General features: G+C 42.2%; 59 protein-coding genes and 3 tRNA genes (2 of these 62 cut by a window edge). 12 read left to right on the plus strand and 50 right to left on the minus strand.

Annotation, left to right across the window (positions count from 1 at the left end; translation table 11 throughout):
- The 3 genes in view from IEY42_RS00500 to IEY42_RS00510 are tightly spaced (each overlapping or abutting the next) and all read left to right on the plus strand, a layout consistent with a single transcriptional unit that may run on beyond the window.
- Positions 1-235: the 3' portion of a PepSY domain-containing protein gene (locus IEY42_RS00500; protein ID WP_188923431.1), read on the plus strand. 116 nt of this gene lie to the left of the window's left edge; the window shows 235 of its 351 coding nt (coding positions 117-351); the start codon falls outside the window, past its left edge; it ends in the stop codon at positions 233-235.
- Complete coding sequence (locus tag IEY42_RS00505) at positions 216-890, plus strand: response regulator transcription factor (protein ID WP_188923432.1); 675 nt, start codon at positions 216-218, stop codon at positions 888-890. The genes IEY42_RS00500 and IEY42_RS00505 overlap by 20 nt, the downstream gene beginning before the upstream one ends.
- Complete coding sequence (locus IEY42_RS00510) at positions 887-2,221, plus strand: sensor histidine kinase (protein WP_188923433.1); 1,335 nt, start codon at positions 887-889, stop codon at positions 2,219-2,221. The genes IEY42_RS00505 and IEY42_RS00510 overlap by 4 nt, the downstream gene beginning before the upstream one ends.
- 105 nt (positions 2,222-2,326) lie before the next feature.
- On the opposite strand, the gene IEY42_RS00515 is transcribed toward IEY42_RS00510, so the two are convergent.
- From IEY42_RS00515 to orn, 25 genes are all read right to left on the minus strand, one after another.
- Positions 2,327-3,127 carry a DUF1338 domain-containing protein gene (locus IEY42_RS00515; protein ID WP_188923434.1) on the minus strand — a complete coding sequence of 267 codons (801 nt, stop codon included), beginning with the start codon at positions 3,125-3,127 and terminating at the stop codon, positions 2,327-2,329.
- A gap of 73 nt (positions 3,128-3,200) precedes the next feature.
- Positions 3,201-4,661, minus strand: coding sequence for a succinylglutamate-semialdehyde dehydrogenase (astD, locus tag IEY42_RS00520; RefSeq protein ID WP_188923435.1), 1,461 nt, complete (start codon positions 4,659-4,661; stop codon positions 3,201-3,203).
- Between the two features lie 9 nt (positions 4,662-4,670).
- On the minus strand, positions 4,671-5,690 hold the full coding sequence (gene astA, locus IEY42_RS00525; RefSeq protein WP_188923436.1) for an arginine N-succinyltransferase: 1,020 nt from the start codon (positions 5,688-5,690) through the stop codon (positions 4,671-4,673).
- A 116-nt stretch (positions 5,691-5,806) separates the two neighbouring features.
- Positions 5,807-7,024: an aspartate aminotransferase family protein gene (locus IEY42_RS00530; RefSeq protein ID WP_188923437.1), complete on the minus strand. Its 1,218-nt coding sequence runs from the start codon at positions 7,022-7,024 to the stop codon at positions 5,807-5,809.
- Positions 7,025-7,360: 336 nt separating this feature from the next.
- Positions 7,361-8,503 (minus strand): HDOD domain-containing protein, encoded by a 1,143-nt coding sequence (locus IEY42_RS00535; protein WP_188923438.1) that lies wholly within the window; start codon positions 8,501-8,503, stop codon positions 7,361-7,363.
- A gap of 102 nt (positions 8,504-8,605) precedes the next feature.
- Entirely contained in the window at positions 8,606-11,086 is a 2,481-nt protein-coding gene (locus tag IEY42_RS00540) for a S9 family peptidase (protein ID WP_188923439.1), read from the minus strand.
- A 95-nt stretch (positions 11,087-11,181) separates the two neighbouring features.
- Positions 11,182-11,751 carry an anthranilate synthase component II gene (locus tag IEY42_RS00545; protein ID WP_188923440.1) on the minus strand — a complete coding sequence of 190 codons (570 nt, stop codon included), beginning with the start codon at positions 11,749-11,751 and terminating at the stop codon, positions 11,182-11,184.
- A gap of 75 nt (positions 11,752-11,826) precedes the next feature.
- Positions 11,827-12,297 (minus strand): ClpXP protease specificity-enhancing factor, encoded by a 471-nt coding sequence (locus IEY42_RS00550; protein ID WP_188923441.1) that lies wholly within the window; start codon positions 12,295-12,297, stop codon positions 11,827-11,829.
- Entirely contained in the window at positions 12,297-12,926 is a 630-nt protein-coding gene (gene sspA / locus IEY42_RS00555) for a stringent starvation protein SspA (RefSeq protein WP_188920300.1), read from the minus strand. Before sspA ends, IEY42_RS00550 begins: the two co-directional genes overlap by 1 nt.
- A gap of 95 nt (positions 12,927-13,021) precedes the next feature.
- On the minus strand, positions 13,022-13,720 hold the full coding sequence (locus tag IEY42_RS00560; RefSeq protein WP_188923442.1) for a cytochrome c1: 699 nt from the start codon (positions 13,718-13,720) through the stop codon (positions 13,022-13,024).
- Positions 13,720-14,934 (minus strand): cytochrome b, encoded by a 1,215-nt coding sequence (locus tag IEY42_RS00565; protein WP_188920303.1) that lies wholly within the window; start codon positions 14,932-14,934, stop codon positions 13,720-13,722. The genes IEY42_RS00560 and IEY42_RS00565 overlap by 1 nt, the downstream gene beginning before the upstream one ends.
- On the minus strand, positions 14,934-15,524 hold the full coding sequence (gene petA / locus IEY42_RS00570; RefSeq protein WP_160052628.1) for a ubiquinol-cytochrome c reductase iron-sulfur subunit: 591 nt from the start codon (positions 15,522-15,524) through the stop codon (positions 14,934-14,936). The genes IEY42_RS00565 and petA overlap by 1 nt, the downstream gene beginning before the upstream one ends.
- A gap of 405 nt (positions 15,525-15,929) precedes the next feature.
- Positions 15,930-16,808 carry a protease modulator HflC gene (hflC, locus tag IEY42_RS00575; RefSeq protein WP_188923443.1) on the minus strand — a complete coding sequence of 293 codons (879 nt, stop codon included), beginning with the start codon at positions 16,806-16,808 and terminating at the stop codon, positions 15,930-15,932.
- Between the two features lie 2 nt (positions 16,809-16,810).
- Positions 16,811-17,971 carry an FtsH protease activity modulator HflK gene (gene hflK, locus IEY42_RS00580; RefSeq protein ID WP_188923444.1) on the minus strand — a complete coding sequence of 387 codons (1,161 nt, stop codon included), beginning with the start codon at positions 17,969-17,971 and terminating at the stop codon, positions 16,811-16,813.
- 33 nt (positions 17,972-18,004) lie between these two features.
- Positions 18,005-19,312: a ribosome rescue GTPase HflX gene (hflX, locus tag IEY42_RS00585; protein WP_188923445.1), complete on the minus strand. Its 1,308-nt coding sequence runs from the start codon at positions 19,310-19,312 to the stop codon at positions 18,005-18,007.
- Positions 19,313-19,331: 19 nt separating this feature from the next.
- Positions 19,332-19,589 (minus strand): RNA chaperone Hfq, encoded by a 258-nt coding sequence (gene hfq / locus IEY42_RS00590; protein WP_188923446.1) that lies wholly within the window; start codon positions 19,587-19,589, stop codon positions 19,332-19,334.
- Positions 19,590-19,671: 82 nt separating this feature from the next.
- Positions 19,672-20,598, minus strand: a complete 927-nt coding sequence (gene miaA, locus IEY42_RS00595; protein WP_188923447.1) for a tRNA (adenosine(37)-N6)-dimethylallyltransferase MiaA — start codon at positions 20,596-20,598, stop codon at positions 19,672-19,674.
- A 1-nt stretch (position 20,599) separates the two neighbouring features.
- Positions 20,600-22,462 (minus strand): DNA mismatch repair endonuclease MutL, encoded by a 1,863-nt coding sequence (gene mutL / locus IEY42_RS00600; RefSeq protein WP_188923448.1) that lies wholly within the window; start codon positions 22,460-22,462, stop codon positions 20,600-20,602.
- Position 22,463: 1 nt separating this feature from the next.
- Positions 22,464-23,795, minus strand: a complete 1,332-nt coding sequence (locus IEY42_RS00605) for an N-acetylmuramoyl-L-alanine amidase (RefSeq protein ID WP_188923449.1) — start codon at positions 23,793-23,795, stop codon at positions 22,464-22,466.
- Between the two features lie 2 nt (positions 23,796-23,797).
- Positions 23,798-24,256, minus strand: coding sequence for a tRNA (adenosine(37)-N6)-threonylcarbamoyltransferase complex ATPase subunit type 1 TsaE (gene tsaE / locus IEY42_RS00610; RefSeq protein ID WP_188923450.1), 459 nt, complete (start codon positions 24,254-24,256; stop codon positions 23,798-23,800).
- A gap of 172 nt (positions 24,257-24,428) precedes the next feature.
- Complete coding sequence (locus IEY42_RS00615; protein WP_188923451.1) at positions 24,429-24,884, minus strand: hypothetical protein; 456 nt, start codon at positions 24,882-24,884, stop codon at positions 24,429-24,431.
- Positions 24,885-25,736: 852 nt separating this feature from the next.
- Positions 25,737-25,812: transfer RNA gene (locus IEY42_RS00620), tRNA-Gly, on the minus strand.
- A 22-nt stretch (positions 25,813-25,834) separates the two neighbouring features.
- Positions 25,835-25,910 (minus strand) — tRNA-Gly (locus IEY42_RS00625).
- Between the two features lie 206 nt (positions 25,911-26,116).
- Positions 26,117-26,192 (minus strand) — tRNA-Gly (locus IEY42_RS00630).
- 275 nt (positions 26,193-26,467) lie between these two features.
- Positions 26,468-27,013 (minus strand): oligoribonuclease, encoded by a 546-nt coding sequence (gene orn, locus IEY42_RS00635; RefSeq protein ID WP_188923452.1) that lies wholly within the window; start codon positions 27,011-27,013, stop codon positions 26,468-26,470.
- A gap of 111 nt (positions 27,014-27,124) precedes the next feature.
- On the opposite strand from orn, the gene rsgA reads away from it, so the two are divergent.
- From rsgA to IEY42_RS00665, 6 genes are all read left to right on the plus strand, one after another.
- The gene (gene rsgA, locus IEY42_RS00640) at positions 27,125-28,183 is read left to right on the plus strand and encodes a small ribosomal subunit biogenesis GTPase RsgA (protein ID WP_188923453.1); all 1,059 of its coding nucleotides are present in this window, start codon (positions 27,125-27,127) and stop codon (positions 28,181-28,183) included.
- Positions 28,184-28,236: 53 nt separating this feature from the next.
- Positions 28,237-29,118 carry an archaetidylserine decarboxylase gene (asd, locus tag IEY42_RS00645; protein ID WP_188923454.1) on the plus strand — a complete coding sequence of 294 codons (882 nt, stop codon included), beginning with the start codon at positions 28,237-28,239 and terminating at the stop codon, positions 29,116-29,118.
- A gap of 217 nt (positions 29,119-29,335) precedes the next feature.
- Complete coding sequence (locus IEY42_RS00650) at positions 29,336-32,542, plus strand: mechanosensitive ion channel domain-containing protein (protein ID WP_188923455.1); 3,207 nt, start codon at positions 29,336-29,338, stop codon at positions 32,540-32,542.
- An 18-nt stretch (positions 32,543-32,560) separates the two neighbouring features.
- Positions 32,561-33,295, plus strand: coding sequence for a glycerophosphodiester phosphodiesterase (locus IEY42_RS00655; RefSeq protein ID WP_188923456.1), 735 nt, complete (start codon positions 32,561-32,563; stop codon positions 33,293-33,295).
- 23 nt (positions 33,296-33,318) lie between these two features.
- Positions 33,319-34,275 carry a D-2-hydroxyacid dehydrogenase gene (locus tag IEY42_RS00660; protein ID WP_188923457.1) on the plus strand — a complete coding sequence of 319 codons (957 nt, stop codon included), beginning with the start codon at positions 33,319-33,321 and terminating at the stop codon, positions 34,273-34,275.
- 179 nt (positions 34,276-34,454) lie between these two features.
- Positions 34,455-34,646: a bacterioferritin-associated ferredoxin gene (locus tag IEY42_RS00665; protein WP_188923458.1), complete on the plus strand. Its 192-nt coding sequence runs from the start codon at positions 34,455-34,457 to the stop codon at positions 34,644-34,646.
- A 173-nt stretch (positions 34,647-34,819) separates the two neighbouring features.
- On the opposite strand, the gene parC is transcribed toward IEY42_RS00665, so the two are convergent.
- From parC to nudF, 7 genes are all read right to left on the minus strand, one after another.
- Positions 34,820-37,120 carry a DNA topoisomerase IV subunit A gene (gene parC, locus IEY42_RS00670; protein WP_188923459.1) on the minus strand — a complete coding sequence of 767 codons (2,301 nt, stop codon included), beginning with the start codon at positions 37,118-37,120 and terminating at the stop codon, positions 34,820-34,822.
- Entirely contained in the window at positions 37,121-38,272 is a 1,152-nt protein-coding gene (locus IEY42_RS00675; protein ID WP_188923460.1) for a PQQ-dependent sugar dehydrogenase, read from the minus strand.
- Between the two features lie 52 nt (positions 38,273-38,324).
- Positions 38,325-40,211 carry a DNA topoisomerase IV subunit B gene (parE, locus tag IEY42_RS00680; protein WP_188923461.1) on the minus strand — a complete coding sequence of 629 codons (1,887 nt, stop codon included), beginning with the start codon at positions 40,209-40,211 and terminating at the stop codon, positions 38,325-38,327.
- Positions 40,212-40,282: 71 nt separating this feature from the next.
- Complete coding sequence (locus IEY42_RS00685; RefSeq protein WP_188923462.1) at positions 40,283-40,855, minus strand: YqiA/YcfP family alpha/beta fold hydrolase; 573 nt, start codon at positions 40,853-40,855, stop codon at positions 40,283-40,285.
- A 22-nt stretch (positions 40,856-40,877) separates the two neighbouring features.
- The gene (gene cpdA, locus IEY42_RS00690; protein WP_188923463.1) at positions 40,878-41,717 is read right to left on the minus strand and encodes a 3',5'-cyclic-AMP phosphodiesterase; all 840 of its coding nucleotides are present in this window, start codon (positions 41,715-41,717) and stop codon (positions 40,878-40,880) included.
- A gap of 33 nt (positions 41,718-41,750) precedes the next feature.
- Positions 41,751-42,188: a DUF1249 domain-containing protein gene (locus IEY42_RS00695; protein WP_188923464.1), complete on the minus strand. Its 438-nt coding sequence runs from the start codon at positions 42,186-42,188 to the stop codon at positions 41,751-41,753.
- 38 nt (positions 42,189-42,226) lie between these two features.
- Positions 42,227-42,853 carry an ADP-ribose diphosphatase gene (gene nudF / locus IEY42_RS00700; RefSeq protein ID WP_188923465.1) on the minus strand — a complete coding sequence of 209 codons (627 nt, stop codon included), beginning with the start codon at positions 42,851-42,853 and terminating at the stop codon, positions 42,227-42,229.
- A 451-nt stretch (positions 42,854-43,304) separates the two neighbouring features.
- On the opposite strand from nudF, the gene tolC reads away from it, so the two are divergent.
- Complete coding sequence (gene tolC, locus IEY42_RS00705) at positions 43,305-44,600, plus strand: outer membrane channel protein TolC (protein WP_188923466.1); 1,296 nt, start codon at positions 43,305-43,307, stop codon at positions 44,598-44,600.
- Positions 44,601-44,674: 74 nt separating this feature from the next.
- Here the strand turns inward: tolC and IEY42_RS00710 are convergent, their stop codons facing one another.
- Genes IEY42_RS00710 through IEY42_RS00720 form a run of 3 tightly spaced genes read right to left on the minus strand, consistent with a single transcriptional unit; the run spans position 44,675 to position 46,884 of the window.
- Entirely contained in the window at positions 44,675-45,409 is a 735-nt protein-coding gene (locus IEY42_RS00710; protein WP_188923467.1) for a TIGR04219 family outer membrane beta-barrel protein, read from the minus strand.
- Between the two features lie 2 nt (positions 45,410-45,411).
- Entirely contained in the window at positions 45,412-46,383 is a 972-nt protein-coding gene (locus IEY42_RS00715; RefSeq protein ID WP_188923468.1) for a DUF2333 family protein, read from the minus strand.
- A gap of 12 nt (positions 46,384-46,395) precedes the next feature.
- Positions 46,396-46,884, minus strand: a complete 489-nt coding sequence (locus tag IEY42_RS00720) for a copper chaperone PCu(A)C (RefSeq protein ID WP_188923469.1) — start codon at positions 46,882-46,884, stop codon at positions 46,396-46,398.
- Between the two features lie 34 nt (positions 46,885-46,918).
- Here IEY42_RS00720 and IEY42_RS00725 point away from each other — a divergent pair, with 34 nt between their 5' ends.
- Complete coding sequence (locus IEY42_RS00725) at positions 46,919-47,656, plus strand: enoyl-CoA hydratase-related protein (RefSeq protein ID WP_188923470.1); 738 nt, start codon at positions 46,919-46,921, stop codon at positions 47,654-47,656.
- Positions 47,657-47,705: 49 nt separating this feature from the next.
- On the opposite strand, the gene IEY42_RS00730 is transcribed toward IEY42_RS00725, so the two are convergent.
- From IEY42_RS00730 to dusA, 4 genes are all read right to left on the minus strand, one after another.
- On the minus strand, positions 47,706-47,906 hold the full coding sequence (locus IEY42_RS00730; RefSeq protein ID WP_188923471.1) for a PspC domain-containing protein: 201 nt from the start codon (positions 47,904-47,906) through the stop codon (positions 47,706-47,708).
- A gap of 90 nt (positions 47,907-47,996) precedes the next feature.
- Positions 47,997-48,128, minus strand: coding sequence for a hypothetical protein (locus IEY42_RS22545; protein ID WP_268244258.1), 132 nt, complete (start codon positions 48,126-48,128; stop codon positions 47,997-47,999).
- On the minus strand, positions 48,128-48,442 hold the full coding sequence (locus tag IEY42_RS00735; protein WP_188923472.1) for a hypothetical protein: 315 nt from the start codon (positions 48,440-48,442) through the stop codon (positions 48,128-48,130). The genes IEY42_RS22545 and IEY42_RS00735 overlap by 1 nt, the downstream gene beginning before the upstream one ends.
- 326 nt (positions 48,443-48,768) lie before the next feature.
- Positions 48,769-49,800 carry a tRNA dihydrouridine(20/20a) synthase DusA gene (gene dusA, locus IEY42_RS00740; RefSeq protein ID WP_188923473.1) on the minus strand — a complete coding sequence of 344 codons (1,032 nt, stop codon included), beginning with the start codon at positions 49,798-49,800 and terminating at the stop codon, positions 48,769-48,771.
- 109 nt (positions 49,801-49,909) lie between these two features.
- Between dusA and IEY42_RS00745 the strand changes: the two genes are divergently transcribed.
- Positions 49,910-50,974, plus strand: a complete 1,065-nt coding sequence (locus IEY42_RS00745; RefSeq protein ID WP_188923474.1) for a tyrosine-type recombinase/integrase — start codon at positions 49,910-49,912, stop codon at positions 50,972-50,974.
- Positions 50,975-51,017: 43 nt separating this feature from the next.
- On the opposite strand, the gene IEY42_RS00750 is transcribed toward IEY42_RS00745, so the two are convergent.
- The 11 genes from IEY42_RS00750 to IEY42_RS00800 form a co-directional block, all read right to left on the minus strand.
- Positions 51,018-51,863: a hypothetical protein gene (locus IEY42_RS00750; protein ID WP_188923475.1), complete on the minus strand. Its 846-nt coding sequence runs from the start codon at positions 51,861-51,863 to the stop codon at positions 51,018-51,020.
- 15 nt (positions 51,864-51,878) lie between these two features.
- The gene (locus IEY42_RS00755; protein ID WP_188923476.1) at positions 51,879-52,040 is read right to left on the minus strand and encodes a hypothetical protein; all 162 of its coding nucleotides are present in this window, start codon (positions 52,038-52,040) and stop codon (positions 51,879-51,881) included.
- A 250-nt stretch (positions 52,041-52,290) separates the two neighbouring features.
- Positions 52,291-52,704 carry a hypothetical protein gene (locus tag IEY42_RS00760; protein ID WP_188923477.1) on the minus strand — a complete coding sequence of 138 codons (414 nt, stop codon included), beginning with the start codon at positions 52,702-52,704 and terminating at the stop codon, positions 52,291-52,293.
- Positions 52,705-52,706: 2 nt separating this feature from the next.
- The gene (locus IEY42_RS00765; protein WP_188923478.1) at positions 52,707-52,964 is read right to left on the minus strand and encodes a hypothetical protein; all 258 of its coding nucleotides are present in this window, start codon (positions 52,962-52,964) and stop codon (positions 52,707-52,709) included.
- A gap of 34 nt (positions 52,965-52,998) precedes the next feature.
- The gene (locus tag IEY42_RS00770) at positions 52,999-53,400 is read right to left on the minus strand and encodes a LexA family protein (RefSeq protein WP_188923479.1); all 402 of its coding nucleotides are present in this window, start codon (positions 53,398-53,400) and stop codon (positions 52,999-53,001) included.
- 73 nt (positions 53,401-53,473) lie between these two features.
- A complete protein-coding gene (locus IEY42_RS00775) occupies positions 53,474-53,686 on the minus strand; it encodes a hypothetical protein (RefSeq protein WP_182722210.1) in 213 nt (70 codons plus the stop codon).
- Positions 53,687-53,719: 33 nt separating this feature from the next.
- Positions 53,720-55,525: a hypothetical protein gene (locus IEY42_RS00780; protein WP_229779832.1), complete on the minus strand. Its 1,806-nt coding sequence runs from the start codon at positions 55,523-55,525 to the stop codon at positions 53,720-53,722.
- A gap of 154 nt (positions 55,526-55,679) precedes the next feature.
- On the minus strand, positions 55,680-56,591 hold the full coding sequence (locus IEY42_RS00785) for a hypothetical protein (RefSeq protein ID WP_188923480.1): 912 nt from the start codon (positions 56,589-56,591) through the stop codon (positions 55,680-55,682).
- A complete protein-coding gene (locus IEY42_RS00790; RefSeq protein WP_188923481.1) occupies positions 56,588-56,929 on the minus strand; it encodes a hypothetical protein in 342 nt (113 codons plus the stop codon). Before IEY42_RS00790 ends, IEY42_RS00785 begins: the two co-directional genes overlap by 4 nt.
- Complete coding sequence (locus tag IEY42_RS00795; protein WP_188923482.1) at positions 56,926-57,234, minus strand: hypothetical protein; 309 nt, start codon at positions 57,232-57,234, stop codon at positions 56,926-56,928. The genes IEY42_RS00790 and IEY42_RS00795 overlap by 4 nt, the downstream gene beginning before the upstream one ends.
- Positions 57,234-57,671, minus strand: partial view of a hypothetical protein gene (locus IEY42_RS00800; protein ID WP_188923483.1) — the 3' end only. The gene runs 552 nt beyond the window's last position; 438 of the gene's 990 nt are visible here — the last part of the coding sequence; its start codon lies beyond the right edge, outside the window; the stop codon is at positions 57,234-57,236. The genes IEY42_RS00795 and IEY42_RS00800 overlap by 1 nt, the downstream gene beginning before the upstream one ends.

Below are 57,671 nucleotides of genomic sequence, written 5' to 3' on the forward strand. Positions count from 1 at the left end.
ATCTGGTAATATACGTCCATTAGATGACTATTTAATTTGGGTTGCGCAATATTGTGATGGCCAATTGGTGGATGCACAACTGTTTCAACACCAAGATAAATGGCGTTATGATTTACAATTTAAACTTGCCCAAGGACATGTCATTAACCTGCAACTGGATGCAGTTAATGGTATGCAAAACCCATTACCTCAACTACCGAGCGAATGTACCAAACATGAAACTGTTACTCGTTGAAGATAACCCACTACTCGTTGCCGAGCTTGAAAAACAACTCAAGCAGGCAGGTTATATTACTGACGTTACCGATAAAGCGGTTGAAGCCGATTATCTAATGAAAGAAACCGAATATGACTGTGTTATTTTAGACATTGGCTTACCTGACGGTAACGGTTTATCGTTGGTCACCCAATGGCGCGAACGTGGTGTTAACACGCCAGTGATTATGCTCACAGCTCGTAGCCAATGGCATGAAAAAGTAGAAGGCTTTAACGCCGGTGCAGATGATTACTTAGGCAAACCGTTTCATGCACAGGAACTGTTGGCTCGTATACAGGCATTAATTCATCGCGCTCATGGCCGTGCAAATTCATCTTCTAAACAACTCTGTTATGGCGGGGTTAATTTAGATGAAAATGAACAAAAGGTGACGGTTGGTGAGCAAGAATATGAGTTAACATCAATGGAGTTTAGATTATTAAAGATTTTTTTAATGTCACCTAAAAAACTGTTGTCAAAGTCTCAGCTTACCGACAAACTTTATCAATTTGACGATGAAAAAGAGAGTAATGTCGTGGAAGTCTACGTCACTCATTTACGTAAAAAACTGGGTAAAACCACCATCGAGACTCGTCGCGGACAAGGGTATATTTTTCACGGTTTAGTGGAATGATGTCGATTCGCTTTAAGCTCAGTCTATGGCTGAGTGGCCTGATTATCATTGCAACCTTGATAGGCTTATTCCTGTTCGAATCAATGTTGCGTGATGCCTTTCATGACTCCATTATTAATCGTCTAGAAGAAGATTTAGAACACATCATTATTGCCACACGCCTGCAAGACGGCGAATTAGTGATCGACCAAACTCAATTATCCAGTTTTTACCGCCCCGCCTATTCTGGTCGTTACTTTCAGCTAAACCTGCCTAACCACACCATTCGCTCGCGTTCATTATGGGATGCAGAGCTACACATTGTTAATTTAGAGGCTCAGCAAAAGCGCGTCTGGCAAGCAAAGGGGCCTAAAAATAACGATATGCAATTATTATCAATTGGTATCGGAGCTCCAGATAGTGATAACACAGCAACGCTTACCGTAGCGCAAGATCTGAGTATTGGCCGCAGGGTATTTAGTGAGATATTTGGCACTAAATTGGCAATCAATATCGGCATGTTATTGGCGATGATTGCGGGGATTTTCATTATCTTGCGTCAATCGTTTAAACCAGTAAATCAAATCCAAGGAGCCCTTGCCAAACTGCGCGAAGGTGAGATTGCCTCACTTGAAATAGCTCAAATTCCAGCAGAAATTCGCCCATTAGCTGAAACCTACAATCAATTATTAGAGTACACCGCCAAACAAATAGAGCGCAGTCGTAATAACTTAGGCAATTTGAGCCATGGCTTAAAAACACCACTGGCGGTAATGCAGCAACAAGTTGAAGCCTTAGGCTTATCTCACCCAGAAGCGGCCATGGCTATGCAGCAGCAATTAGACTTAGTGCACAAGATGATTGAACGTAAGCTGGCAGCGGCACGCATTACTGGCGATATGTTGCCAGCAGCGCAATTAGCCGTGCCCAAAGATTTTGACAGTTTAGTTAATACCCTGCATAAGGTGCATCGTCAGCGTGATATTAGCTGTGTGATTGTTAATCCAGATAACATTAGCAGGGTCCCCATTCACCGCGAAGATGGTATGGAGCTATTTGGAAACTTGCTCGACAATGCTTTTAAATGGACCAATACGCAGGTAATAGTGCGCATTAATCAAATGCAAAATGGCGATATATCGCTACAAATTGAAGACGACGGCAATGGCGTGGAGCAAGATAAAATCGCATCGCTAACAGCAAGAGGCACTCGCTTAGATGAAGCGACGATGGGCCATGGCCTAGGGTTGTCTATCGTTAAAGAAATTTGCGAACAATATGGTTTTACCTTGCAATTTAACCGAAGTGAGACGTTAAACGGACTGAATGTCACCATCGTCATGGGCCAATAATCTTGGACCAATCGTCATGAAGTAATCGATATAAACCCATGTTATTAATCCATAAAAAAGACCTGCTTGAGCAATCAAACAGGTCTTTTTTTGACGCAAATTACATTACATCATTGTATTGGTACTTTCAAAAATCTTATCGGCTGATGCCGCAACAAAGCCAGTATACAGCTTGCCGTTGTCCATTGGGTAACGACGGGCAAACTCATAGAAACAACTTGGAATTTCAGCATCGCCATCGGTAAAGTTAACCACCACTTTATCGGCCATGGTAGAAGATTGCTCTAACAACACCTCTGGCGTACCTTTAATTTCGCCACCTGATCCATTAAGTACAAAACCTGCATCTTTTAGTGCTTGGTTAACATCTTCAATGCGCTCAAATTGCGGTAAATCGTTAATCGATACGGTAAAATGGTTAGCACGATAACCTAAAGCCGCAACCCAAGCTGCATATTCACTCTCAGCTAACAGCGCTTTGTAAGTCGCTTTATCTAAGTTCCAGTGACGTCCCGAATAAATAAAGTTATCTGCGGTTGTGGCAGCGACATCAACTTGTTCAATTAAACCATGAATAGTTTTTTGCAGTTCAGGGCTAAACTCCTCTACCAACAACTCAGAGATAAAGACCTTAGGCTGAGTTGGGTCTGGATGCTCAAAATGCTTAGCCACCAGCTTTTTTTGCTCAAACTTGTAGTCGCCACTGTCAACATAGCCAATTGAAGTAAAATGCTCAGCCAACACGCTGAGATTAACTTTGGCAATATTAAACGTACGCAAGGCAATATGATCATTAATGATCGCTGCGCCGTGGCCAAGCAGCTGATGAATTTTGGCCGCTGAAGGTGTCATCTTGATATAGTCTTGCCATAACGCGGCAAACAAAGCATTAACGTCAGTATGCATGGTTAAATCCTTATAAAAGGCTGGTGATATCATGTCAATATCACCAGCACCAATCATGCGATGACTTATCAACTTAAATTGATAAACCAGGGCTTAAAGTGGCAGGTAAGCTTACAGAGTCAGCTTCCATTGAAGCCACAGGGTAAGCACAGTAGTCAGCAGCATAGAATGCACTGGCACGGTGGTTACCCGATGCACCCACACCGCCAAATGGTGCAGCACCTGAAGCGCCGGTGATTTGCTTATTCCAGTTAACAATACCCGCACGAATACGTGCTAAGAAATAATCATAATCTTCACGGCTGTCAGCGAGTAAACCTGCAGATAAACCATAACGCGTTGCATTGGCTAAATGAATGGCTTGGTCAAAATCGCTGTAGCGTACAAGTTGCAGTAATGGACCAAAGTATTCTTCATCTGGCAATTCTGTAATTGGCGTCACGTCAATCAAGCCAGGGGTCACAATCCCCTTTCCTGCTTCAACTTGCGTCAACTCAATGAGCGATACACCACCAAGCGATTGCAATGTAGCTTGGGCTGCAACCATGCCTCGTGCGGCCGTTTCAGAGATCATCGATCCCATGAATGGCTGCGGCTGAGCATTCCAAGCGCCCACTTTGATTTGCTTAATCGCTGTTACAAGCTCAGCAATTAGCGCATCTCCCTGTGCACCTTCTTCTATGTATAAACGACGGGCACAGGTACAACGCTGGCCAGACGAAATATAAGCAGATTGAATGATGTCATGTACTGCAGCTTTGGTGTCGGTAACACCTTTAACGATAAGCGGGTTATTGCCGCCCATTTCTAAGGCTAAAATTTTGCCAGGGTGACCGGCATATTGCTGATGTAAAATGTGTCCAGTGCGCGAGCTACCGGTAAAGAATAAGCCATCAATTTGCGGATGCGAAGCCAGCGCTTTACCGGTTTCAACTTCACCTTGAACAAGGTTAACAACACCTTGAGGCAAGCCAGCTTTATCCCAGCATTTCAGCATTAACTCAGCGACTTTGGGGGTCAACTCTGACGGCTTAAACACCACGGTATTACCCGCAAGTAATGCTGGCACAATGTGGCCATTAGGCAAATGCCCAGGGAAGTTATAAGGGCCAAATACGGCCACGACACCATGCGGTTTGTGACGTAATACTGCACGCCCTGCAGGTAAGTCGTTTGTTTCTGTTCCTGTACGCTTGTCATGTGCTTTAGCAGACAAACCAATTTTACCCATCATTGCGCCCACTTCTGTGGCCGTTTCCCATTGTGGCTTACCGGTTTCTTGGGCGATTGTTTCAGCGATTTCGTCTTTATTTGCTTCTAGTTGTGCACGGTACGCTTCGACAATGGCCAAGCGAGCTTCATAGCCCAACATAAACCAATCAAACTGGGCTGCACGAGCAGCATCAACCGCAGAATTAACCTGGCTTGGTGTGGCGGTTTTACCTTGCCAAATCACTTCACCGTTTGCTGGGTTGCTTGAGTTAACATCATGACCTTCGCCAGCTAACCACTGACCTTGAATATATTGTGTCATTTTTTACTCCTACATTGCTAAAACACGAATTTGTTCGCCATCGCTAACCAGTAAACCGGCTGCAATTTCAGGGCTAAGAACAACATCGTCGTGTTCATCAGAGACCAATAGTTTGGCAGCTGATGCACGATAATCAGCCAACGACGTGTTGGAAAAAATAAAATGATGATCTGCGTGTGGCATTTTGCCAATCGACACCGTGAGTAAGCGGCTTTTTTTAACCGAGCGGATTTCGCTCAAAGCGCACTCAACGGTTGGACCACCATCAAAAATATCGACGTAATTACGGAACTTAAAGCCTTCGGCTTGTAATAATCGCAGTGCTGGCTTGGTATTCTTATGAACTTCGCCAATCACTTTTTGTGCCTTTTTAGGCAACATGCAAACATACACCGGATTGCGTGGCATCATTTCGGCCATAAACGCTTTCTTGCCTAAGCCAGACAAATAATCGGCTTCGACAAAATCAATGCCTAAAAAGTGATGTTGTAGCCATTCATAAAAGGGGGAATCACCATGGTCATCACTGACACCACGCATTTCTGCAATGACGGTGTCGCCAAAACGTTGTGGATGCTGAGCCAATAACAGAAAACGCGAACGCGACAACATGCGACCATTATTACCTTTGCGATATGCATCTTTTAAAAACAGGGTGCATACTTCTGCAGCGCCAGTATAGTCATGGCACAACGTCAGGGTCTCAACTTCATTACGCACAGAAATTTGCGAAGAATGGTAAACCTCAGTGCCTAAGCGGTAATGATAAAAAGCATCTTGCATACCGACGGCAGCTTCAACACCACACGTACCAACAACTTCATTGGTTTTGGTGTCTTCAAGCACCATTAAGTAGCCTTCGTCAAAAGGCTTATCAATTTGCTTAGTAAAAGATGCTTCTGCCCTAGCGATCTTTGAACGCAGTAACTCTTCGTTTACTGGTAAAGATGTAAAACCGTGGCCTGATTCAACTGCGATACTATAAAGTGCATCGTAATCACTTGCACGGATAGGACGTATGACTAACATCTTAATCTCCTCATTGCGCCACTAACAAACAGCACTGACAAATAAAGCCAGCGCGGTTTGTATGGTGGCGAACCCAAACTAAAAAAGTACAAGCTAGGCTTGCACTCAGTTAGTTATTAACCTGCTACTACTTTTGCTACTGCACGCTCAAAACGTGCTAAGCCTTCTGCAATATCAGTTTCAGGGATCACCAATGATGGCGCAAAACGCACAACGTTAGCACCTGCGATCAAACACATTAAACCTTCGGCAACTGAGGCAACTAAAAATTCGCGGCTACGGCCTTCAAATTTATCGTTAAGCACTGCACCTAGTAACATACCTTTACCGCGTACTTCACTGAATATGTCGTACTTGGCATTGATTGCCGCTAAACCATCGCGAAATAGCTGTTCACGGTGTTTAACGCCATCTAATACTTCTTTGGTGTTAACAACATTCATCACAGCATTACCAATAGCGCAAGCCAATGGGTTGCCACCATAAGTAGAGCCATGTGTGCCAACCTTTAAGTGAGCAGCAATTTTAGCCGTGGTTAACATTGCCGCGATAGGGAAACCGCCACCTAATGCTTTAGCACTGGTTAAAATATCAGGCACGATGTCAGTACCCATGTAAGCAAATAGCTCACCTGTACGACCTACACCGGTTTGTACTTCATCAAAAATAACCAAAGCATCATGCTTATCCGCTAAACGGCGCACAGCTTTTAGGAATTCTGGGTCGCCATTAATAATCCCGCCTTCACCTTGAAGCGGTTCAAGCATGATGGCACAGGTTTTATCTGAAATAACGGCTTCTAGAGCGGCAATATCATTAAATGGTACATGGGTGATGCTTTGCGGCTTAGGGCCGAAACCATCTGAGTATGCAGCTTGTCCGCCAACGGTTACAGTAAAGAAGGTGCGGCCGTGGAATGCTTTGTCAAAAGCAATAATTTGGTCTTTGTCAGCGCCATGGTTATCTAAGGCATAACGGCGGGCTAATTTTAATGCCGCTTCATTAGCTTCTGCGCCTGAGTTGGCAAAATAGACACGCTCAGCAAAGGTTGAGTTAACTAATTTAGTGGCTAATTCAAGCGCAGGCTCGTTGGTCATTACGTTTGATAAGTGCCATAACTTTTCGCCCTGCTCTTTTAATGCAGACACTAAAGCGGGGTGGCAATGACCTAAACAATTAACTGCAATACCACCAGCAAAATCGATGAATTCATTGCCTTGTTGATCCCATACTCGACTGCCTTCTCCGCGAACAGGAATAACGGCTGCAGGCGCATAATTAGGCACCATGACTTCATCGAATTGGGCACGGGTTAGATTCATTTCTAGACTCATTGCATTTCATCCTTCAGGTTATAAGCAGCTTGAAAGCCGCTGTTTCCGCTGTTTGCTTTATATTCTGTAAGTGCATCGGCGGAAGCTTGTGTTATTTATGGGACATTATTAGCGAAATTGTGATCAAAATACCAGTTCTGTACAGCTAACTTCTGCAAGGCACTATACAATTCTGCATAAAGATTGAAAATAATGACTAAACAAAGCGTTTATAGGGGGGCTAGCTAGCATAAATAGTCATAAAAAAAGTTATTTGAGTAGTTTTTGTGTAGCTATTCACCAAAAGTGAATAACTACACAATTTTAACATTTGGTATTTTCATGATAAAAATTGATTTACAACAAATCGAGTTTACGGAAGTTCTGTGCTTTCAAACGCAACAACTCTTGGGCAGAAAACTCGTAATAATCAAACATAATACGTTTTTCTTGTGGGTCGATAAGTTGTTGCTCTTCTAATAACAGCACTTTGGCATAACAACTGGCTTTGGCCACAATAGCGGCTTCAGGCGAAAGCTCTGTAAAGTGATAATCTTGATCAAGCTCTTTAAGCACAAGCGTAATTTTAGAGTCTTCGAACTTGAGTAAATTAAGCAGTTGCCAATTTAATGTATGACCGTGCAACATCACCTGATTGAAAATAGCTTCAGCAGGAAACTCCGTTGCCATAATGGCATCATAGACTTGTTTGTCTCGACTTTGACTGGCCTCACGTAACCATGTCCCCCAGGTTTTATCAAATATTCGTCCGCTTTGGGTCAGCATAATTGAGGTCGCAAACTGATACATTAACGAGCAAGTATACGTTAGGCTGGGTTCTTTATTATGCAGCTGAGCCAAGGCTTGCGCTGCGATGGCACTCAATATGCTGTAACGCCACAACTTACGTGTTATCCACAGTAAATGAGTATTCCCAGAAGGTAACCAATTACGTAGGCAAAAATATGGGATTAATGTCCGTAGATTTTCTAAACCAATATAATTTAATACCAATTTAATATCGGTCACTTTCACATCGCCGTTTTTCGGCCTTCTGTGGCGCGATGACGGACTATTGATTAAATTGATTAAATCACGGCATAACCAGCTATTATCTTCAATAATAGGCCGTAAACGGTTTAAGTTGAGATCTGGGCTTAGCAATAAATCTAACAACAATATCTGACTTTCAGTAATCCCAGATGAGTCGATAATCGACTGAGGTAACGCCAGTTGGTGTTCAATCGTATTTTTAACGGTCTGAGTTAAATGAGTTGATACCTCTAGATAAATTTGGCGCTCTTTAACTTGTTTTTCGATACGCAGCTTTAACGCTTTACGTTCAATATCAAGTTTATTGGCACTTTCTTCGATCTCAGTATTTAACTCATCGAGCATTGAGCTCACAGGTTGCTTGCCCACAATAATTTGATTGTAGAGGCGACGTTCAATTTCGATGACTTTTCCGGGCCTAACGCCACCCGCTACAGATATTGCCACTCAACACTTTCCTTGATTACTATTTTGAGTCAATCATAAAAATTAAGGCTCTCCAAAGAAAGCCTTAATAGGTATTTATTTAATAAATTGGAGCTAGAGTCGTTATTTTAACTCTTGCTCAAATAGTTTATAAATACGACGGTATTCATCTAACCAACTAGATGGTTGCACAAAACCGTGTGGTTCAACCGGATAAATAGCGGTTTCAAACATCGGTTTTTCAAGCTCAATTAACCGTTGCACCATGCGTACGCTATCTTGAAAAAACACGTTATCATCTAGCACACCACTCATAATCAACAACGGCTTTTGCAATCCTTGAGCATGTTCTATCGGCGAGCTACGCTCATAAGCAATAGGATCGATATCTGGCGTGTTTAAAATATTAGCAGTATAAGGTGCATTATAATGAGCCCAGTCGGTTACAGGACGTAACGCAGCCCCTGCTTGGAATAATTCTGGCTCATTAAATAATGCCATAAAGGTTAAGAAGCCACCATACGAGCCGCCGTAAGTACCGACTCGTTGAGCATCGACGTTGGCGTTAGTTGCCAGCCAAGCCACACCATCTTTTAAGTCTTCCACTTCAGGGTGGCCCATGTTGCGGTACACCGCAGTGCGCCAGTCACGGCCGTAACCTTTAGAGCCGCGGTAATCCATATCCATCACCACATAACCTTGCTGCGTTAATAAGTTATGGAACATATATTCACGGAAGTAACCAGAAAAACCATAATGGGCATTTTGCAAATAACCGGCACCATGGTTAAACACCACTGCAGGGTATTTATCTGCTTGCTCGGCATCATAACCTTGCGGTAAGTACACTCTAGCATAGACCTCACCCGCACCATGGTTTGAAGGCACTGCAACAACTTGCGGCATTTGCCAAGGGTATTGCTTAAATTCACTACTGGTGTAATCCGTCAGCTGCTTAATTTCTCCACCAATGGCTTGGATATAAAGTTCATCAGGGTGAGTTGCTGTAGATGCGGTTAACAGTAGCGCCTGGCCATCAGGGCTTAAACTGTAATCTAACGTACCAAACCATTGTGTGAGCTGCTCATCTTTACCTGAGGCAATCTCAACTCGGTATACGTTATAGCTACCAGGGTGATCCTTGTTAGCACGGTAATAGAGGTATTTGCCATCGGGTGACAAGGTCACATTATCCACCACAAATTTTCCACTGGTCAACGCACTAACTTTGCCTGCTGCGGTTTTAATATATAAGTGTGAGAATCCTGACTCTTCAGACAAATAGTAAACCGAGTCAGTGCCCGTTACCCAACCAAATTGGTTGTAGTTATAGTTAACCCATGCATCATCGTGAAGACGGTGCTCGGTTACAAGTTTGCCTTTTTGTAAATCCACTCGAGCGATCCAACGGTCTTTGTTATCAACCGCCTCAAGCATGACTATTAATTGGTTATCAGTATCTCGCCATTGCATGGCGCTTTGGTTCCATTCCCAATCTTGCATGAGTTGAATTAAGCGTGGGGCTTTTTCACTTTTGTAACTATCGCCTTGAGCTTTGGCATTTTCAGCCTTAACGCTGGCTAAGACATCTTCATCAAAACCTGTTAGGCCTTCGATTGTGATGTCTTTTTTAGTGTGCTCCGCTAAATCAAGCAGCACGAGACGCTGCCCAGGAAAGGCATCTTCCGCCACACGCGCACGCGCAGGCACTGCATCTATATAACCATCTTTACCGAGGTAATTTGGCATGATGTCGTGCTCTGCTCGCCAGGTATAATTTTTATCGGTCAGCGCCAGCATCACATAACGACCATCGGGTGACAGACTCATTTCAGAAATGGTTTCACTGTCGCCTAAATACCAAGGCTGAGCTGAAAATGTTGGGTCTGCTTTAGCCAAAGATTCACGGTATTGTTCACGTGATTTGTCATTGTTATGTTGTAAGGTAACGTAGTCGGTCAGTCTATGCTGCTGCTTGGCAATATAACTGCTTGGGTCTTGCGTTTTTTGCGGTTCATTAACCATTTGGATGGCAGCAATTTGCTCAACCATACCAGTGGTTTGATGTAGGCGGAAAATGTTATTGCCTTGCCAGTAAGCCAAGTCACCATTATTCAAAAAACGGACGCCATTAATGGCATCATTTTGACGAGTAAGCTGGCTAACATCACCACTTTGTAAATCCTTTATAAAAACATTACCTTGATAAATATAGGCTTTTTTATTTTTAGTTGAATTAACAACACCATTTCGTTGGTCAGCTAAATGCAATTGAGACAGCTCAAGCTGCTCTGCCATTGTGGCTGTAATATTTTGCTGGTAATAATCACGTATCGGCGCTTGGTGAGCCTGGCGACTAAAATACACTGATTGGCTGTCATCGCTCCAATAAGCGCCACGCGCAAATATTCCCATCCAATCTGGATTAGCCATAATTTGATTGAGAGTTAACGCTTGTTCTGCTTTTGGTGGAGACGCGAGTGGTACGGTAATCTTAGTGGTTGAAACCGTTGTGGTTGGTGCCGAATCGACAGTAGCCACACAGCCACTTATCATGGCTAAAGAAACTGCACTAATGGCAAAATGTCGTAAAATGCTGGTCATGATCATCCCTTTTATTATTTTAAGCGCTATTTATAACATAGATTGGCCGGTGATGAAGGTCTGAAGTTGTAACATAAAATACCATTTTAAAGGTATTAAGCGCGCAAAAAGTTAGCCAGTAACTCATGCCCTTGCTGGGTTAAAATCGATTCAGGATGAAACTGCACGCTGTATACATTGAGCGCTCGATGACTCATGGCCATAATCTCTCTGCCGTGCATTGGGTCGTCAAACCAAGCATCAAGTTGAAACCCTGGTGGCACATTGTCTATCAGTAAAGAATGATAACGAGTGACCTGAAGAGGCAGTGCAAGTGCAGAAAAAAGCCCTTGTTGATTATGTTCAATTAAACTGGTTTTGCCATGCATAACACGCTTAGCACGAATAACATTTGCACCAAATACTTGTGCGATAGCTTGATGACCTAAACACACACCTAAGATAGGTATTATACCCGCAAAATGCTCAATAGCGGTCAGCGAGACTCCTGCTTCGTTAGGAGTACAGGGACCCGGTGAAATAACCAAATGACTTGGCGCTAATGCTTCAATTTGTGCAACCGTGATTTCGTCATTACGTTTAACCACAATCTCTTGTCCGAGAGTTTGAAAATACTGAACAAGATTAAACGTAAATGAATCATAATTATCAATCATCAATAACATTATCGATCTCACAAGCCTTTTTTAGATTAAAAAAAACCAGCCTTGCGACTGGTTTTATGTCCTAACGGCTGTTAATTACTTAACCACTGTTAGGTGACTTCTGCGTTTAGCTTTGTCGTCTGAACTGGTCGACTTAGTCATCTCTGGCGCTGTTGAAGGTTCTTCAACTGACTTCATAGATGAAGGCACTGATGAAAGCTCATCGTGTTCATCTTCGATCATGTAAGCATCTTCCATATCAAACACCGTACCCGCACCGTTTTCACGGGCATAGATAGCGACGATTGAAGCCATAGGTAAAAAGACGTTTTGCGGTACTCCGCCAAAACGTGCATTAAACTCTACGACATCGTTTGTCATGTGAAGATTGGCCACGGCTCCAGTTGCAATGTTTAATACGATTTGGCCGTCTTTAACAAATTGCTGTGGAACCTGGGTACCTTTAACAAAAGCGTCCACGACAACATGCGGCGTTAAATGGTTATCCATCAACCATTCATAATAAGCGCGCAATAAATACGGACGATTAGGTGTTATTGGTTTCATTACATGCCCATGCGCATTTCGCGCTCAGCCTCAGTTAATGATGCTTTAAATGATTCGCGCTCAAAAATACGAGTCATATAAGCATTGATTTCTTTCGCTGTACGTGGATCTAAGTTAATGCCTAATACAGGTAAACGCCATAATAATGGGCCTAAGTAGCAGTCAGATAGACCGAACTCTTCGCTCATAAAATATGGCATCTCAGCAAATACAGGCGCTAAAGCAACTAAGCTTTCGGTTAACTCTTTACGCGCTGCATCAGCTTTGTCACCGTTACGGATGCGATCAACAAGCACATACCAGTCGGTGTCGATTCTGTGCATCATCAAACGGCTTTGACCGCGAGATACCGGGTATACTGGCATTAATGGAGGATGCGGAAAACGCTCGTCCAAATACTCCATAATAATACGTGATTCGTACAACACTAATTCACGATCAACTAAAGTCGGTACTGAGTTGTACGGATTGACTTCAAGCAAATCTTCAGGCATTTCACTTGGGTCAACTTGTAAAACATCAACAGTAACCCCTTTTTCAGCCAATACGATACGTACTTGGTGACTATATAAATCATCGGCACCAGAAAAAAGTGTCATGATAGAGCGCTTGTTGGCAGCAACAGCCATTGATACCCTCCAGAATCTAAAAAAAACAAAACAAACGAGGGGCTAAGCCCCCCGTTTACAATATGCGGATAATGTATAATAACCGTTATTGATAGCTAGTGTACATCTTTCCAGTACTCTTTCTTCAACAAATACGCAATGATGAAGAAAATAAACAAGAATCCAAGTACCCACATACCTAAAGCTTTACGCTCTAACTGTACAGGTTCAGCCGAGTAAACTAAGAAGCCCGTGATATCACGCACAGCTTGGTCATACTCTTCTGCAGTCAATTTGCCACCGGTAGTAACAAAAGTGCCATCGTCTTGTTTTACTGCAAGACCTTGTAAGTCTTGTAATACGTGTGGCATACCCACTAATGGGAACACTGTGTTGTTTACACCAAATGGACGAGTCTCATCAGCATAAAAACCTTTAAGATATGAATATACCCAGTCTTCACCACGTACACGAGCAACCAGGGTTAAATCTGGAGGCGCTGCACCAAACCATTTTGCTGCGTCAGCGGTAGGAATCGCGTTTTCCATTAAATCGCCGATTTTAGCATCGTTCAAAATGTATTTACTGCGCATATCATCAGTTGAAATACCGATATCTGCAGCAACACGCTCATAACGCTGATATTGAGTGCTGTGACAACCTGAACAGTATTGTTGGAATAAACCCAAACCACGTTCTAATGACGCTTTGTCATGTAAGTCAACGTTAGCGCTTTCTAAGTGAACATTATGTCCACTTGCTGCCATCGCCAAAGATGGCAACAAAGTAACTAATGCGATTAATAACTTTTTCATTAGTGTGTCACCCTCGTTGGTACTTCTTTTGTTTTCTCATTTTTACTGTAAACCCATAGGGCTACGAAGAAACCAAAGTAAGTGAAAGTGAAAATACGTGCCGCAATAGTCAGCTCAGGAGTCGCAGGAACCACACCTAAATAACCAAGAATAATGAACGACACAGTAAATTGTGCAATGTTGATCTTGTGGATCATGCTGCGATAGCGAATAGACTTCACTTTACAACGGTCAAGCCATGGCAGAATAAATAACACTGCAATAGACAGACCCATACCAATGACACCCAATAACTTATCAGGAATTGCACGTAAAATGGCATAGAAAGGTGTGAAGTACCAAACCGGTGCAATATGCTCAGGAGTCTTCATTGGGTTAGCCGCTTCAAAGTTTGGCTTTTCAAGGAAGTATCCACCGCCTTCAGGCATGAAGAACAACACATAACAAAACACGATTAAGAAGCCCGCTACACCCATAATATCTTTTACAGTGTAATAAGGGTGGAATGGAATACCATCAATAGGCCATCCGTTCTCATCTTTGTTCTTTTTAATCTCTACACCATCAGGGTTATTTGAGCCCACTTCATGCAGTGCAATTAAGTGTAAGAACACTAAAACAACTAATACAAGTGGCAGCGCAATAACGTGTAATGCGAAGAAACGGTTTAGGGTAGCACCCGAAATAACGTAGTCACCACGGATCCACAATGTAAGGTCATCACCAATAATAGGGATAGCACCAAACAAGGAGATAATTACCTGTGCGCCCCAGTAAGACATTTGACCCCAAGGTAATAGGTAACCCATGAATGCTTCAGCCATTAGCACAAGGAAAATCAACATACCAAACAGCCATAACAGCTCTCTTGGTTTTTGATAAGAACCGTAGATTAAGCCACGGAACATGTGCATATAGATGACAAAGAAAAACGCCGATGCCCCCGTAGAGTGCATATAACGAAGTAACCAGCCGTACTCAACATCACGCATGATGTATTCAACTGAAGCAAACGCGCCTTCAGCTGTAGGTACGTAATTCATGGTTAACCAAATACCCGTGAGTAATTGGTTAACTAAAACTAAAAGCGCCAATGAACCAAAGAAATACCAAAAGTTGAAGTTCTTTGGTGTCGCATATTGGCCCACATGACGGTTATAAGTGGCCGTCATTGGGATGCGCGCATCAATCCAATCAATAATGTTCTTAACCATTATGCCGCTCCTGTGTCTTCACCGATAAGCACGGTAGCGTCATCGACATATTTGTGTGGCGGGATCACGAGGTTCAATGGTGCTGGAACACCCTGGAACACACGACCGGCCATGTCAAATTTAGAACCGTGACAAGGACAGAAGAAACCAGATGTCACCCCTTCAACCTGCTCACCGAATGAATCAGGTAAATAAGTAGGCGAACAACCTAGGTGAGTACAGATACCAACTGCAATAAAGAATTCAGGCTTAATAGAACGTGCTGGGTTAGTAGCATATTCGGGTTGCTGCATTTCTTCAGAAGCAGGATCGCGTAATTGACCGTCTAGAGATTTAAGATTCTCTAGTACAGCTTCTGTACGACGAACGACCCAAACCGGTTTTCCGCGCCATTCGACACGAATTAACTGACCTGGTTCTACTTTACTAATATTTACTTCGACCGGCGCACCTGCAGCTTTCGCCTTGGCGCTCGGATTCCATGACTTGATGAAAGGAACCGCTACAGCGACGGCACCAGCACCACCTACTACGGCGGTTGCGGCTGTCAGGAATCTGCGACGTCCGGTATCGACTGGCGCATTGCTCATCCACTTATCTCCCAGAGGGTGTTGGAATTTTTATATTTCAATACTTTAGCGAACCACAACGGTGTCGCTAAAATCATAGTTTGATGCGGTGCTCATTATAGCGAAAAATTAGAGCCAGATCATAGTGAAAACACACATCTAAGTTGAGGATATTAACATTTTTTTCAAAAAGGCATATAAATCAGCGCCTTTTTAACAATCGAAACAAGGTTAACTCATGCAAAATAATTTTTTATTGCTATATCTAATCAACTACTTATATACGTTTTGCTGTAAAAACAGTCAAAACAAGCTGTTTATTCACGAAGAATAGCTTTTATTGAATGCAGAGTTTGAATTACAGATACAAAAAAGCTCGGGTTTAACCGAGCTTTTAAAGATTTGGTATCAGCGTGAGCTGGTTGCTTATTTACCGTTAGCTGATTTCATGTATTTGAAGAAATCACCTTCTGGTTCTAATACCATCACATCATTTTTGCCAGCAAAACTTTCTTTGTAGGCTTCTAAGCTGCGAAGGAAACTGTAGAACTCAGGTTCTTTGTTATAAGCATCAGCATAAATTTTCGCTGCCAGTGCATCACCTTCACCACGAGTGGTTAGGGCTTTACGCTCAGCTTCAGCTATTTTTACCGTAACGTTTGCATCAATCGTTGCACGGATAATTTCAGCTTGTTCTTTACCTTGTGCACGATGCTCTTTCGCCACAGCTTGACGCTCAGCCCGCATACGTTGGTAAATACTGTTACTGACGTTAGACGGTAAGTTAATCTGCTTAACTCGCACATCAACCACTTCAATACCTAAATTTTCAGCACTTTCAGAAGCGTTTTGTAATGCATCAGTTTGCAATTCATCACGTTTACCCGATACAATTTCTTTAATCGTACGGCGACCAAACTCGGTGCGTAAATCGTTGTTGATTTTAGCTTGTAATAAGCTTTCAGCATTGGCTTTAATACCACCGTTAGTTGAAAGATAATACTTTTCAAAATCATGAATACGCCACTTAACATACGAATCAACCATTAAGTCTTTCTTTTCAGAAGTCACAAAACGATCGGCTGCGCCATCAAGCGTTTGAATACGCGCATCTAAATAGCGTACTTTATCAACGACAGGTGTTTTGAAATGTAAGCCTGGAGCAAACACTTTAGTGACTTCGTCTTCTTTAAGGACTTTACCGAAACGAGACACTATTGCGCGCTCACCTTCGTTAACAACCATTAAAGATGAAAAACCAACCCCTAATACGACCACTAAAATGATCAGAGCAAATCTACCCATGGTTAGTTCCTCCCTTGGCGAATACGTTCTTCGCGGCTGAGACGCCCATCAGACGACGTACTGGTAATAGGTGTATTCACGCCAATGTTCGAAACAGAATTAATATGACGTTCAGCTTCTGGTTCAGCTACCTGACGCGAAGATTTAGACGCATCCATTAACTTATCTAGAGGCAAATACATCAAATTACCGTTATTTTTAGCATCAATTAACACTTTATTGGTGTCAGACATCACCACTTGCATCGCGTCTAAATATAAACGATTACGTGTTACGTCTGGTGCAGTATTATACTCAGGTAAAAGTTTTTCAAAGCGAGCCACTTTACCTTGTGCTTCTAACACTTCACGTTCTTTATAAGCGTTAGCTTGTTGCGCCATACGTTCAACTTGACCACGAGCTTTAGGTTCAATTTCACGAGCGTAAGCTTCTGCTTCACGAATAAAGCGCTGCTCATCTTCCTGTGCAGAGATAGCGTCATCAAACGCATCTTTTACTTCTTCAGGAGGACGTGCTGGCAAAAAGTTAACGTCACGAATTTGTAGGCCTAATTTATAAGGCTCAATAATACGCTCTAACTCTTTCCAAGTATCACGGCGAATCGCATCACGGCCAGTCGTTAAGATATCGTCCATGCGATTGTGACCAATCACATAACGTAACGCACTGTCGGTTGCTTCGCGTAAACTTTCATTCGCTTCTACAGCACTGAACAAGTATGAATAAGCGTCAGAAACACTGTACTGAACCACTAATTCCACTTTGACGACGTTTTCGTCAGATGTCAGCATGCTGCCTGATGCAGGAATTGAGCGAAACGACTCTACGTCTACGGTATACACTTCATCAATAAAAGTGGCTTTCCAGTGTAAACCAGAACTCACCTCACCGATGTGTTGACCAAAACGAAGTAGCACGCCGCGCTCAGCTTCTTTAACTGTATATAACCCAGATAAACCCCAAATAATTAGGGCTATAACGGCTATTACAATCAATAAAGATGAATTAAATGGTTGGCCAGATGCGGAGTTACCGCCTTTGCCACCAAAACGTTTTGATAAATTACGAAAAACTTCGTCGAGATCCGGTGGTCCTTTATCGTTACCACCTTTATTTCCCCAAGGGTCTTTATTACCCTTGTTACCGGGCTCATTCCAAGCCATTTAGCACTCCATAATTGGATGAAATAAATGAGATTAACAAGTGACGTCTACTTCTGAAGGTTCAAAAATAAATGCCTCTAATTCCCCCTGACTCTGTTTAGCTAATCGGCGCCAATCGGCATCCGATAAACGAACAGATAAAATACAGTTCCCCAGATCGTCATAGTCTTTCTGCTGTATCGCATCCAGTCGATAAAACTGGCCAAGATAATGTCCTGCTGATGCAGGTATTTTCAATGTAAGCTCACAAATCACCTCACCGAAAAGTTCGGTTATGGCTTTGAGCAGCAAATCAAATCCAATGCGTTTTTGTGCAGAGACCCATACACGTTCAGGTTTTCCGTCTTCGTTATAATCAATACGAGGCGTAAAATCTTCAAGCAAATCAATTTTGTTACATACAACTAATTGTGTGATTTCATCAGCGTCAATTTCTTCCAGTACACTTTGCACTTGGTCAAAATTTTCAGTCATGTTTTCATCGGCACAATCAACCACGTGCAATAATATCTCTGCTTGTCGGGTTTCTTGCAATGTGGCTTTAAACGCAGCCACTAAGTCATGCGGTAAATGACGAATAAATCCTACGGTGTCCGCTAAAATCACGGCGCCGTCTGGTAGCGCTAATTTACGTAAAGTCGGGTCTAGAGTCGCAAACAACTGGTCTGCCGCATAAACTTCAGATGAGGTTAACGCATTAAACAATGTCGATTTACCGGCGTTGGTGTAACCCACTAACGACACAGTGGCTAAATCGCTGCGCTTACGCGCTCGACGGCTTTGTTCACGTTGTTTGTCTACTTTCTCAAGCCGGCGATTAATATTTTTAATTCGCCCACGTAATAACCGACGATCCGTTTCAAGCTGGGTTTCACCCGGCCCGCGCATCCCGATACCACCTTTTTGTCTCTCTAAGTGAGTCCAACCACGAATTAGGCGTGTTGACATGTGGCGCAATTGCGCTAGCTCCACCTGCAACTTACCCTCATGAGTTCTTGCTCGCTGAGCAAAAATATCAAGAATTAGTGTGGTTCGATCTAGTACTCGACACTGACAAACCATTTCAAGATTACGTTCTTGAGCAGGGCTCAAAGCGTGATTAAAAATCACTACATTGGCTTCAGTGGCCGCAACCATCGCAGCAAGTTCTTCAGCCTTACCGGTACCAATAAAAAACTTACGGTCCGGTGAGCGTCGACTGCCAGTAATGACCCCTACAGAGCGAGCACCAGCAGACTCAACTAATAACTGCAACTCAAGTAAATCTTCTCGACGTTCTTCGTCAGAAAAGTCGATATGAACCAGTACCGCTGTTTCACCCGCTTCATAACGATCAAACAAAAAGTATCTTCCTTTTCAATTATTCAGCTGCGCTGTCTTCACCATGAGCAGCGCCCTGATGACTAGTGACATTAAATGGGCGCGCTGGTACTACTGTTGAAATAGCATGCTTGTAAACCATTTGGCTCACTGTATTTTTAAGTAGGATGACAAATTGATCAAACGATTCAACTTGGCCCTGTAACTTAATACCATTCACTAAATAGATAGAGACTGGTACACGCTCTCGACGCAATGCGTTCAAAAATGGGTCTTGTAAAGATTGCCCCTTAGCCATTTCAATTTCCTTTTTTATTTTAAAATATGTTGAATTAAGTTTTATTGTTTAGTTTTAGTATTATACAGCAACGGCTAATAAGCTAGCGGCTTTGTCGCATAAGCGTAACTAAATTCCCTTCTACACCACTTTCAAGCCACTGTAAATCAGGCCAGCTCCTCAACCATGTTAATTGACGTTTGGCCAATTGCCTAGTGGCTGCGGTAGCTTTTTCGACCATAGTCGCATGATCAAATTCATTATCAAGGTACTGCCAACACTGCCTGTAACCTACACAGCGCATCGATGGCATATCTAAATGTAAATCACCACGAGCTTTTAACGTAGCAACTTCATCGATAAACCCTTGTTCAAGCATGATGTTAAAACGCCTTGCAATTAACTCATGTAACACTTTTCTATCATTGGGTGCAATCGCAAATTGCACAACATCATATGGCAAAGCGGCTGATTTTGTTTGCGTCAACTCAGTCATTGTCTTGCCGCTGATGCGATAAACTTCCAATGCCCGCGATAAACGCTGCGGATCGTTTGGGTGAATTCGTTGTCCGGCGACCGGATCAATTTCACATAACTCTTGGTGTAATGATTCCCACCCTTGCGCTTCTGCCTGCAACAAAATCTGTTTTCTTATGGTCTCGTTGGCACTGGGCAAAGGCGATAAACCATCTAACAATGCCTTAAAATACATCATAGTACCACCCACAAGAAGTGGTGTTTTACCTCGGGCAATAATATCTTCTATTGCTGCGAGGGCATCTCGACGAAAATCTGCGGCAGAATAACTTTCGCTAGGGTCAAGAATATCAATCAAGCGATGTGGTGCAATGGCTAATTCTTGTGCTGTTGGCTTTGCAGAGCCTACATTCATACCGCGATAAATTAACGCTGAATCAACTGAAATAATTTCGCAATTATGTTGCGTTGCCATATCGATGGCTAATGCCGTTTTGCCTGAAGCCGTAGGCCCCATCAAAAATATCACTTTCGGCCTGTTGATATTGTTCACGTTAATTATCTTTCATCCAAGTTTGCCAAGGTAATTCAGTTGCCTGAGCATAAATAGTTTGTTGCTTTGCCTCATCTAAACAACAAAATTGCTGCCAAATGGTTTGAGCTGACTCAAATTGCACCAAACTTTGTTTAGCTAACCATCCTGCAATGGCAATATCGTTAGGCAACTCTAATGCAATCCAATGTAGCAACTCAGGGATTACAATTGCCAATTGGCTTTCCCTCAAATATGGGGGCACTTTTTTAATTATCAACTGCTGATAGCGAATTGTTAGTTCAATACCGATTTGCCGCAATAATTGATCACGATTAGATAAGATTTCATTCCAATCAGGATCAGCCGTAATAGACACTGGCATTAATAAAGGTTGCGACACTAACCCATTAGCTAATTTAGCCAACACTTCAGCCTTACGCACTGCAAGCAATACCGTTTTAAACGGCAAAAGTGATAACTTGTCGTCTTGGCAAATCACCCAATGCGCTGCATCTAATAACGGCGGCATGCAAACTTGCGCGCTCACCTCATTAAGTTGTGTCTCTCTACTTTCTGGCTGCGTATGTAACAATTGGCCATAACTCTCAATGGCCGTTTTAGTGACACCGGATTGAGCAGGCATCGCAGGCTTTGTATCATAACTAGGCTTAATTGCAGCTGAAGATCCCCCAAACGAGCTATTGTTTTTGCCCGGCACATGCATTGAGCCATATTGGCTGCTGCTATTGACCGCACGAGCTTGAGGGGGTGGGGTCCACAAATCATTATTTAAGGCTACAGAGTCATCTTGCTGAACGTTATTATCAACAGGAGGATGAGACTCAGCATAGCTCACATTAGCCTCTGACTGATCTGAAAAGCTTAACTCAGGCATTTGCACTAATGCAGATTGTATTGCCTGTAATATAAAATCATGTACGTAACGAGATTGGTGAAACCTCACCTCATGTTTGGCAGGATGCACATTAACATCCACTTGATGTGGGTCTAGCATCAGCATCAACACATAGCCAGGTTGATGGTCTATGCCATGTTCGGCAAAAGCTTGTTTTACCGCATGATTAACTAATCTGTCACGCACTAAACGACCATTTACATAAAAAAAGCTCGTATCTGTTAATACGATATCGTTTGGTGATTGCAAATAGCCACTTAAGGATAAGCCATCATGTTCACAGTTAATACTTAACGCTTGCTCCGCAAATGCGCGGCCACAAATTTGCGCTAAACGTTGCTGTGTTTGGATATCTGTATTGGCTGGACGATATTGACGGACTAATTTGCCATTATGGGTCAAAGCAAAATGTATATCGCTACGCACGATGGCGATGCGCTTTAGCCACTCATCAATATGGGTAAATTCAGTTTTATCACTTTTTAAAAACCGGCGTCTCGCGGGCGTGTTAAAGAACAAATCGACCACTTCAATCGTCGACCCTTGCGGGTGAGCCGCTGGGGTCACTTTAACGTCCATTTGTGAGCCTTCAGCATACGCTTGCCAGGCTTCAGACTGTTCAGCGGTCTTAGAGGTGAGCGTTAGACGCGATACCGAACTGATACTGGCAAGCGCTTCACCACGAAATCCAAAGCTCAAAATAGCCTCTAGGTCGTCTAAGCTGTGTACTTTTGATGTAGCATGACGAGACAACGCAAGTGCAAGTTCATCTTTGGCGATGCCCATGCCATTATCACGAATCCGAATAAGCTTACTGCCGCCTTTATCGATATCAATCTCAACCCGGGTCGCGCCTGCATCTAAACTGTTTTCCACTAACTCTTTGACCACAGAAGCTGGGCGCTCAACAACCTCGCCTGCGGCGATTTGGTTTGCCAGTTGTGGTGGTAACAGCTCAATTGCCATATTAAGCCCTTGGGATCACAAGTGTTTGACCGATACGAACAACATCAGATTTTAAGTTGTTGGCTTGTTTAAGGCTTCTGACCGATACGCTATAACGTTGGGCAATAACCGACAGTGACTCACCTCGCTTAACACTGTGTTTAGTGTTTGAGGTTTTAGCCATCAGCGTGTCAGCCGGTGCGTTATTTTCGAAATAACGCAACACACCTTTGTAAATGGCACTTGCCAATTTTTCTTGATGGTTACCGTTAGACAATAAACGCTCTTCGCCTGGGTTTGAAATAAAGCCGGTTTCAACCAAGATGGATGGAATGTCAGGTGACTTTAGCACAGCAAAGCTTGCCGATTCTGGTTTGCGTTTGTGCAAATGAGTAATTGAATCTAAGTCGCGTAATATGTCACCAGCAACAGAATGACTAATTGCCATTGAGCTGTTCATCGACATATCTAGCAACGTCATTGCTAGATATTGCTCGCTGTCGGTATTTTGAATAATTTCACCCGCACCACCTAGTAGCTCAGAATGTTTTTCTTTTTGCTCTAACCAACGACCAATTTCACTGTTTGCACGGCGCATCGACAAAACCCACACCGATGCTCCACGGGGTTGCGGTGAGGTAAATGCATCAGCATGAATGGATATCAATAAGTCGGCTTTGCTGTTACGCGCCAGCTCTGAACGTTTATTTAAATTAACAAAATAGTCACCCGTGCGAGTCATCACCGAGCGCATACCGGGTGTACCATCGACTTTACGGGCTAAACGTTTCGCTATTTCGAGCACGACTCGCTTTTCGTGCATCCCTGACGGCCCAATTGATCCAGGATCTTCGCCACCATGACCGGCATCAATCGCCACGATAATATTTCGAGAAGACGGATTTGCAGAACGACTCACCGACTGTTGCACACTAGATGACCCGCCTGCAGTATCTTCTAAATCGACCACTAAACGATTGCCATAAGGTGCTGTGGGAGGAAGGGTAAACAGATTGGATTTAACAGGCTTGGTTAAATCCATCACTAAGCGCAACATGCCTTTTTTAGGCGGTGTACTAAAACGGATTTTTTTAATTATTTTGCTGTTATTAGCAATTTTATCTAGGTTGATTTTTGCGCCGGTGTCTTGAATGTCGACCACTAACCGATGCGGACCAGTCAAACTAAAACTATCATATTTGGGGGCTTGAGTGAGGTCAAATACCACTCGAGTGGATTCGGGGGCAGCCCAAATACGCACACTGTCGAGTTGATTTGCAGCCCAAGCAAACGTGGGCTGCAAACATAGCAGCATGATAAAAACAGGCGTAAAAAACGTATTTTTTAAAGTCATTATTATTTTAATTTATCAATTATTGCCTGCCCTGCAGGGGTTAAGGCGTTTAATTCAACTTGTCTTTGAGATTCTTTATAGCGTAAATGCAAATGAATGTCAGCCTCAGGCAATAGGCCATGACCATTATTTGGCCACTCGACTAAACAAATGCTGTTGTTAGTAAAGTAATCACGAATGCCCATAAACTCTAATTCTTCTGGATCACTTAAGCGGTACAAGTCAAAATGAAACACATCCATATCATCAAACTCATAAGGCTCAACCAAGGTATAAGTTGGACTTTTAACCGCCCCTTTATGGCCTAAGCTTTGAATAATCCCTCGACTAAATGTTGTTTTACCTGCCCCTAAGTCACCGGTAAGGTATAAGGTTAATGGCGGCACCATCCACTGCGCAATTTGTTGTCCAAGCGCCACAGTAGCTTGTTCATTTTCAAGGGTTTTAAGCAGCGATGTCATCGGTAAATTCAGCTTCCGTAAAAAAGGGGTACAAGAATGCTAAATATACCAGAAGTTGAACCGGAACTCCCACTGTTATGGCGGTTATTTTTTGTTAATAAAAAAAGCCAGCTATTGGGGATAGCTGGCAAAATACACTTCAGGAAGTCAATGCTAAGTTGAGAATTACTCGTTAAATGTCATCCATACGAATTGTGCTATGAACTAAGCGTTTTTGCTGAGTTTGCGCAACGCGAACTAAATCCATTAATGCACTCTTAATTTCTTCTGTTGGGCTGCTAATAGCGGTTTTTTCGAGTAACGCAATCAAACGGTTTTCTAAGTCGAGATGCAATTCAAGTACTTCATCTTCATGCATGTTCGCGGGCAGCGTTGTTTCTGCACAGCGTTTGCTAAAATCTTCGAATGTAACGTCTTTATACCAGGTATTTAAAATTCTTGATGGTGCATCTTCGATGTAACTTTCTAGCGTTTCATAAATATGTCTCTGATGTTGTTGAAAATAATTTAACATCATCTTCACTCTTGAAGAGTCTGCATTACGATCTAAGCGTTTATAAAGCTTCTCCATATCGAGATGACATTTCGCTACATAATCAAGTAATTCGCTCAGTTGTTGAATCCGCATAATACACACCTCGTTTAAAGCCCTAACAACTTAGGAAAATTTATCTTGAGTTGATTATCAAAGATCGTGAGCGGGAATTACTTGCGCAATGTCATGTTTTTAATCCTCTAACACCTTCTAATTTAGAGATTCATGAAGAAGTGAGTGATAGATCACGAGTTTTGTTAACTTCTCTCAGGTTTTTTAACATCCAGATCTGAAAATAGCGACAAAAATACACTCAAAGTTGAAAAGCCGCCGGTATTGTTCAAGTTTTAAACGCTAAATGACCTCAATATCTTAATAAAATATGTAAAATTTAGGTTAATTGACGATCAGAATTTGGAGTGAATATATGCGACACAAAAAGATAATTAAACTAATGGTAGTTAGCATTGAGGATTTTGAAGGAATGAGTTTGAAACGAGAAGATTGATTTGGAGTGACCTTCTTTAACAAAGAGTGGTTAGAACCGATGACCTATACCTTGGTAAACAAAAAGGTATCGCATTTTCTAAGAGCGCAACTGAGCTAATGTCGCAACTCGTAAAATTTAATAACTTTCAAGCTGGAGATTTTAGAGTTTAGGTTTTGGGGTTTTGAAGCAATAAAAGTTTTTTTGTAACAAGAAAGGTGATTTGGAGCGACCTTCTTTTAACAAAGAGTGGTTCGAACCGATGATCTATACCTTAGTAAACAAAAAGGTATCGCATTTTCTAAGAGCGCAACTGAGCTAATGTCGCAACTCGTAAAATTTAATAACTTTCAAGCTGGAGATTTTAGAGTTGGGGTTTTGGGGTTTTGGGGTTTTGGGGTTTTGGGGTTTTGGGGTTTTGAAGCAATAAAAGTTTTTTTGTAACAAGAAAGGTGATTTGGAGCGACATATCGGGTTCGAACCGATGACCTATACCTTGGCAAGGTATCGCTCTACCAACTGAGCTAATGTCGCAAATCAAATAACATTTGTAATTTGGAGCGACATATCGGGTTCGAACCGATGACCTATACCTTGGCAAGGTATCGCTCTACCAACTGAGCTAATGTCGCGTACTGTTTGCTTCATTTGTAACAATCAGCAAGGTATCGTCTTTCAACCTGTGCCAACTGAGCTAATGTCGCATTTCAAATTACTTGAAATTTTGAGCGAACTTTCTTTTTAATAAAAAGAGGTTCGAACCGATGACGTTGTTATCTCTTTTAGCTTGGCAAGGTATCGCTTTACCAACTGAGCCTAGCTCGCATCATCTGAAATTTGGAGCGACATATCGGGTTCGAACCGATGACCTATACCTTGGCAAGGTATCGCTCTACCAACTGAGCTAATGTCGCGTACTGTTTGCTTCATTTGTAACAATCAACAAGGTATCGCCTTTCAACCTGTGCCAACTGAGCTAATGTCGCGTACTGTTTGCTTCATTTGTAACAATCAACAAGGTATCGTCTTTCAACCTATGCCAACTGAGCTAATGACGCATTTCAAATTTTCAAATTTCATTTCGACTTTCTATGATTCAGAGTTTGGTGCTCTGTAGAAAGTTGAGGCCGCATTATAGGTAAATTTTACTATGCTGCAACCCCCTTTTTTAAAAAAATTGTTCGATTGGTTAAATTTTAAATACTTCTTTGCGATAAAACTGCAATTCTGCGATCGACTCTTTAATATCTTCGAGTGCTTGGTGAGTATTTTTCTTGCTAAAGCCATTCATGGTTTCAGGGTTCCAACGACGCACTAATTCCTTAATGGTGCTTACATCGATGTTGCGATAATGGAAGTACTCTTCAAGTTCTAACATGTATTTATTTAAAAAGCGGCGGTCTTGGCCGATGCTGTTGCCACACATTGGCGAAGCACCTTTAGGCACATATTGAGCTAAAAACTCAATTGTTTGCCTAATTGCATCTTCCTCTGAGCATTGACTGGCACGAACACGGTCAATTAAACCCGATTCACCATGATGCTTTTGATTCCAATCATCCATTGTGGCCAACACTTCGTCAGTTTGATAAATTGCTAAAACAGGACCTTGAGCAATAATATTCAGTTCTTGATCAGTCACTAAGGTTGCAATTTCAATGACTCTATCGACAGCAGGTTCTAAACCAGTCATTTCTAAATCAACCCAAATTAGGTTATTCGCATCAGCAGCCATTATGTCGCCTTATATTGTCTATCGCCTAAATTCAGGCTTTTTTATAAAAGAGTGTGTATCATACTGTTTTTTTGAGACACAAAAAAACACCTATTTAATGAAGATAAGCCTGTGAGTAAAAAGAAACCACTAAGCCAAGGTCAATTACGCCGAATGCGTGCGAATCAGACTAAGCGACTAAAACGAAGCGATGCTAACGACGCTCCTGAATTACAGGACAATTTATTAGGTCCTGAGCAATCGGGGGTCGTAATTTCGCGTTTTGGCCAACACGCCGATATTGAAACAATCGACGGCACAGTGTCGCGCTGTAATATTCGTCGAGCGGTAACCAGTTTAGTTACTGGCGATAACGTTATCGTTCGCTTAGCCACTGAAGTGCAAGCTAGTTCGAGTATTGGTGGTATTGTTGAAGCTGTCCACCCGCGTAAATCATCACTCACTCGACCAGACTTGTATGATGGCGTTAAAATTATTGCCGCCAACATAGATCAAATATTGATCGTGTCATCAGTACTCCCCAGTTTTACAACACAAATTATCGATCGCTACCTTGTTGCCAGTGAAGATACCGATATTCCACCGATCATTATTTTAAATAAAATCGATTTATTAAATGATGATAACCGCGATGACATAGAACAAGCGCTTGCGCGTTATCAGGCCATTGGGTACCCAGTTTACCGTGTCAGTAGCCATACGGGTGAAGGCGTAGAAGACATAAAAGCCTTGCTTAACGAAAAAGTCAGCGTATTTGCAGGTCAATCCGGAGTAGGCAAGTCATCACTGATAAATGCGTTAATGCCTGAAGCAGACTTATTAATAGGGGGTGTATCAGACAACTCAGGATTAGGTCAGCACACCACCACCACTGCAAAATTACTTCATTTTCAAAGTGGCGGCGATTTAATTGACTCACCAGGTGTTCGAGAATTTGCGCTATGGCATTTAGATGCCACTCGAGTAGGTTGGTGCTTTATTGAATTTAGAGATTTTTTAGGAACCTGCAAGTTCCGCGACTGTAAACACGGTGACGATCCTGGTTGTGCTCTGCGTGAAGCACTCGAAGCCGGACACATTACCCAAGATAGATTTAACAACTATCATCGTATTATTGCCAGTTTAGATGAGCAACGTCATGCGAGACATTTTCGCGCAATTGATGAATAATACAATGACTGAACCCTACATATGGTTCAACCAGAGAATATAAAGGAAACACATTGGACTCGATAAAAATTGCTTTGCAATACATGCTGCCCAAACATTTTCTGTCGCGTTTAGTCGGCAAGTTTGCTGCTGCAGAAGTGGGCGCCATTACAACGGCTGCGATTAAATGGTTTATCAAACAGTACAAAATTGATATGTCTGAAGCCAAACAGCCTGAACCAGAAGCCTATAAAACCTTTAATGACTTTTTTACCCGAGCTTTAAAGCCAGAGCTTCGCCCAATTAATCAAGATGCGCATATTATGGCCCATCCAGTTGATGGTGCAGTAAGCCAGTGCGGGCCAATTGAGGCTGGTAATATTTTTCAAGCCAAAGGCCACAGCTACACCTCAGAAGCGCTACTAGGTGGCAATAAAGACGATGCTGCACGTTTTGATGGCGGAGACTTTGCGACCATTTACCTCGCACCAAAAGATTATCACCGTATTCATATGCCCATCACTGGTACCTTGTCTAAAATGACCTATGTGCCTGGTGAGTTATTTTCGGTTAATCCGTTAACGGCTCAGAATGTGCCGGGATTATTTGCCCGTAACGAGCGCGTAGTGGCCATTTTTGAAACAGAATCAGGTCCACTTGCAATGGTACTTGTTGGGGCAACTATTGTAGCCAGTATTGAAACCATTTGGGCCGGTACGGTTACACCACCAGGTGGCAAACAAGTCTTTAGCTGGGATTACCCAACCACAGGTCCTGAAGCATTAACCTTAGAAAAAGGCGCAGAAATGGGTCGCTTTAAACTGGGCAGCACAGTGGTAATGTTATTTGAACAAGATGCAATTGAAACATTTGCCGACGGCGTTGAGCCTGGCGAAACAACGCGTATGGGGCAAGTGTTTGCAAAGCTTAATCTGCCAGTAAAAGACGCAGAGTAGGCTAAAACAACCACCTAAAAAGCTGTAAGTTAACAAGCTCAATAAAGCCGTATTTTTATTAAGATACGGCTTTTTTTATGTGCAATACATAACATGATTATAATTCATCTGATTTACCATAAAAGCGTTAAGCTAAAGCCCCTAAAGATTCAAAAAAAATAGAATATAATTCATTAAGTTTGCTACCATTAGTCTATTCCAACTTGAGCTTAGTGATATGTTACGTCTAGCGTATTTTGTACTGTGTGTAATTGTGTTTTCTTGTTTGTTGGCACCCGCTTATGCCAATACACCTATCACGCTCGACAAACGACTGGGGCTTAATAATCAAGCTGATAATAAGCCGCTCGATATTCAAACTCAAATTACAGAGCTTGAAGGCAGTATTACTGAGTTACAAGTTGAGCAGCAAACCTACACTAATATTGAACACTCTAATAATGAAGCCAAGTTGTCACTCAACCAACAGTTACGTGATGCACAAAAACCGTTAGCACTTGATGAAGAAATCAACCTTAACCAACAAGCTTCAATGGCTTATTTTCACTTGTCTGAGCTCAAAGAAACCGAGTCATACTTAACGCAACAAATAAGACAGATTTCCCAACGCCAAACCCAACTACCGACATTAATTGCCCAGGCTGAAAATGCGTTAATCCAGCATAATAAAACCCAGCAAGCACCGTTGGAAACCCCGTTAGGCAAACGCAATAAGCTCCAGGCTGGCTTATTAAGCCAACATATTGCCACGCTCCAAGCTGAGCGTTTAGCTAATCCTAAGCAACTTGAAATAGTGCAATTACAACAGCAAGTTAATCGCTTAAATTTAAGCCAACAAGAAAGTTTTATCGAACTTATTAATAAGCAAAATCTTGAATATCGCCAACAGCAAACGGCCGACACCATTGCCAATAACTTAATCGATGAGCAAGAGCTAGCCGACCCGTTGTCTCAAGAGTTAAGTCAGTCAAATCAGCAATATGCACAACAATTGCAAACCTTAACGAGTAACCACAGCTCAGTGGTTGAGAGACAACAGCGAATAGAGAAACGTTATCAGTCTCAAAATGCGCAATTAGCCAACGTGCTAGAACAAATCACCTGGGTTAAAACAAACTCAGCGTTTGGCGATCGCTTTTTACAAATGCTGCAGTCATTACCTAAGCCACCGAGTTTAGACAAACTGCAAACAGAACTGGCTGATGCCCGATTACAGCGCTATCAGTTAGAACAACAGCAAGCACTCAACACACAACAGCTAGATAACAGCCAACTCTTTAACGAAACCCAAGTTAAATTGTTACAGTCGCAACAAGTATTAATTGAGCAATTACTGCAGGGATATGATCAATATTTAGCTGAATTTGCAAAATTACGGATTGGCTACGAGCAACTCAACCAATTACATAACACCCTTAAAAATACCCTTAACGAACATCTTTTTTGGGTACCTAATGCACCAGGTATTGGAGGGTTATGGCTTATAGATCTTACCCAAAGTACGATTTGGTTGGTGCAACCTAGTCAACTCGAAGCATTGCAACAAACATGGACAAGTCAGAGCTTTTATTGGGCTTGGTGGATTATTTTGTTGTTGTCATGCTTAATGGCTCAAGACATGCTAACGCCAAAATTTAATAGCGCCATCAGTCGTTATTCTGTGTATGTCGGTAATGTGACCCAAGATAAATTCAAATACACCATTAAAACGCTCATCATCAGCCTGCTTTACGCCCTGATAAAGCCCTTACCAGTGATTGTCGCTGGAATGATATTTTGCCGCTCCGAGCAAAATGTGGTTTATGCGTTAGGAATGGGCGTCACCTCGATAGGGGTTAGTTATCTTATTTATCGATTCTTTTACTTGCTCACAATTGATAAAGGCATTCTAATTAGCCATTTCAGACGACCTAAAAACATCGTGAATAAAGCACAAAAAATCATGGTGTCGTTTGTGGTTATCTCTGCGCCACTCATCGGGTTAATGGGCTTTACCGAAGCGCTAGAAACATCATTAGTGCGTAACAGTATAGGCCGTGGCGCCTTCATCATATTTTGTATTATATTGTTTATGCTATATAAAAACATGATGGTGTTGATTGAGGAATATCGTAAAAATAAACCCAATGCCAATAACTTAGTCATAGTGCAAAAGACGGCCTGGGCGATATTAATCGTCACGCCAATATTAAGCGCATTACTCGCGAGTGTTGGTTATTACTTTACTGCGTTCCAATTGCTGTTGCAGTTACAAATATCCGTCCTATTAGGGCTTGGCTTTATTCTTATCTATCAATTAATCAAACGCTGGATGTTAATTGAGCGACGTTTAATTGCGTTCGACCGTGCAAAAGCCAAACGTGCTGAGCGACTTGCACAGCGTGAAAGAGGTGAATTAAACAATGAGCCTATCGAAACCTACGAAGAGCCCATTGTTGATTTAGAAACCATCTCGAGTCAGTCATTAGGTTTAATGAGGTCTATCCTTTTTCTGGCTTTCTTTGCCAGTTTATTGGGTGTGTTGGCACAAACTCATACCGCCGTGTTCTCTTTTTTAGATGGCATTACTTTATGGACAACCACCAGCACCTTAAATGGCATTGAGCAACAACTGCCCATTACCCTAAAATCGATTATGTTTGGCATTATTCTCGTCGGCTTTTCAGCGGTGATTGCCAAAAACCTACCTGGTTTACTTGAGTTAATGCTATTACAGCGCCTCGAGCTTGCTCCGGGTACCAGCTTTGCCATTACCACAGTGAGCAGCTACTTGGTGTTGTTTTTTGGTATGTTATTTGGTTTTTCAACCTTGGGGATGGAATGGTCTAAATTGCAGTGGCTAGTCGCTGCCCTCTCGGTTGGTTTGGGTTTTGGTTTACAAGAAATTTTTGCCAACTTTATCTCTGGTCTGATTATTTTATTTGAAAAACCCATCCGCATTGGCGACACGGTAACCATTCGCGATCTCACTGGTACGGTGAGTAAAATTCAAATTCGTGCTACCACGATTGTCGACTGGGACCGCAAAGAAATTATCGTGCCTAATAAAGCCTTTATTACCGAGCAATTAGTTAACTGGTCGCTGTCTGATCCTATTACCCGAGTCATTGTTAAAGTGTCAGTGTCGCGCGATGCCGACCCTACCAAAGTTGAAATGCTGCTTCATCAAGCGGTGCGTGAATGCGACTTGTCATTAGCAATCCCTGAGCCTGAAGTCTGGTTTGCTGGTTTTGGTGCTCATACTCAAGATTATGAAGTACGCTCTTATGCCAAAGACATGTCTGCACGCTGGCCGTTACGCCATAACCTGCATAAGCGTATTACTAAAAAATTAAAAGAAAACAACGTTGAACTTGCTTATCCACAAATGGAAGTTCACCTCAAAAATAATCAAAAAGAATCACAGGTTCTGTTCAAAGGCTAACTGAATTAAGGAATTATTATGCTGGTTTTTGCTCACCGTGGAGCTAGCGGTAACGTACCTGAAAACACATTAGCCGCAATGGATAAAGCGCTCGAATTAGGGGCTAAAGCCATTGAGATTGACGTACATTGTGTTGAAGGCGAGTTGGTGGTTTTTCATGATCGCCGCCTAGAGGGCAAATCCAACGGTTATGGCTTAATTCATCTCAGCACTAAAGCAGACTTATGCAAAGTCACTGTCGGTGGAGAGTCGATACCCAGCCTATGGGAAGTGCTGACTCATATTGATTGCATCAGCAATGGTGATTGCATTGTTAACATCGAACTCAAAGGCGTCGGCTGCGTAGAGCCATTTATCGACATGTATCCGCAGCTCCTGTCATCGTTAAACTTTACCGCACAACAGTTACTGATATCATCGTTTAATCACTTATATTTAGCGCAAATAAAACAACAACTACCCCAAGTGGTTATTGCACCATTATTAGGTGGTATACCCACTGACTTAGCTAAAGTGGTAAGCGATTTACATGCTTATTCTCTTCATCTTGATGCGGCATTTATTAGCCAAGCAATCGTTGATGATGCCCATCAGCGCGGCGCAAAAGTGTATGTATATACTGTCGATAATGCAGAGGATATTAATACGCTCAAAGCGATAGGCGTAGACGGGATTTTCAGCAATTATCCAGATAAAGCCATAGCCGCTGCCGCTTTACCTGTGTCAGCCCCCCTGCTAACCTGGTTTGATTAATACCATAAGGTATCTGTAACGTTATGAGCCATAAACTGCTGTTATTGACTAATAATAATCAACAATATCGTCAATTATTAGCCAGTAAACAACTGCCAGATTTGACGATTTTGGATGAGAATGACAACACGCAACAAAGTGTTCAACACGCTGATATATGGCTGGCAGATCCCCATTTAGCCGTACCTTATTTAACCCCACCAATCCAGGCTAAGAAAAACCGTACACAACTGAAATGGTTACAGTCAACTTACTCTGGTGTTGATGCATTAATGCCTCCACAGCTAAACCATGACTATACATTAACCAATATTCGTGGGGTATTTGGCCCATTAATGAGTGAGTATGTCTTTGGTTATTTGCTCAGTCATTATCGCCACCATGTACAGTATCAACAGCAACAAACACAGCAACAGTGGCAACCCAAATCATTTAGCAGTCTGCAAGGGCTAAATATGTTGATTTTGGGAACGGGTTCAATTGCCCAACATATTGCCAGTACCGCGCGCCATTTTGGTATGAAGGTAACCGGCTTAAATAAGCGTGGCAGCGTTGTTGGGCCCTTTAATCAACTTGATAGCATCGACAATATATCAACGCACTTGCCTGCTGCAGATGTGGTTGTCAGTGTATTGCCCAATACTGTACAAACAACACATTTACTGAATAGCACAACCCTTGCACTGCTTAAGCCAACAGCAATGTTATTTAATATTGGCCGAGGTAATGCAATTGAGCTTGGCGCTTTACAGCACGAATTAACACAATGCCCTCAACGCCAGGCAATATTAGATGTGTTTGACCAGGAGCCTCTGGCTGCTGAACATCCGCTGTGGCATTTGCCTAATGTCATCATCACACCCCATATTGCAGCTCCGAGCTCACCGGCTCAAGTGGTTGATATTTTTAGCCAAAATTATTTATTATGGCATCAATCTTTGCCTTTACACTTTGTGGTTGACCCAAATCAAGGGTATTAGAACTGCATCATTAAGCCCATTTTACTGGCTGTTGAGCTTGGTTAATAATGAGACTCAGATCAAAACGTATTAAAAATGATCAATATACTCAAAAAAAGTAATTGCCAATGATAACCGTTTTCATTTAGAATTAGATTACTTTCTAGAGCATTGAAACTTTGAGCTAAGAGGCTTTCTTTATGTACGTTTGTCTTTGTCATGCCATTACTGATTCTCAAATCAAAGCCGCTGTGAGCTTAGGCGACAGTTCATTGGCTGATGTAAAAAAACGTTTAGGCGTAGCAGATCAATGTGGCAAGTGCGCACGTATGGCCAATCAAATTATTCAAACACAGCTTGATTATGAACCAAACTTTTACGAAGTGGCTTAATTCTTACGCCGTATATAAGCCGCTTTCATTTAAAATGGGTTATTGATTAACCCTGTTTCAGCCGAATAATATTGCCTGCTTATCCGCCTCCTTTATTTACCATCTTCATCGTAAATATTTAAACCATAAAAAATGCTGCTCAATGAGCAGCATTTTTGTTTATACAATTTAGCTTAAACGAGGTTATCTGGTGTCTCGTCGACGCTATCGTCGACAATAGCGCCCATCTCAACATCAACGCTATCAACACGTTGTAAACCTCTAGGCAATTTAGCGCCACGACGGCCACGTTCGCCTCGGTAATGCTCTAAATCGCTTGGTTTCAAGGTTAGCTTACGCTTACCAGCCCACAAGGTCACTGCCGCATCTTGTGGCACTACATTAAGATGCAGCAGCACCTCTTCACGACTTTTAGCCCGTTCAGTTGGAATACCTATAATCTTATTACCTTTACCTTTAGATAATTGCGGTAGCGCATCAACGCTAAACATCAACATCCGCCCTTCTGAGGTAATGGCTAATAATGATTGCTGAGCTTGCTTATTGATTCGTTTAGGCACTAATGCCAAAGCATTGGTGGGTAATGTCAGTAATGCTTTACCCGCTTTGTTGCGGCTGACCATATCTGGGTATGCGCAAATAAAACCATAGCCGGCATCGGTTGCTAATAAGAAAAACTGCTCATCGTTGCCCATTAAGACATGCTGCATAGTCGCACCCGGTGCCATATTAAAGCGCGTGGTAATCGGTTCTCCTTGGCTACGGGCTGAAGGTAAAGTATGACTGTCGGTGGCAAATGCACGGCCTGTTGAGTCAATAAATACCGCCGCTTGGTTGCTCTTACCCATGGCACTGCATAAGTAATTATCGCCAGCCTTATACGACAAACTTTCTACATCGATATCATGGCCTTTAGCACAGCGTACCCAGCCTTTATCAGATAACACCACGGTGACAGATTCGGCAGGAGTAAGCTCTTGTTCTGTTAATGCTTTAGCATCAATACGCTCAATAATCGGTGAGCGGCGGTCATCACCATAGGTTTGACCGTCTTGAATGAGTTCTTTTTTGACTAAGGTTTTTAAGCGACGATCTGAGCTTAATAACAATTCAAGTTTGTCACGTTCTGCGGCTAACTCATCTTGCTCGGTTTTAATCTTAAATTCTTCGAGCTTAGCAAGGTGACGTAATTTTAACTCTAAAATTGCTTCAGCTTGTTTATCTGACAAATTAAAGCGCGCCATTAGCTCCGCTTTAGGCTCGTCATGAAAACGAATAATCTCAATCACTTCGTCAATGTTTAAAAACGCGACCATCAACGCTTCTAAAATATGTAACCGCGCTAACACTTTGTCTAAACGATACTGTAAACGACGAGTCACCGTGCTTACCCGGTACTCTAACCATTCAGTTAATAGGGTTTTTAGGCCTTTAACTTGTGGACGCCCATCTAAACCCAGTACGTTTAAATTAACTCTAAAACTTTTCTCTAAGTCTGTTGTGGCAAACAAGTGCGTCATTAACTGCTCACAGTCAATGCGGTTTGAGCGAGGTACTATCACCAAGCGAACAGGGTTTTCATGATCTGACTCATCACGTAAGTCTGACACCATCGGCAGCTTTTTAGCCTGCATCTGGTTGGCTATTTGCTCTAAAATTTTACCGCAACTAGCTTGATGCGGCAGAGACGTAATCACGATTTCACCGTGCTCTTCGCTATACACAGCGCGCATCTTAATCGAGCCTTTACCGCTGGCATAAATCTTTTCAATGTCTGCGCGAGGGGTAATAATTTCAGCTTCTGTTGGGTAGTCAGGGCCTGGCACTAACTCCATCAAGCGGTTTAATTCTGTTTTAGGATTATCAATTAACTCGACACAAGCCGACACTAATTCGCGGACGTTATGCGGCGGAATATCGGTTGCCATACCAACCGCAATACCGGTAATACCGTTCAATAAAATATGCGGTAATCTTGCAGGTAAGGTTTTAGGTTCTTTCATGGTGCCGTCAAAGTTGGCGCCCCATTCCACTGTACCTTGGCCTAACTCGGACAATAAAACTTCAGAGAATTTAGATAATCTTGCTTCGGTATAACGCATTGCCGCGAAAGATTTAGGGTCATCTGGTGCTCCCCAGTTACCTTGTCCGTCAACAAGTGGATAGCGATACGAAAATGGCTGCGCCATTAACACCATGGCTTCATAACATGCACTGTCACCATGTGGATGGTATTTACCTAATACGTCACCGACTGTACGGGCTGATTTTTTATGTTTAGATTGCGCCGAAAGACCCAGCTCGCTCATAGCGTAAATAATACGGCGTTGTACCGGTTTTAAACCATCACCAATATGCGGTAAGGCACGGTCCATAATGACGTACATTGAATAATTTAAATAAGCCTCTTCGGTAAAGCGCCGCAGTGGCATTTGCTCTACGCCATCTAGGCTTAATTCAATCGAATCACTCATTTAGTTAGATTCCTGTGATTGTTCGTCTGCGTTATAAAACAGGCGGTAAATATTACCTTTTAAGTCATCTGATATGTACATTGAGCCATCTGGGGCATTGATCACGTCAAATGGACGGGCTACGGGAAATTCTCCATCTAAAAAACTCACCACAGTTTCACGTTTATTGACTTTGTCATCTTCAATTTCGAGCATCACGATTTGATAGCCCACTTTACTTGAGCGGTTCCATGAACCATTTTCGGCGACAAAGATTTGGTTGCGATAACGCTCTGGAAATTGCTCGCCACGATAAAAACTGAGGCCGGTAGGCGCAACATGGGCAGGCAATTCATACTCAGGCACTATCACATTTAAATTTTTAGGTTTGTCATATGCTGGCTCCACAACATCGCTACCGTGTAAATAAGGAAACCCATAATGGCTGCCTTTTACCTCAACACGATTAATCTCATCAGCGGGGATATTGTCGCCCATCCAATTACGGCCTAAATCGGCAAACCACAATTTATTGGTTTCTGGCGACCAGTCAAAACCGGTGACACTGCGAAGCCCTAAGGCAATTTGCTCACTGGCACCGCTATCGACATCAATGGCAATAATGCTGCCAAAGGGCGAAGCCGCTTCACACACGTTACAGGGCGAGCCGATGGACACATATAAACGGTCATCTGGGCCAAAACGCATTGAGCGAGAGTGTTTTTTATCTAAGTTGGGTAAGTTTGAATACACTTCACGGGCACGACCAGGTCGGCGCAAGCGCGACTCTATCTCGTCAAAACGGATAATACGGTCTTCTTCGGTGACATATAACGCACCATCATGAAATGCCAACGCTTCTGGGTATTCAAGGCCTCGTGCAATTAAATAACGTTTGTCGACTTGGCCATTTTGATCGCTGTCGACCAAAGCATAGACAGTCCCACTTTTTTGCGATCCTACAAACAAAGTGCCATCGTCTCCCAATGTCATTTGTTTAATGTCGCCCAAATCTGAGGCAAACAAACTAAGCCCAAAACCTTTGGTGACGGTGATCATCACTGATTGAGCCGCAAATACGGATGATGTTGGTAACAATCCTAATAGCATCAGTCCTGCGCATGCGAACTTACCGCCAAGATTGAAATAAGATCGAAATCTAGAATACTGCATGATTAATTAATTTTTGCCTTATATTCATAATGCTTGACGGTAATATAAATGCTTAAAGTAACGCAAGATCGCCTTTTGTTTCTAGCCAGTCTTTTCGATCTGACGCGCGTTTTTTAGCAAGCAGCATGTCCATTAACGACACAGTTTCTTCGGCATCATCAATGGTTAATTGCACTAAACGTCGAGTATTAGGGTCCATTGTTGTTTCACGTAGCTGCAAAGGGTTCATTTCACCTAGCCCTTTAAATCGAGTGACTTGCACTTTGCCTTTTTTCTTTTCGGCAACTAAACGATCCAAAATACCGGTTTTTTCTGCTTCATCTAACGCGTAAAAAACTTCTTTACCGATATCAATGCGGAACAATGGTGGCATAGCAATATACACATGACCTTTTTCCACTAACACTCGGTAATGCTTCAAAAAGAGCGCACACAATAAAGTGGCAATATGCAGTCCGTCGGAGTCTGCATCGGCCAAAATACAAATTTTGCCATAACGCAGCTCCGATATATCTTCACTATCAGGGTCGCAACCAATCGCAATCGAAATATTATGCACTTCTTGCGAGCCAAGAACCTGCGAAGCATCAACTTCCCAGGTATTTAAAATCTTACCTCTAAGCGGCATAATCGCCTGAAATTCGCGATCGCGAGCTTGTTTCGCACTACCACCAGCAGAGTCACCTTCGACTAAAAATAACTCTCCTCGCATTGGGTCTTGGCCACTGCAATCGGTTAACTTACCGGGTAATGCTGGGCCTGATACAACTTTTTTGCGGGCAATTTTCTTCGCTGCTTTTAAGCGCCGCTGGGCATTATTAATACACAGCTCTGCTAATTGTTCAGCCAGTTCAGTATTAGAGTTCAACCAAAGTGAAAAGGCATCTCGGACAATACCAGAAACAAAAGCAGAGCTTTGACGGCTAGAAAGTTTTTCTTTGGTTTGTCCGGCGAATTGTGGGTCTTGCATTTTTATCGACAAAATAAATGCTGCACGATCCCAAATGTCTTCAGGAGATAATTTGATGCCGCGGGGCACTAAGTTACGAAATTCACAAAATTCACGCATAGACTCAAGTAAGCCCTGCCTAAAACCATTAACGTGAGTTCCACCTAGTGGCGTCGGGATTAAGTTAACGTAGCTTTCATTGAGGCTTTCACCGCCTTCAGGCAACCAAGTAATCGCCCAATCAGCAGCCTCTAAGTCGCTTTTAAAACTTCCGACAAAAGGCTCTTCTGGCAACATTAACGAGTTTTTAACTGCTTCTTGCAAATAGTCAGTTAGGCCGCTTTCATAGAACCATTCGTGTACTTCATTGGTATGTTTGTTGGTAAATTTAATGCGCAAGCCTGGGCACAATACCGCTTTAGCACGCAGTAAATAAATAAGCTTACTTACCGAAAAATTAGGTGAGTCAAAGTAACTAACATCTGGCCAGAAATGTACTCGAGTGCCGGTATTACGGCGGCCACATGTACCGGTTACATTTAAGCTTTCAACTTTAAAGCCGTTCTCAAAGGCCATGTCGTACACTTGAGCATCACGGCGCACCGTAATTTCAACACGCGTTGACAAGGCATTCACAACTGAAATCCCCACGCCGTGCAAGCCACCCGAAAACTGATAGTTTTTGTTGGAGAATTTACCACCAGCATGCAGTTTCGTTAAAATTAACTCAACCCCAGGAATGCCTTCTTCAGGGTGAATATCCACCGGCATACCACGGCCATCGTCGGTGACTTCAAGTGAATTATCGGCATGTAGGATAACGTCTATTTTAGTGGCATGGCCTGCCAACGCCTCATCGACGCTGTTATCAATTACTTCTTGCCCAAGGTGGTTTGGTCGGGTGGTATCGGTATACATACCAGGGCGGCGCTTTACCGGGTCAAGTCCGTTAAGGACCTCAATCGCATCTGAAGTATATTGGTTGGTCATAGTCCACACATCTGGAGTTAAATGGAGCCAAAGTTAGCTCAAATTAATCGTTATTTTATAACGCAAAATCGTTACAGCTGAATAAAATTACAAATTTTATCTAATTGTTGTTCGTAGCCGACAAAACTATGGTCACCATTGGGCTCTAAATGTAATTCACAGCTATGATATTTATGTAATGCTTGTCGATAATCTAACACTTCGTCACCAGTTTGCAACAGCACCAAAAAACGATCTGGGTGACTGATAACCTGCGTGTCAAAATGGGCAACGTCTAGTCGGTGTTGTGGTAACACTTGGTAATGCTCGTTAGTATAGGGATTATATTGAGGCCCGATAAACTCTTCAAATAATTCGAATGGTTTTACTGCCGGATTAACCAAAACAGCTTTCCCACCATAAGTTTCAGCCAAATAGCTGGCAAAATAACCACCTAAAGATGAACCTATAAAGCGTAATGTTTGACCTTGTTGCTTTGCCCGCTCGGTAATCTCGCATAATAACGACATAGCTGTATGCGGCGAAGAAGGTAACTGAGGTTGGTGAAAATCAACGTGTGGATAATGCTGGTTAATATACTGAGCGGTTTGCACAGCCTTATCAGACTGGGGCGAACTGTTAAAACCATGTATATAAAGCAGCATATTTCCTCGCGAGTCGGTTAAATCAGTACCCGCTCGCTTCATTATCTGGTGAAAAGCGATTCCCTGGTACCCGGTAAACATTAGTACGAATGCTACCATCGCCATTCAACTCCAGCAAACGATAACCGGGTTGTACTGTATCTAAAGCAAAATAAGATGAAAGAGGCTTAAATTGTATGCAGGTCGATGGTGTTGCCAGTAATGGAATATCACCATGTGGCCCTGGGTGCAATTTATCAACTTGTTGATGCACATGTCCCCACAAGATCCCTTTCACTTGAGGATAGCGACTGGTACGAGCTAAAAAGTCTTCGCCATTAGCCATGCAATGCTGATCTAGCCAGGCGCATTGCATTAAAATAGGATTGTGATGCATCACTAATAATACGTGCTTATCAGGATAGGCTTTTACTGCGGCATCAATTAAGGCAAATTGTTTTTCGCCTAAGTATCCGCCAGGCTTGCCTCGCACAGTGGAGTCAAGCATTAAGATTAACCAAAGCCCAATATCAATAATCTGTTGACCAAAAACATGCTCGCCTTGCATGCGCACAGCCATTAAGCGTGGGTCGTCATGATTACCGGGTAAGTAATGGCACGGTAAATCAAGCGCCTCAATTTTATCAACAAAATGTTGATAAGACTCAGGCGAGTAATCTTGGCTGATATCGCCAGTGGCCAATAAAATATCTGCGGGGTATTGAGTTGCACTAAACGTATTAAGGACGGCTTGCAAGCTTTGTGTGGTATTAACACCGAGCAACTGACCTTCAGGATCGGCAAAAAGATGCGGATCAGTCACTTGGACTAATCGCACTGGTTCACTTTCAGCAACAGAATAATGCACTGTGTCTTTAAGCACTAATGATTCCTAACAGTATAAACAATAAATAAATTACGACTGGCAAGGTATTTTCCTTGCTCCAATTTTCAATAATTCTTCAAGAAATGCATTCACTTGGAATTTTTCATCGCTATGATGCATATGTATATTAGGATAATCATACACTGGCTTTAATCGGTAAATCTGTTGGCTAGTTAACACTTCTGCCAATTGAGCGTCGTGATAAATGCGCACCACGGCTTTTGGAGATTTAAAAAAATGTCCATTTGCTATAGGACGAGAAATTTCAATCAACTGAGTGTATTTGGTGTTTTCGATAAGATTAACCAGCAAGGTGCCAAACTCGCCTTTAACATGCCAAGGTTCATTGACAGTGAATTGGTCGGGCAACCATTTTAAAATATGTGCGTAATTTCGACCGCAAACAGCCAAAAAAGCACTGACATTCGGTTGATATTTTTGCTTTTTATTGTGGTTAAACTCTGTCACCCAAACGTTCCTATCTGTAAACCTATATGCTTAATCTTTTAAAGTGTGTCGCGGATGGTTTGGTAGTTCAGCATTAACCACTGAATACCTAACACAGTTGAAGCATTGTCTATGCGCCCACTATTAACCCAGTCGTAGGCTTGTTGACGGCTAACCACATGGACACGTATATCTTCATTTTCATGGTCCAACCCATGAATACCGGATGCCTGCGTTGCATCGACTTGCCCCAAAAACAGAAAAAAGCGCTCGGTAGTCCCACCAGGGCTAACTAAATAACTGTTTATAGGGGTTAAACTTTGTAAGCTTAACCCTGCTTCTTCGGCTAATTCACGCGTAGCCACTTGCTCTGGCGATTCGCCGGGCTCAATCATACCTGCCACTAGCTCAAGAAGCCAGATTGATTTAGTACTCGCTAATGCTGGTACACGTATTTGCTCAATTAATACAACTTCGTCGCGAATAGGATCATAGGGTAATACCACAACGGCACTACCTCGTTCAAACACTTCACGGGTTACCTCACCGCTCCAGCCGCCTTTGAACAATTTATGTTTAAACTTGTACTCGTCTAACCGAAAAAAACCTTGGTACAATACTTTTTTAGATAACAGCTTAAAATCAGAATCGGCATCAAAAAACGATAAATTTGAAGAGTCAGACATATTTTTCCTTGTCGATAAAATCACGCACTAAAAGAGCATTTTATCAGGTTAATGAGGGATTATTGAACTTTGAGGGTTAAATTGTGTTCGAGACAAAAATCCCACTGAAAGAACATAAACCCCGAGCATAATTAATAACTAAACGACTGGTGCCAAACGTTCACAAAACACTTTAAATAAAATAAAATCTGTTACACTTCAAATTTGACTTGAAAATGAAAAAATCAATACTATTTAATGTACACGGTAGATATAAAAATAGTGCACAATGCTTATAAAGTATTGTGAAGTATTTTGAAGTATTTTTAATATACAGCGCTATGGGCGCCAACAGATTGCAACGTTAAGACGATTTCACTTATCTACCCTGATCTTAACCATATTGCATGACCAAATTAATCATATTTATAACACCTCTATACATATGAGGCATTGTCTATAAGGGCAGCAAATGAAATTCAAAATTGGTTCATTATACGCAGCATTAGCATTTGCTATAGCGGCACCAGCAGCACAAGCTGACGATTTATTAGAAATTTATCAGCAGGCGCTGACTAGCGACCCTATCGTTTTACAAGCTAAAGCTCAACGCGATGCATTGTATGAAAGCATTGAAGAAAACCGCGCACCATTACTACCGACCGTTAGTGCTAATGTGGGTTATGCAAAAGCGTGGAATGATCCTGCTGATGACACCGATGGCATAACCGGTGGTGTAAGCCTGAATCAGGTAATATACGATCATAGCGCCTGGGTGGGATTAAGTCTTGCTGAAATGGCAGCATCGCAAGCAGATTCTGCATATGCTTCTACATTACAAGCACTGATTACTCGTGTCACAAGCGCATACTTTGATGTATTAACCGCTAAAGATAATTTTGAGTTCCAGGGTGCTGAAAAAGCGGCGATTGAACGTCAACTTGAACAAACCAAACAACGCTTTGCGGTAGGCTTAACAGCAATTACTGATGTACACGAAGCTCAAGCACAATATGACCTAGCCTCAGCGCTTGAGATCCTAGCGCAAAACACCCTAGACAACAGCTACGAAGCATTACGTGAAATTACCGGTATCGACCACAAGTCAATCAATGTACTAGATACCAACCGTTTCTCTGCGGGCTCTCCAGCGCCAACATCTTCAGCGGAATGGTTGAAGATGGCTGAGTCCAACAGCATTGATTTAATGACTCAACGTATCGCTAAAGATATTGCCAATGAGACTATCAGCTTGTACAAAGCTGGTCACATGCCGTCTTTAAACTTTAATGCGGGTTATAACAAAGGTATGGATCAAACTCCTGGCCCTGATTATGACAACACCAATATTGGTGTGACATTAAGCATTCCATTATTTGAAGGTTTTGCAGTGACTTCACAAGTTAAGCAAGCACAATTTGCTTATGTTGAAGCCAGTGAAAAACTAGAACAAACGCACCGTAGTGTCGCTAAAAATGTCCGTAATAACTTCAACAACGTGACCGCATCGATTAGCTCTATCAGAGCATACGAGCAATCTGTTGTTTCATCAGAGAGTGCGCTAAAAGCCACTCAAGCGGGATTTGAAGTGGGTACTCGTACCATCGTTGATGTACTCGATAGCACAAGTACCTTATACGATTCAAAGCGTCAGTTGTCTGAAGCGCGTTATGGTTACATTAACTCAATCCTAGCGCTTAAACAGGCCGCTGGAACATTGAGCGAAGATGACATTATTTCGATTAACAACGGACTGATTACAGAGTAATCTTCGTGTAACGTCATAAATGCAACACATAAAAAAACCGCCAGCTGGCGGTTTTTTATGTGTTGCATTTCAACTTAAAAACGTAATTCAATACCGGCAAAAGCACCTTTAAACTGAGTGTTTTGCGACACACCTGAAAAGTGACTCACGTCAAAATTAAAATCGCGGTAACCAACACGGACTAAGGTATCAACAGCTAAGCTTTCAAACTGCCAGCCTAAACCCACACTGTAGTCATACACGTTTGACTCATCAACGCCTAACAGTACGTCAGCAAAGCCAAACAAGCCTAACCCAACCATACCAACTTGCGCGTTGGCATAACCCATGATGATCCCACTGTCGATATTAATTTCTTCAGGGTGCCCCGCATCAGACACACGAACTGAGCCGTCCATTTGCTTGTATGCCGCACCTAAATCAACTGACACCAAATCATTGTCTAAAATTTCATAATACAATACAAAGTCAGTATTATTGAGATTGTTTGTTACTGAAACATCGCCACTGAATGCATTACCATTAAAGGTAAAATCTACATTAGACAACCCAGCACTCGATTCTAAACGGTTTTCACGAATTTTTAGATTAGGTACAAACGGCAGCGGATGTTCAATCGCAATCCAAACACTGCCTTGTGAATCATCATTATCAAAATTGTGGCTCACGCCCGAATCATCATTAAATGAGTTCGTCGTGTCGGCTTGCCAATAATCAGCGCCTACTTTAAAACCCACAACAGTTGCCGCATGAGCTGATGACATGCTTAATAAACCCACTACAGCGGTGGCAAGAAGAGTCTTTTTCATCATTATCCTTGAGAAAGTAAGTTAGTTAAATCAATTACCGCAGCATTAGCACGCGATATATAATTAGCCATCACCAGCGAGTGATTAGCCACTAAACCAAAACCGTTGCCGTTAAGCACGATAGGGCTCCAAACCGTTTGTTGAGTGGCCTCAAGCTCACGAATAATTTGACGTAAGCTCACTTCTGCATTTTTCTTTTCTAATACATCAGCAAAATCAACTTCAATGGCGCGCATGAAGTTCAATAATGCCCAAGCAGAGCCACGGCTTTCATAAAACACATCATCAATTTCCCACCAGCTGGTTTTAATTTCACTACTTGATAAACCGGGTGTTGATTGACGTGCAGAGCTATCACCAGCTAAATCCGTGTTTAAACGATCTTGACCAACACTGGCAGATAAACGCTGTGACATACTGCCTAAACGCTTTTGAACTTCTTTAAGCCATTCGTTCAGGTTATCGGCACGGGCATAGAATTGTGCATTATTGTTGTTAGCGTCGCTAATTTTAGCACGATAAAGTTTCAGTAATTTGATCGCTTCGCGATATTCACCTTCAGCACTTGGCACTAACCAGCTGGTGTTTTCGATATTTAACTTTGAATGCGCGGCAAGTAAGTCATTATCAGCAGTAGACTGCGATTGTGAGCGACTAAACTCTTTACGCATAATTAAGGCTAAATCGCGCACTTGCTCTAACGCACCAAACTCAAAGGCCGGCATGTTATCCATCATTAATGAAGGTGGCATAACATCATTTGATAACCATCCACCGGGTTTATCCAGCAGGGTTTCCATGGTCAGAATTAATGAACTGGTGGTGCTATAACCAATAATTTTTTTGGAGTTATCGGTTTGCGCAGAAACAGGCTTTATTGGGTCTGGCTCAATACTCCACCACACACTAATAATATAAAGCACTAAAAAAAGTACCCCAACCACGCCTAAAATTTTATTCCTAGTAACTTGCATCAATATCACTCCTTAATGATGGTGATGATGGTCTGCTTGTTCGCCGTCTTGAGAGGCTGCCTGTTTTAACACAGGTAACTCAATCATAAGTTGCTGACCATCTTCAAAAATTAACTCTAAAGGTACTTTATCATCAACCACTAATGGTGCGGTTAAAGACAATAACATGACATGGTCGCCTGTCGGTTGTAGGGTTAGCTTTCCGTGTGACGGAATTGAAAACCCTGCAACTTGACGCATTTTAACCATGCCGTTTTCTTCAATTATCGTGTGTAGCTGCGCTTCTTTCGCTACGGCAGTGTTAACCTCAACGAGTGTAACTGCATGAGCAGTATGGTTTTCTAATGTAAAATAAGCCGCAGTATTAGGCACACTCGCAGGCATTGCTCTGACATAACCGTCAACTAAAATAACGTTTGCCGTTGCCGCGAATGATAACGATGATAACACTAAAAAGTTAAACAGGTGTTTGAATATTGCTTTCAATGTCTTAAACTCCATGTAAACCACTCGCATTCACTATAGGAAGTTACGAATGAGTCATATTCAGGTAAGAGATGATCAAGGCGTACGTATCATCAGTTTTAATCGTCCAGAAAAGCGTAATGCTTTTAATCTAGAAATGTATCAACAACTCACAGAATACCTGATCCAAGGTGAAGCCGACAATGACATTCGCGCCTTTATGTTTCATGGTACTGACGACTGCTTTACCTCTGGCAATGATATCGTAGACTTTTTACAAAGTGGCGCACTAGATGATAACCACCCAACGGTTAAATTCTTGTTTTGTTTATTAGATCTAAAAAAACCTGTGGTGGCTGCCGTAACGGGTGCTGCGGTAGGGATTGGCACAACCTTATTGCTCCATTGCGACTTAGTTTATGCCGACAATAAAGCCAAATTCCAAATGCCTTTTGTCAATTTAGCCTTAGTACCTGAAGCGGCATCAAGCATATTGTTACCGTCTATTGTTGGCCAACATAAAGCTGCCGAGTTGATTTTATTAGGTGATGCCTTTGATGCTGAGACTGCTTCGCAGTTAAATTTGATTAATCGTGTGGTTGCCCCAGAGGAGCTTATTAGCTTCAGTCTAGCGCAAGCAAAAAAATTGGCGGCTCAGCCACCTTTGTCTATGCAGGCATCAAAACAACTATTACGTCATAATCAGGCTCAAGTTAAAGCCCAAATGAAATTAGAACTGGTGCAATTTGCTAAGCGTTTACAAAGTGATGAAGCTAAACAACGCTTTAAAGCTTTTTTAAAAAAATAGTCATCACTGACATTCGGGCTCATCCCAATAGCTGACGACGGGATGAGCATTAAAAACGTGACGTTTTTTGACTCATTACAACCGCAACAATAAAATACGCCGCTAAACTGATACTCGGATTAGTGATCACTAAGCCAATGGTAACAATACGCGTCCATAACAACGACCAACCGTATTGCTTGGCTAAATTAGCCGATACACCACATACAATCCGTGCTTCATCTTGTAAGCGACTGATTAAACGATTCATATTTTGTTCTCCTGTAATGTGTAACCATCTGAATAATTCATAATTGGCTGACACTAAATAAGTGATATCTCACCGCCGCTAGCTAATCTATTAAGCTTGGTCATTAATGCTGGGCCATAACAGCCAACTCGCTAACGCTGCACACAGTGCAAAGCTGATCACTGGCAATAACAACAACGACATTAACGGCAACACCAAGCCTATATTCAACGCCCAATCCATTACTTGTTCTCAGTAGCTTGGGCTGCAATTGCTGTTTTTGGCTCTTCTGGTTCAGTTAACACCACTTGCGCTAAACTTGAATTGACCTCATAAACCTGCTCAGCAATTTGAGTCTGTAACGACAACATAAACTCTTGCTTAGCAGTTGAAATCATTTCTTGGCTAGCTTGAGTCATATTTTGCTCAATTGAATTTAGCGTGTTGCTTAGCGAAATCTCATCAGCTTGTGCAGAAACACTCGCAGTAACCAGTACCGCAGCAGCAACAGATAATTGAACAGTACGACGAACGATTTTTGAAGTTAATGTAAACATGGTGGCATCCTTTCTTGTGTTGGTTGATGGCAACTAAACACCCGTCTAGTTGATTACACCATGGGTATTACAAGCTGCGTGCCAACTTTCAAGTAACAACAAAAGATATTGATTAGTAAGGATTAAATAAGTATTCACACCGTTATGAACAAGTATGCTCTACGTACAAAAAACCAACAGGTAGTAAAAATAACCATCAGATTGGTTAAAATGACTAGTACGTTTATTCAACAGGAAAGCAAAAGCAAAGTTTATCGAGTGGGAAATCAAAAAGCGCCTAGATAAAGGCGCTTTGAAAGGCTAACTGACAATAAATATTAAGGGTATTAAGCCTGGGACTCAGCAAGTGCTTGAGCATCCACAAACTCTGCCGCTTTTAGCACCACATTAATATCAGCATTGGGTTTGTGGGCATTTTCACTTAAATGGCGACGCCAGCCGCGTGAACCCGGTAAGCCTTGGAACAAACCGATAATATGACGAGTAATATGATTTAAACGACCGCCTTGAGCTAAATGCGCTTCGATATAAGGCAGCATTTGCTCAATGACTTGCTCACGAGTAATAATAGGGCTATCAATACCGCACAATTGCTGGTCGACTTGCGCCAAAATATAAGGGTTTTGATACGCCTCACGCCCTACCATCACGCCATCTAACGGCGCTAAATGTAACTTGGCTTCTTCTAGGGTTTTAATGCCGCCATTAATACTGATATTCAGCTGTGGGTAATCACGCTTTAATTGATAAACGCGATCATAATCCAACGGCGGGATCTCACGGTTTTCTTTTGGGCTTAACCCTTGCAACCAAGCCTTGCGCGCATGGATAGTAAATGCAGTACAGCCTTTTGCATTGACGGTCTCAATAAAGTCGGTTAAAAATTGATAACTGTCTTGCTCATCAATGCCAATGCGGGTTTTAACCGTAATAGGAATATCAGTGACTTGCTTCATTGCATCGACACACTGGGCAACAAGCTCAGGCTCAGCCATCAAACAGGCGCCAAAACGACCATTTTGGACCCGATCTGACGGACACCCCACATTGAGGTTAACCTCATCATAACCACGCTCTGCAGCTAACTTAGTACACGCAGCCAAATCAACAGGATTAGAGCCACCAAGTTGCAACGCTAATGGATGCTCTTCAGTGTTGTAAGCTAAATAATCGCCCTTGCCGTGCAATATTGCCCCTGTTGTCACCATTTCAGTGTACAGCAATGCCTTAGCCGACATTAAACGCGCAAAGTAGCGATAATGGCGATCAGTCCAATCTAGCATAGGTGCTATGCTAAACGTTCTATCTAGCTCAACCCTTGGTGTATCTTGCTTTGAGTCTATATTTGATAAATTCATTGTTCTCACATTTTGGGTTATTTTTACACGTTTTTGAGCATTTTTAGTTGCGCGGGGAACCTATAGGGAACCATAATAGATTGGACTATGGTAACGGGGAACCTCAACAATGGCGTCTTACAGTATTCAAAAACGTGATAAAGCTGACGGCACAAGTAAGTATCGCTGCTTAATCCGTGTTAAGAAAAAAGGCATCGTATTATACACGGAGCAAAGAACTTTTACCAAAAGGTTGCCAGCTGAGGCTTGGGGCAAAGAGCGAATTGTTGAAATTGAAAAAGACGGCTTTGAGCAAGATGAAACGGTGCTCCCTACTCTTGGTGAGATAATCGATAAAACATTGGCTGACCAAAATATCGATAGCACTATTGGTCGATCTAAACGTTTTTGTATTCGTTTACTGGGTGACTGTGATATCGCCAAAGTCAGAATTGATAAACTAAAGCCTCAAGATGTGATTGAGCATTGTCAAAGTAGAAAAGAATCTGGCACAGGGCCTGCAACAATCAACATCGATGTGAGTGTTATCCGCTGGTTACTAAAAATCGCTAAGTCTAATTTTAGTTATGAGGTCTCCCAAAGGGCGGTGATTGATGCTTATGATGCACTCTATAATCAAAATCTCATTGCCAAATCAGCACGGCGTTCGCGCAGGCCGACTGCAGTTGAGATTGAAAAGTTAAAAGTGGGATTGCAGGAGCGAAGCAGCCAACGAATGGCCCATATCCCTTATGTCGATTTACTCGATTTTTCTATTTTAAGCTGCATGCGAGTTGGTGAGGTATGCCGTATAAGATGGGATGATGTTGATGAAGCCCAAAAAGCAGTGATTGTGCGTGACCGTAAAGACCCACGTAAAAAAGCTGGTAATCACATGTTAGTGCCTTTGCTGGGTGGGGCGTGGGAAATATTACAAAAACAACCACGTAATGATGCGCGGATATTTCCTTTTAATGAAAGGTCAGTTGCTGCAGGGTTTCAGCGGGTTAGAAATGAATTGGGTATTGATGATTTACGCTATCATGATTTAAGGCGTGAAGGGGCTAGCCGGTTATTTGAAAAGGGTTACAGCATTGATGAAGTAGCGCAAGTAACAGGGCATAGAAACATTAATACTCTTTGGCAAGTGTATACGGAGCTATTCCCTAAGCGGTTACACGATAAAGATATTTAATAGATAACATAAAGTAGTTAGTAGTGGGATAAATAAAAGTTTTTTATGCTTTTTCATTTGGTGTTATATTTGCCGACCCACTACGATCTATTGGAAACTCCTGAAGATCCATCCAAGGTGTAACGCTTTCCGCACCAATAGGCTTGATAAATGACTTATAAGTATCTATGTCGAACCGGCCAATATGAGCAATTTCAGAAACTGGAATCATCTCTACAAAATCGTCAAGACAAGCTCCAGAACCATCTACAGGCTCACCCTCGTCATTTAAATTATTTTGATAGTGTAAGTAGTAATTAGTAGTGAACGAGACTGTCAGTTTATCTTTATCTCTATACCCACTTAAAATTGGCAAGATACTAAAATGCTCAACATCACCTGATTCAATCGGGATGTCATTAACCATCCCTACATATACTTTACGACTTTTCAAGGTAATCAATACAGTCTGAAGCTCAGAACCGCACTCGAATAAAAACTTTTCTAAAGCAGGGCTTTTTTCTTTATGGATATAATTGCGTGATTGTTCATCATCACGAAAGAAATTATCCAATTTAGAAGCTAAAGGCGCCAATACAACGGCTAAACTTGAACCTAACACCATTTTCAAACTTAGGTAATCTTGAAGGCTTTTTGTATATTGGGTTACCCCTGTAAGCTCTTCAATCGATGTTCTAAAAATGCATTTTAATGCTATTGTTGGAATGTTGAAGCGGTCTAAAGCTATGGATATGATGATGCCTATCAAGCAAAAAAAGATACCATAAGCGCCGCATCGAAAGTAATATCGATGACCGTCTTCGCGACGTGTTATATACATTTGAAATGTCGAATTAGATACGTAGATGTATCCAGATATTAGGATAAAAGCAACAGCAAAGGCCCCCATGAAACCCTCGCAGTGCTAAGCCGTTACAGGAAAGTCTTTAAATCGATTGATTTTATTCATGACTTTTTGACGTATTTTTTTATCATTTAAGTTAAGGCTAAACTCACCATTGCCATTTAAACGATAAACTTTTTCATTAGAAGAAGATTTTATAGGGGTTGGTTTTTTAGTATTCATACAATTCCCTCCTTAAATCAAACTACATCCATTAAGTTTAACTTACACCTAAGTATAGACAACTATCAACAATTATTTGCTTACTGCTAACGTCTATCACAATCATTATTGGGCGAAAGGTTATACAGATATACTAAAATTTATGCAAGAAATTTAAAATTAAACCTCGATATCTACAAATGCAAATGCGGTTGCTATCCTAGCCCTCCATCCTAAATGACTAATCACCTGACAACTGAGTTATTACACTTTAGTTGATATTCAACTTTCTATAAGCAGCTTCAAATTTTCGGCGTTGTTCGCTTCGGTATTCTACGCATTCAACCATGTGTTCGTCGCTTGTGTAGGTTTCGCAATCTGGACGTGGTTTGTAAATCTTTAACCATGCTTCTTGCTTGAGCTTGTCATCTTCTGCTTTTTTAATGGCTCGTTGTTTTCTGTTTTGTTCAGCGATAATTTCTTGTTTGCGCTTTTCAATCTTTTCTTGCTTAGATAGCTTGATGTTACGGAGTTGAATAGCCTGTTGGGCTTTGACTTCCATCAATGCCTCTTGAATTTGCATCTTTGCTTCGTGTTCAACGTATGCCGTGAATGCTAAAAAACCTAAACCCATGACCGCATATGCCAAGAGGATACCTAGCGCAATTTGTATAATTAGTTTCATTATTAATACTGATCTTTAAACATACACCATTGATTTGACTCTTCATCAAACCACATATTAAAGCCTTCAAATTCTGCTTGCATCATGGCATCAACATCAATAACCAAATCAAAGTCAGTCAGGTCATCAACACACTCAGTTTGTAGGTTGTAAAACAATACATTACCAACAATACCGATTGGAATAGCTACCAATAGATAAATGAACAGTTTTTTGAAACTAAATGGGTAATTTTTAAGATAATGGATAAGTGACTTCATGTCTTAACATCCTTTTAAAGAGCAAAAATACACGCTAACCATAAATGTTTGATGGGCGGTGACAGCGTATTGATTTAGATACCACGCCTTCTACAGTGAACATTTCATTGCATGTGATCGATACCGGTTCATGGTCCTTATTAGCTGACAATAACCGGCGATTTTTTAAGTCTAGTATCTTGCATACGAACTCGCCATTAAAGCATGCCACGACCACATCATGATTTTGAACAGTTAAGTGTCTATCAACAACCAAAATATCACCATCAAAGATACCGATGCCCTGCATAGAGTCACCTTTAGCCTGGCCAATAAACGTAGCAGATGGATGCTCTATTAATAGATCATGGAGGTTTAACGGTTTTTGGATGTACTCTTTAGCAGGGCTTTCAAAACCTGTTATCCCGGCACTGGCATAGATTGGAATGACTTTCATAATAATTACCACTGGTTAAATAAACAGTGGTAATTGTAACGTTAAATGATGTAATGACAATGATGATCTGCAACTAAACCTCTATCTCTACAAATGCCAGTGCGGGTGCAGTCCCTAGCACCCTGCCGTCTTGTACGTAGATGTGATCGCCAACGCTGCCTGAACCGATGACCCGTTGTGTGTGGTTACTGGCAGTGCTGGCGGTGACGGTGCCGTCGGTGTTGACCGCGTTAATCGTCATGATGGTACGCGGGGCGCTTAAGCTTTGTTGTAACTGCTTTAACATTACGATTCCTTATGTTGATTTAGATACAACCGCTTATGCAACGTGACGAACGACGGTGATGGTTTGCTCTACATCGATGTCGCCTGTGTCGCGAACCGATGCATTGATAGTGACGGAATCACAGGTACCTTTGAACACATCGACACCTTCACGAATACCAATCAACATACCAGGTATGGCGGGTGGTAAGTCAGCCATTATCGGTAAACTCATATTGATATTAAGCTTATTGCCCGTGTCGGCCAGTGCGTTGGTGCCGGCTGTTCGTGCTGCTTGATTATCAACAATCAGTTGAGCGCTAATGTCATCGGCGGCGATATTGCCTGCAGTGCCTGCGCGTTTTACTTTTGCGCTAATGCCCTGCTGCTCACCGCGCAGCCAAATCACATTGCACTCGGTACCGATTTCTTTTGACTCACTGTAACTGGTGATCACTGCATCGTGCACGGTTAAGTCTGGTGTTACGCCATCCATTAACCACGGCACGGTTGGCCAACGTGGTACCACGGTTAACGCTTTGGTTTCATCATTAGATAGCAACATACAACCCAATTGGGCAACGGCTTCTTGCACTGCATCGATGGGCGATTTATTGCCAACGCTAAACGCGCCAGCAGGGACGTTAAAATCAACGATGCCATTAAGGGCGATTGTCCAACCGGTGAATTGCAGCATGTCGTTAAGTAAACCCGCAAAACTACGTGATGTTGCGTTGGTATAACTGATCGGCAATACGTATGGCGTAGCAAGTTCGGCGCTGCGGCTACGGCCAGTTCCTCGGTATGTTTCATTGCCAAACACTTTGCTAACACTGGTTTGCTCAAGCAGCACAAAAAACTCATAGCCGTTAATACCGACTTTCAGCAGTTGGTTTTCAGCACGGGTGGCATCGATGCGGCTTGAAAAATCGATACTCACCGAGCTGGCCCACTGGCCACGGCTGCGGCTAATACTGATATTACTGATCACAATCGGTACGTCATCAGACACACGCACACACGTAATGGTTGGCTGCATTAAATAATACCTGCGCAGTTGTGGTTCAATGGGGGTTTCAAAATCAAGGCTGGGTAAGCTTGGGTTGGCATCGATTAGCCCGCCGCCATCGTCAAAATAACAATAGTTAGCTGATGCAGTAAAACGTAACTGCAATGGGCTGGTTGAACTTGCCCAAGGCTCGCTAAACCGAATCGTCACTTTGCCGGTTGGTGGTCGATAGCGGGTTGAGCAAATCCAACTCGCAGTATGAGGCCCCCAGGCAATGCTTGGTTGAGTTAACCGAACATTGCCATAGCTGTACTCCGTGGCAATATCGTTAACTAAATAAGCGCCATCACACCAATTGATATTAGCCTGCAGCGTATTCAGCGTTGGTTTTACTTGCCAATCGACTGACATAATCGTGCTGTGTTGGTTAGGTACCAGCCAAGGCAAAGTCACGCTTTGTTCAACACTCGGCGCGACAAACCATTGCCAATTTGTGGTTAACTCAGTTAACGCATTGCCAGCATAATGTATTACTGTTTGCTGTTGAGTCAGTGGTTTATTTTGCCATTGGATTTTTACGCAGTAGTCTGTTGCAGGATTAGATAGCACACCTAACTGAATTTGATTACCGAGCTGTTGGCTTGCACTTGTCAATTGGTGATCATTGGCAGCGCGCAATGGCGGTTGCCAAGTCACGCCCAAATGAATACCCAAAGACGGTGCGCGGATTGGCGGCTCTGGTACCACCTCACCACCAAAGCGGATAGTGATGGGTGAAGTGGCATTAGGCCATGGTTGATCAAATCGTAGTTGTATTGGTGTGGTTGCATGAGTCGAAATATTAACTGGCACAGTGGTTAATATTTCTACAGTATATGATAACTTTACTTCGTTGTTTAAAACAAAAGGTATTACTGACACAACGTCAGTTGATCTATTGCTTGAAAAAGCAAAGTCAACTCTGTTACCAACTGGTGGCGAGTATACATTTGTTGTAAAAATAAAATTATTCAACGGGCGTAATCCTGTCCAAAATTAACGCATTAAGATCATCCGCAACGCTTCCATCTAAACATACAACGTAATATTCACCATCTGGCACTTGTAACGAATATTCACCAGTTTGACTATCACTAACACCCTCAACAGCTAGTCTCCCTGTATCTCTGTTATACACTCTAACAATGGTATCTATGGGTTGACCGTCTGTACCTGTAACATTACCTCTAATGTTTTTTAGGATAACGCTTGTAAATGTTCGAGTAACATCAGGCACTAATGCGGTTGCAAAATTATTACTGTTTGCTACAGCCGTTCCACTTGTCGATGACGAATCCATCATGAAAATTTGGAACTTCGACCCAGTTGATGCTGAGTCAGCCATACAAACTATTTCTATAGAACCTTGTTTGATACGAATAGCCACTTTTGAGTTATTGGCATTTTGATTACTGTAACTAGCCCACTCACAGTAAATTATCGCAGTGTCTTGTGTCTTATTCCACTTCGGTGACCATGACCCAGAATCAGTTGTTGGGTTCTTAAAATTAAATATAATCGGTGGGTTGTTCCCACTTCGACTTTGATATGCTCTAGTCACTGACGATTGCTCAGACGTTATAGCCGTGATAGGTCTGGCGGTGTTAATTACCCCAGCGTCATCATTAAGCCATACCGCAATCGACCCCTCTGTTGATTGCATAAGCTTGGTAGATGTACCACCAATCGTTGTTATGAAACCTAGGTCAATCTCTGTAGAACCATCGTCAGATCGTAATAACCCCGATAACGTGCTATCTGCGTCTAACCCTAACTCATTAGCCCATGCGTTATAAGCGTCTGCTGGTGTTGGGTAGGTATTAACCACTTCTGTAATACTCGGGAATAATTCAATACCTGTTGCGACGTCAGTAATCATATTTTCAACACCGTTGATAATTGGTTAATTGTCAATACACCAACTGCCGTAAACAATATTGGTTGTATGCTTTCTGACATTAAAAATGTGGAATTATTCCAATAACCTATGTAATTCACACTATCACCTTGCGATAGAGTAATATCAACATTCGCATTCAACACCCGTTCACCATTGAGCGATTGGTTAAATACACAAGGTTGTCTTGTGTAATGTGTACTGCTTATTTCATTATTTAAACCACTTTCGCTAGGGTCGCCACTGTGCAAGGATATGTGAGTAGGTGTGATTGAGTTCAGCATCATGTCCTTGGTAATGCTAGAAATATACTGTGTCATACATTAACCCACCCTAAATCAATTGTTGCACAGTTAAAAATGTCGCATTTAACCCCGTCAACTATCACAGCGTTATACTCACGATTGTCATCAACCATTACAATCATCAAATCTTGTTTAGTGACATACTCAACAGGTAAAACTACAATAATAGACGTCGTGTTAGTCAACACTCTAACTGTGCGTACATGTCGGGACAATTTTCGGTCAATAAACTGTACACGTTCAGCATTTGTGTCAACGTCTAGAGTCAATTTCGCACGTGGTATGTTTGCGTCAGACTTATGATGTAAGATAAGTTCCATCACCATTCCTCACAATTTAACCATGTAAACGCTGATGTTGTTTGACTGCGCAACAGTAAGTGTTGCTGACCATTTATCACATCAAACACAGGCCATGATTCACTAGCGTACCTAGGTGTTGCTTCAATCTTCAATCCCGGCATGAACCCTCGTAACGTTGGTGAAACAGATGATGCCATTATGTGATCACCATTTACATCAAGAGACATATTACCTAGCGTCGAGCCTGCAAGCTGAATGTATATTGGTGCGTACACACCTGACCTGTGTGTTGCGAGTTTTGTGGCACTATTACCGTTGTACGGTGAGAAAGGTAATGTGACACCATATTCACGATATTCATCAGCACCGTCTGCGTTATATAATTTAAGCGGCTTACCGACAGGGCTGGTTGTACCTGGTGTGTACCACGTGTTGGCAAATGTATAACTCCAATG

The organism is Shewanella algicola, assembly GCF_014648035.1.
Lineage (GTDB): Bacteria > Pseudomonadota > Gammaproteobacteria > Enterobacterales > Shewanellaceae > Shewanella > Shewanella algicola.

Excerpts from the sequence above, each read along its gene's own strand:
- IEY42_RS00505 (WP_188923432.1), top strand. The coding sequence starts at position 216 with ATGAAACTGTTACTCGTTGAAGATAACCCACTACTCGTTGCCGAGCTT.
- IEY42_RS00510 (WP_188923433.1), top strand. The coding sequence starts at position 887 with ATGATGTCGATTCGCTTTAAGCTCAGTCTATGGCTGAGTGGCCTGATT.
- IEY42_RS00515 (WP_188923434.1), bottom strand. The coding sequence starts at position 3,127 with ATGCATACTGACGTTAATGCTTTGTTTGCCGCGTTATGGCAAGACTAT.
- astD (WP_188923435.1), bottom strand. The coding sequence starts at position 4,661 with ATGACACAATATATTCAAGGTCAGTGGTTAGCTGGCGAAGGTCATGAT.
- astA (WP_188923436.1), bottom strand. The coding sequence starts at position 5,690 with ATGTTAGTCATACGTCCTATCCGTGCAAGTGATTACGATGCACTTTAT.
- IEY42_RS00530 (WP_188923437.1), bottom strand. The coding sequence starts at position 7,024 with ATGAGTCTAGAAATGAATCTAACCCGTGCCCAATTCGATGAAGTCATG.
- IEY42_RS00540 (WP_188923439.1), bottom strand. The coding sequence starts at position 11,086 with ATGACCAGCATTTTACGACATTTTGCCATTAGTGCAGTTTCTTTAGCC.
- IEY42_RS00545 (WP_188923440.1), bottom strand. The coding sequence starts at position 11,751 with ATGTTATTGATGATTGATAATTATGATTCATTTACGTTTAATCTTGTT.
- IEY42_RS00550 (WP_188923441.1), bottom strand. The coding sequence starts at position 12,297 with ATGAAACCAATAACACCTAATCGTCCGTATTTATTGCGCGCTTATTAT.
- sspA (WP_188920300.1), bottom strand. The coding sequence starts at position 12,926 with ATGGCTGTTGCTGCCAACAAGCGCTCTATCATGACACTTTTTTCTGGT.
- IEY42_RS00560 (WP_188923442.1), bottom strand. The coding sequence starts at position 13,720 with ATGAAAAAGTTATTAATCGCATTAGTTACTTTGTTGCCATCTTTGGCG.
- IEY42_RS00565 (WP_188920303.1), bottom strand. The coding sequence starts at position 14,934 with ATGGTTAAGAACATTATTGATTGGATTGATGCGCGCATCCCAATGACG.
- petA (WP_160052628.1), bottom strand. The coding sequence starts at position 15,524 with ATGAGCAATGCGCCAGTCGATACCGGACGTCGCAGATTCCTGACAGCC.
- hflC (WP_188923443.1), bottom strand. The coding sequence starts at position 16,808 with ATGGGTAGATTTGCTCTGATCATTTTAGTGGTCGTATTAGGGGTTGGT.
- hflK (WP_188923444.1), bottom strand. The coding sequence starts at position 17,971 with ATGGCTTGGAATGAGCCCGGTAACAAGGGTAATAAAGACCCTTGGGGA.
- hfq (WP_188923446.1), bottom strand. The coding sequence starts at position 19,589 with ATGGCTAAGGGGCAATCTTTACAAGACCCATTTTTGAACGCATTGCGT.
- mutL (WP_188923448.1), bottom strand. The coding sequence starts at position 22,462 with ATGGCAATTGAGCTGTTACCACCACAACTGGCAAACCAAATCGCCGCA.
- IEY42_RS00605 (WP_188923449.1), bottom strand. The coding sequence starts at position 23,795 with ATGACTTTAAAAAATACGTTTTTTACGCCTGTTTTTATCATGCTGCTA.
- tsaE (WP_188923450.1), bottom strand. The coding sequence starts at position 24,256 with ATGACATCGCTGCTTAAAACCCTTGAAAATGAACAAGCTACTGTGGCG.
- IEY42_RS00615 (WP_188923451.1), bottom strand. The coding sequence starts at position 24,884 with ATGCGGATTCAACAACTGAGCGAATTACTTGATTATGTAGCGAAATGT.
- orn (WP_188923452.1), bottom strand. The coding sequence starts at position 27,013 with ATGGCTGCTGATGCGAATAACCTAATTTGGGTTGATTTAGAAATGACT.
- IEY42_RS00650 (WP_188923455.1), top strand. The coding sequence starts at position 29,336 with ATGTTACGTCTAGCGTATTTTGTACTGTGTGTAATTGTGTTTTCTTGT.
- IEY42_RS00655 (WP_188923456.1), top strand. The coding sequence starts at position 32,561 with ATGCTGGTTTTTGCTCACCGTGGAGCTAGCGGTAACGTACCTGAAAAC.
- IEY42_RS00660 (WP_188923457.1), top strand. The coding sequence starts at position 33,319 with ATGAGCCATAAACTGCTGTTATTGACTAATAATAATCAACAATATCGT.
- IEY42_RS00665 (WP_188923458.1), top strand. The coding sequence starts at position 34,455 with ATGTACGTTTGTCTTTGTCATGCCATTACTGATTCTCAAATCAAAGCC.
- parC (WP_188923459.1), bottom strand. The coding sequence starts at position 37,120 with ATGAGTGATTCGATTGAATTAAGCCTAGATGGCGTAGAGCAAATGCCA.
- IEY42_RS00675 (WP_188923460.1), bottom strand. The coding sequence starts at position 38,272 with ATGCAGTATTCTAGATTTCGATCTTATTTCAATCTTGGCGGTAAGTTC.
- parE (WP_188923461.1), bottom strand. The coding sequence starts at position 40,211 with ATGACCAACCAATATACTTCAGATGCGATTGAGGTCCTTAACGGACTT.
- IEY42_RS00685 (WP_188923462.1), bottom strand. The coding sequence starts at position 40,855 with ATGCTGCTTTATATACATGGTTTTAACAGTTCGCCCCAGTCTGATAAG.
- nudF (WP_188923465.1), bottom strand. The coding sequence starts at position 42,853 with ATGTCTGACTCTTCAAATTTATCGTTTTTTGATGCCGATTCTGATTTT.
- tolC (WP_188923466.1), top strand. The coding sequence starts at position 43,305 with ATGAAATTCAAAATTGGTTCATTATACGCAGCATTAGCATTTGCTATA.
- IEY42_RS00710 (WP_188923467.1), bottom strand. The coding sequence starts at position 45,409 with ATGAAAAAGACTCTTCTTGCCACCGCTGTAGTGGGTTTATTAAGCATG.
- IEY42_RS00715 (WP_188923468.1), bottom strand. The coding sequence starts at position 46,383 with ATGCAAGTTACTAGGAATAAAATTTTAGGCGTGGTTGGGGTACTTTTT.
- IEY42_RS00720 (WP_188923469.1), bottom strand. The coding sequence starts at position 46,884 with ATGGAGTTTAAGACATTGAAAGCAATATTCAAACACCTGTTTAACTTT.
- IEY42_RS00725 (WP_188923470.1), top strand. The coding sequence starts at position 46,919 with ATGAGTCATATTCAGGTAAGAGATGATCAAGGCGTACGTATCATCAGT.
- IEY42_RS00730 (WP_188923471.1), bottom strand. The coding sequence starts at position 47,906 with ATGAATCGTTTAATCAGTCGCTTACAAGATGAAGCACGGATTGTATGT.
- IEY42_RS22545 (WP_268244258.1), bottom strand. The coding sequence starts at position 48,128 with ATGGATTGGGCGTTGAATATAGGCTTGGTGTTGCCGTTAATGTCGTTG.
- IEY42_RS00735 (WP_188923472.1), bottom strand. The coding sequence starts at position 48,442 with ATGTTTACATTAACTTCAAAAATCGTTCGTCGTACTGTTCAATTATCT.
- dusA (WP_188923473.1), bottom strand. The coding sequence starts at position 49,800 with ATGAATTTATCAAATATAGACTCAAAGCAAGATACACCAAGGGTTGAG.
- IEY42_RS00745 (WP_188923474.1), top strand. The coding sequence starts at position 49,910 with ATGGCGTCTTACAGTATTCAAAAACGTGATAAAGCTGACGGCACAAGT.
- IEY42_RS00750 (WP_188923475.1), bottom strand. The coding sequence starts at position 51,863 with ATGGGGGCCTTTGCTGTTGCTTTTATCCTAATATCTGGATACATCTAC.
- IEY42_RS00755 (WP_188923476.1), bottom strand. The coding sequence starts at position 52,040 with ATGAATACTAAAAAACCAACCCCTATAAAATCTTCTTCTAATGAAAAA.
- IEY42_RS00760 (WP_188923477.1), bottom strand. The coding sequence starts at position 52,704 with ATGAAACTAATTATACAAATTGCGCTAGGTATCCTCTTGGCATATGCG.
- IEY42_RS00765 (WP_188923478.1), bottom strand. The coding sequence starts at position 52,964 with ATGAAGTCACTTATCCATTATCTTAAAAATTACCCATTTAGTTTCAAA.
- IEY42_RS00770 (WP_188923479.1), bottom strand. The coding sequence starts at position 53,400 with ATGAAAGTCATTCCAATCTATGCCAGTGCCGGGATAACAGGTTTTGAA.
- IEY42_RS00775 (WP_182722210.1), bottom strand. The coding sequence starts at position 53,686 with ATGTTAAAGCAGTTACAACAAAGCTTAAGCGCCCCGCGTACCATCATG.
- IEY42_RS00785 (WP_188923480.1), bottom strand. The coding sequence starts at position 56,591 with ATGATTACTGACGTCGCAACAGGTATTGAATTATTCCCGAGTATTACA.
- IEY42_RS00790 (WP_188923481.1), bottom strand. The coding sequence starts at position 56,929 with ATGACACAGTATATTTCTAGCATTACCAAGGACATGATGCTGAACTCA.
- IEY42_RS00795 (WP_188923482.1), bottom strand. The coding sequence starts at position 57,234 with ATGGAACTTATCTTACATCATAAGTCTGACGCAAACATACCACGTGCG.